Source organism: Vibrio sp. 10N.286.51.C3, from assembly GCF_003050065.1.
Classification (GTDB): domain Bacteria; phylum Pseudomonadota; class Gammaproteobacteria; order Enterobacterales; family Vibrionaceae; genus Vibrio; species Vibrio crassostreae.
The window spans coordinates 1-57,671 of record NZ_PIGC01000006.1 but is presented as its reverse complement, the minus strand read 5'-3'; the positions used below and the strand labels follow the sequence as shown (position 1 = coordinate 57,671).

Below are 57,671 nucleotides of genomic sequence, written 5' to 3'. Positions count from 1 at the left end.
TCCAATCCAGTGATTGTTTTTGCTCATTCTGAATATGAGCAGGTTGTGTAAGACGACCTAAAGGCGTGACGGTGTCACCGAGCGCAATCCCTTTAGTACACAGCTTTCCGTAATTAGATGGATGATCTTGATCACCACGTACTTCTAGTTTTCCTAGCGATGTCGGTCTCGCTTCTATTCCACATCCTACACCACAATAAGCACAGGTTGATTTTATCCAGCCGCTGTTTGAATCGGTCATCCGTTTCTCGCTCAATTATCCATAATTGTAATAATTCAAACCAAGCAAATAACACGCCACTTCATAGCAATCAACAAGCAAGAAATATTCATCAATAAAAACAAAAGCTTAACAAAGGCAAGCCTATCAAAAATGATCAAAATAGAAACTAACCAAGACAGAAACTTAATTTTTGCACCATCTTGCAGAAAGTTGCACCACAAATGCTCATTTATATAAATCTAACAAAAATTTTACATACCACTTTAGGGGTAATTGCGTGCCACTCGCATTTTTTAAGACATTGAAAAACATGAATTAATTTTTATTTAAATGAACAAACCGTAATCTGGCACCCTCCTTGCTCAACTAAAAACCAAGAGTTAGAAAAAACATTTTTTGTTTTTCTTGATGATTATGAATTGAGTGGAATCTCAACCCGGTATTCATTTACTAACTACTAGAAATTAGATGCTAGTGATGGTGATACCGAGAATAAGGAATGGATTATGAGCAAGAAGAAAATCGTCGTTGTTGGTAACGGCATGGTTGGACACAAATTTATCGACAACATCCTGCAATCAGACAGTGATGAATTTGATGTGATTACTTTTAGTGAAGAGCCAAGGTTAGCGTACGACCGTGTTCAACTGACGGCTTACTTTAATGGTAAAAGTGCTGATGACCTGTCATTGACCAGTGAAGAGTATTACCAAAGTAACGGCGTGAACTACTTGTTGAACCAGAAGGTTGCCAAGCTAGACACTGCCAATCAACAAGTCATCACTGAAAGTGGCCACGTTGAAAGTTACGACAAGCTAATCTTGGCGACGGGCTCTTTCCCTTTTGTTCCCCCTATTCCCGGTAACGACCAAGAACACTGTCACGTTTATCGTACTATTGAAGACTTAGACGCAATTGAACTATCAAGCAAAGGTAGCAAGTCTGGCGTGGTGATTGGTGGTGGTCTGCTTGGCTTAGAGGCCGCAAACGCAGTCAAAAACCTTGGCTTAGAAACCCATGTGGTTGAATTTGCGCCTCGCCTGATGGCGGTTCAATTAGATGACGGTGGCGGTGCCCTATTACGCAGAAAAATTGAAGACCTTGGTGTGCAAGTTCATACCGAGAAAGCGACCTCTGAAATAGTCGATGGCGAAAATGCTCGCTACCGCATGAACTTCGCCGATGGCACCCATTTAGAAACCGATATGATCGTATTCTCTGCGGGTATTCGCCCTCAAGATGCGCTAGCAAGAAGCTCTGATGTCGAAATTGGCGAGCGCGGCGGTATTGTCATCAACAACCACTGTCAAACCAATATAGAAAACGTCTACGCCATTGGTGAATGTGCCCTTTGGGATAACAAGATCTTTGGCCTAGTCGCCCCTGGCTATTCAATGGCGAAAATCGCGGCTTCGCATATTGTCTCCGGCGGTACTGACGATGCTGCATTCACTGGCGCAGACATGAGCACTAAACTCAAACTGCTTGGCGTCGATGTTGCCAGTATTGGTGAAGTACACGGCAAGACGGAAGGCGCTCAATCGTATACCTATAACGATGAAATCGAACAAGTGTATAAGCGCCTAATCATCTCAGCTGACGGCACAAAGATTGTCGGTGCGGTATTGGTCGGTGATGCAGAAGCTTATGGCTCGCTACTGCAAATCAAGCAAAACGATATGCCCCTTCCTGAAAACCCATCAGTGTTGATTTTGCCTAATGTGGCCGATGATTCAGGCTCTGCAATGGGTGTTGAAGCTCTGCCTGATAGCGCTGTTATTTGTTCATGTTTTGATGTGACTAAAGGCGACATTAAAGACGCAGTATCTGCTGGCTGCACCACGATGGCTGCACTGAAAGAAACCACCAATGCTTCAACAGGTTGTGGCGGCTGTTCTGCTCTTGCGAAACAAGTTCTCGATAGCGAACTGAGTAACTTGGGTGTTGAAGTCTCTAACGATATCTGTGAGCACTTTGCTTACTCTCGCCAAGAGCTGACTGACATCATCCGCGTCAACAAAATCAAGACCTTTGATGAGCTGTTAGATTCTCACGGAAACGGATTAGGCTGTACCGTGTGTAAACCAGCTGTCGGTTCGATTCTGGCTTCGTACTGGAACGATTACATCCTTGAAGATCAACACATCGAACTGCAAGACACCAACGACATCTACCTTGGCAACATGCAAAAAGACGGTACCTACTCAGTGGTTCCGCGTATTGCTGGCGGTGAAATCACACCGGATAAATTGATCGTACTGGGTGAAGTCGCTAAAGAGTTCGACCTGTACACCAAAATCACCGGTGGTCAGCGTGTCGACTTGTTTGGCGCACAACTTAACGAACTGCCTATCATCTGGAAAAAGCTGATTGATGCAGGTTTCGAAACGGGTCACGCCTACGGAAAATCGGTTCGTACCGTGAAATCGTGTGTGGGTAGCACTTGGTGTCGATACGGTGTCGACGACAGTGTTGGCTTAGCGATTCGACTAGAGAACCGCTACAAAGGTTTGCGCTCGCCACACAAGATCAAGTTTGCGGTTTCTGGCTGTACTCGTGAATGTGCAGAAGCACAATCGAAAGACATTGGTGTTATCGCAACAGACAAAGGTTGGAACCTCTACATCTGTGGTAACGGCGGCATGCGCCCTCGCCATGCAGACCTATTCGCCACTGATTTGGACGAAACCACACTCCTTAAATACATCGACCGCGTTTTGATGTTCTACACACGTACCGCAGACCGCCTACAACGCACATCGGTATGGATGGAGAACCTTGAAGGCGGCATTGAATACCTCAAGCAAGTCGTGATTGAAGACAAGCTCAACGTTGCTGAAGAACTCGAAGCGGACATCGCACTCAACATCGAGAAGTACCAGTGTGAATGGAAAACCACCATTGAAAACCCTGAGAAGATGAAGCGCTTCCAGCACTACATCAACAGTGAAGAAATGGACACTAGCCTCTCTTTCATCAAAGAGCGAGAACAACGCTTTCCTAAGCCGAGCTTGAGTGATTCTTCGAATTCACAACGCGATGAAAAGCTTGCTAAAGCCGACCAAATCGAAGTTACGGAAGTTTCGTAAACCGAATGGATGGTGAGTGAATCAGTAACAACTACACCAATATCGATAGTCGACAGTCGCGCAGCCAAAGAAAACTGCTGTCGGCTATCACCCAAATTAAATTGATTATTAGCTTTATGTTTAGACTAGGAGAAAGTCATGGAAAATTGGACAACCGTATGCAGCACCCGCGACCTAACCCCAAACGGGGGAATTTGCGCCAAAGTAGACGATAACCAAGTGGCTATTTTTTACTGCAAGCGTAGCGACACACTTTATGGGCTCTCTAATTACGACCCCATCGGCAAGGCGAATGTGATGTCACGTGGTATAATTGGTTCATTAAGCGGTGAGCCTTACGTGGCCTCACCTCTGTACAAGCAGCATTACCACTTAGAAACTGGCGAATGTCTTGAACAGCCTGAGCTCAAGCTCGTGAAATTTGAAGTTCGCAAGCAAGGAGAACAAGTTCAAGTTCTCGCACCTCTTGCTATCGCCAGTTAACTCAAACGCCGACACTATCATGCAAACGCTTATCGGCGTGCGCAATTTCGGCACAGGGTTTATGCACATAAAAAGCGTTCGAAGTTCGGAAGTAACGCAGGTGCTAAAACCGGGTAATTTTCCAGATTTAAAGGATTTAAACCATGGATAACACAAAATTTTCGCTGCTTTCATTTACGGGTAAGATGAAGGTCTTACACCTAAGTTGGATGGCCTTTTTCATTACCTTTGTTGTGTGGTTCAACTTTGCCCCACTACTGCAAATGGTGAAAACCACACTTGGTCTTTCTACTGAAGAGATCAAAACACTCCTGATCCTCAACGTTGCATTGACCATTCCAGCGCGTGTCGCGATAGGTATGTTAACGGATAGATATGGCCCGAGGTTGGTCTACTCTTCACTTCTCGCTGTCTGTTCTATCCCTTGTTTCATGTTTGCTATGGCAGACTCTTTCATTCAAGCGGCAATCGCTCGTTTCCTGCTCGGTTTCATTGGTGCAGGATTCGTTGTCGGTATTCGTCTTGTGTCTGAGTGGTTCCCACACAATGAACTGGGTACGGCAGAAGGTATTTACGGCGGCTGGGGTAACTTCGGCTCTGCAGCAGCAGCGTTTACACTTCCAACTCTTGCGTTAGCGTTTGGCGGCGAAGATGGCTGGCGTTATGCGGTCGGTATTACTGGCGTAATGAGCTTAGCGTTCTCGTTTATCTTCTACAAAAACGTGTCAGATACACCAAAAGGTTCAACTTACTTCAAGCCAGCTCAAGTAACGGCAATGGAAGTGACATCAAAGGGTGACTTTTTCTTCCTACTTATTATGAAGATCCCGATGTATGCCGCACTGGCGCTACTGACATGGAAGCTATCACCAAGCAACATCAACATGCTTTCTGACATGGCCGTCTACTCTGTATATGCAGGTTTAGCTGCACTTTACGTGTACGAAGTGTCGCAAGTTTGGAAAGTAAACAAGAACGTATTTAAAGAAGAAGTGCCAGAGATTCACCAGTACAAGTTCAAGCAAGTAGCGGTACTTAACGTATTGTACTTCGCGACATTTGGTTCTGAATTGGCTGTTGTTTCTATGCTGCCACTGTTCTTCTCTGAAACCTTTGAATTAACACCGGTTCTTGCAGGTATGGTTGCATCAGCTTATGCCTTTATGAACCTAATGTCTCGCCCAGGTGGTGGTTGGATTTCAGATAAATTCGGTCGTAAACCAACACTGCTTATTCTAACGATTGGCCTTGCTGTGGGTTACTTCGCAATGGGTCAAGTCGACAGCACATGGCCTGTATGGCTAGCGGTTGTCGCGGCAATGGCGTGTTCTTTCTTCGTGCAAGCGGGTGAAGGTGCGGTATTCGCAACGGTTCCTCTAATCAAGCGTCGTATGACAGGTCAGATTGCAGGTATGACGGGCGCTTACGGTAACGTGGGTGCGGTAGTTTACCTAACTGTGTTGTCATTCGTGAGCTACCAAACATTCTTCTTAGTGATTGCTGCAACAGCGGTACTTGGCTTTGTAACTCTACTGTTCATGGAAGAGCCTAACGGTCAAATCGCCGAAGTAAACGACGATGGCAGTGTCACGCTGATTAATGTTTCAAGCTAGGAAGCATTGATATTATTGAATCGGGAGAAGCACCTTAGCGGATACATCAATGCTAGGTGCTTCGTTCAAAGGCTCTAAGTTCACTAGGGCTTTTGTTCTTCCTAGGATGTTCTGTCAAGGAAGCGGGAAGAAGAGCAGTTAAGAAGAAGACCAGTTATGACAATTTCATTCAGCCAAGGGCAAGTCGTCACGCCAGAATCCAACAACCAGTTAACGCTTAAGTTTGGTGGTTATTCGAATCAAGGCATACGTGATGAAAACCAAGACGCCATCATCGTAAAACACCCCAAGACTCGTGCTGAGCAAGAGCTAAAAGGCAGTGTTGCATGTATAGCCGACGGCGCAAGTTGCAGTGAACACGGCCAGAAAGCCAGTCACACCAGTGTGATGCAATTCATTGATGACTACTACGCCACTCCAAAAAGCTGGAGCATTCAGCGTTCGGCTCAAAAAGTCCTAACGTCACTCAACTCTTGGCTGTTCAACACGTCTGTTTCGAATATTCATCCAGCGCAGCAAGTTAACCATAACGCGCTCGTATCCACCTTTAGCAGTGTGATTCTCAAGTCGAATACCGCACATATATTCCATGTGGGTGACAGTCGAATTTACCTATTAAGAAATGGTGAACTACGCCAACTGACACGCGACCACACCCGTAAAAATATGGGCCAGAAGCATTATCTAACACGCGCCTTAGGCATGGATAACCAACTCAACGTTGACTATCAAACGCTTCCTATTAAAAAAAACGACTGTTTTATCCTGACATCTGATGGTGTACACGAGTTTGTGTCTCCCAATACCTTTAAAGAACACATCGATAAGCCCGGAGTAGATTTCGAATACGCCGCTCAAACCATATGTAACACAGCGTTAAGCCACAATAGTTCGGACAACGTAAGCTGCTTGATTGTTCAAGTAAGCCATCTACCTAAACCTTCGCTCATTGAATTCCATGAGAAGCTGGCTAAACGTGCCATCCCACCCGCTTTAAAGCTTGGACAAAGTATCGACAACTTTATGGTGCTTGAGGTGCTGTATGCTGGATCTAGAAGTCACGTATACCGAGTCATGCAAAAAGAGACACAAACAGAGTTCGTACTCAAAGTACCGTCGGTTCAATATCATGACGACCCAGCACAGCTGAGAGCTTTCTTTAACGAGCAATGGGCAGGTATCTTGTTGAATAACAAGAAAGTAATGAAGGTTTACCCAACGCCTGAACACTCTCAATTCCTATATCAAATTTGCGAATGGGTTGAAGGGGTGACGCTAAGGCAATGGATGTACGACAACCCTAAGCCTTCGCTCGAACAGGTTCGCGAGATCCTAGAAAAAATCACACAAGGTATTCGTGTATTACAACGTGCCGACATGGTTCACAGAGACTTAAAGCCCGAGAACATCATGATCCAACGCGATGGCAACATCAAAATCATCGACCTTGGTGCGGTGTTAGTCAGGGGAATTGAGGAGGGAGAACAAGCAGACAAAGATCCCACGCCACTCGGCGCAGTGAATTACATCGCTCCAGAAAGTATTAAATACAACACGGCCACGACAAGCTCGGATTTGTTCTCTATCGCTGTGATTGGTTATGAGATGCTAACAGGCGAGTTGCCCTACTCTGAGATGAGCGCTCAATCTCTAAAACAATCTCGCCACCATCAATGGGAATACCAGCCGCTGACACAAAAGCGAACAGATTTACCAGCTTGGATTGATTTGGTGTTACAAAAGGCGTGTGCTGAATCACCTAACGAGCGATACCCGATTTTGGGTGATTTTGTCGCCGATCTCTACACCCCCAATCAAAACCTAATGAAACACAAAGCCAAGCAGCCATTGATAAACCGAAATCCAATCCAGTTTTGGAAGGTGTTGGCCCTGTTACTCGGCGTGGTCGCTATTGTAGAGTTAGGCTTATTGCTTAGTCCTAGTTAAAAGCTTAGTCCTAGTTAACCGCTTTAGTTCTAGTTAGCTGCTTAGTCCTAGCTAACCGCTGAGCTCAAGCTAACCTCGCTTCACTAAGCTTCTCGGCACCAATTCAATGCCCGACTGGTAACGTTTTGCTGAAGCGTTCAATGCCAAAGCAAACGCGCTGTCTGCGATGACTTCGAATTGCTGCGGCAGTGAGTGAACCTTAAAGGGTAAGAAATCCAATAAGCGATTATCACCAAAAGTCGCCAGTTTCACTTGATTGATCAGCTCTGGCTTTTCGACCATCACATCCAATACACCTTCTAGCAAGGTGTAAGACATAGTGACAATCGCATCAGGGACTGTGCCTTTAGCAATCCACTCTTCAAACACTTGTCGACCGGACTCACGATCAAAGTGCTCACCGTAGCCGACAACCGTTGGCTTATTTTCATCGAGCCCTGTTTGCTGTGTATGGGCCTTATTCGCCGCTTCAAAACCCAACTGACGCTCGCGTGAAATGTTCAGATCAGGCAGTGCACCGATTAAGCCAACGCTGTGAATGTTGTCATCAAGGATTGAATGTGTCAGTTCAAACGCCGCTTCGAAGTCTTCACTGATCACGCAGGCAAAATGTTCATCGTCTAACGGACGGTCAATCGCGATTACGGGTGTACCTGAGTTTTGCAGCTTCAAGTAAAACTCGTTAGCGTCTGGCATAGAGCTCGCCACCAGCAAAGCATCAATACGACGACTTACCAACGCTTCCGCTACTTTACGTTCGGTTTCGGCGTCATCATCAGAACAACCAATCAGGATTTGATAGCCCACTTTACGTGAGTTCTGCTCTATCAATTTTGCTAAACGCGCGTAACTGCTGTTTTCCAGATCAGGAATAATCAAACCAAATGAACGGCTATTACCAGCACGCAGCGATGAAGCAGCATGGTCTGGACGGTAGTTATACTCGTCGACAACCGCCATTACTTTCTGCTGAGTCTTCTCACTGATTCTGTATTTCTGCGCCTTGCCGTTAATCACATAACTGGCTGTCGTTTTCGACACACCGGCTAGTTTGGCAATCTCATCTAGTGTCATATGGGTGACCTGTATTTTGTGCGTAGGATCATATAACCAATCTTCTGATCCTTGGATTAGTTGAATTATATGCTGAATCGATTCAGTATAAAAGCTGAAAGGATTCAGCAAAATCTGAAAAGTGACTTCAATCATCCTTTTGTATGGATTAAGCGTCATTTGTCGTGATTCAACTTCTCGTTATTAACGAAACTGAAATTACGACACGCAGCAAAACTATTTTGAAAACCAAAATCGGCTTTGCTGAATTTTTTTACACTGAATGCTGAACCGATTCAGCAAGCATAAAGCAAAGAGCAAGCAAAGAATTAAGCTCCATGAATCTTGCTCTAGACTGAATCGTAGCGATACACAAATTCTCAAGCGATACGCTAAAGAGGCACCATGCTTAAATTATCAAAATCTGACATCACTCTTGGTCAAACGGCCGATGACAAATTCAAAGCTATCCAGAACATTGCTGGCGACCTAACCGCGAAGGGCTTAGTGGACTCTGGCTACGTTGAAGGAATGCTGAACCGTGAAAACCAGAACTCTACTTTCCTAGGCAACGGCATCGCGATTCCTCACGGCACCACTGACACGCGTAGCCTAGTAAAAGAGACAGGCGTTGCAGTACACCACTTCCCTGAAGGTATTGATTGGGCAGACGGCAACCGTGTTTACGTAGCAATTGGTATTGCAGCGAAATCTGACGAGCACTTAGGCATCCTTAAACAGCTAACTAAAGTTCTAGCGGCAGACGGTGTTGAAGAGAAACTAAAGCAAGCGAAATCAGAAGACGAAATCATCGCCCTACTTAATGGCGAAGTTCAGCTAGAAGCCGACCTAGACGCTTCTTTAGTTCAGCTCCTATTCCCTGCAAGCGACATGATTCAAATGTCTGCAGTTGCGGGCGGCCTGCTTAAGAACACAGGTTGCACAGACAACGCATTCGTTGCTGACCTAGTAACGAAAACACCGACTCACCTAGGCCAAGGCTTATGGTTGTTGGGCAGCGACAAGGGCGTAACTCGCACTGGCGTATCGTTTGTTTCAACGGCCAACCATTGTGAGTTTGAAGGCACACCAGTGAAAGCCTTAGTGGCATTCGCGGCTTGTAACAGCGCGCACCAATCAATTCTGGCAAACCTAAGCAAAATGGTTTTCGAAGGTAAACAGCAACAACTGTTAACCGCTGATGCAGCACAAGTGATTGGCCTTCTAAAAGGTGAAGCGGTTTCTACAGCTTCTCAAGACGATGACAACTGCGCAGTATTCAAAATCAAAAACGCACACGGCCTACACGCTCGTCCGGGCGCAATGCTGGTTGCTGAAGCGAAGAAATTCGAATCAACTATCCGTGTTTCAAACCTAGATGGCGACGGAAAAGAAGTGAACGCGAAGAGCTTGATGAAAGTGATCGCTCTTGGCGTTAAACACGGCCACCAGCTTCAGTTTGTTGCTGAAGGTGATGACGCAGCACAAGCACTTGAATCGATTGGCAAAGCTATCGCTTCAGGCCTTGGCGAAGGTTAAGGAATCGATATGTCTGATAAACAAATCAAAGCCGTTACCGTTACGCTAAACCCTGCCCTAGACCTGACAGGTGCTATCGACGCACTGAATGTTGGCTCGGTTAGCCTAGTAAACAAAGGCTCTCTGCATGCAGCAGGCAAAGGCGTAAACGTAGCAAAAGTGCTTTCAGAGCTTGGCGCTAAAGTGACCGTAACAGGTTTCCTTGGTCGCAATAACGAAGAAGCGTTCTGCCAACTGTTCGAACAGATGGGCGCAACTGACCGCTTTATCCGTGTTGATGGCGCAACTCGTATCAACGTGAAATTGGTAGAAAACTCAGGCCAAGTTAGCGACATCAACTTCCCAGGTGTTCCTGTTGACGCTGAAGCGATTAAAGCGTTTGAAGAAACCTTGCTAGAGCTGGCTGAAGACCACGAATACTTCGTGATTGCAGGCAGCTTGCCACAAGGCGTATCACCAGAGCTTTGCGCTTCTTGGGTTCAACGTTTACACGATTTAGGTAAGAAGGTGCTATTTGATAGCAGCCGTGACGCACTTAAAGCCGGTATCAATGCACAACCTTGGTTAATTAAGCCAAACGATGAAGAGCTGTCTCAACTGTTCAACGCAGAGCTAACCACACGTGACCAATGCCAACACGCAGGCCAAGCCCTAAGTGAAAAAGGCATCGATAACATCGTGGTATCACTTGGCGCTAAAGGCGTGATGTGGCTTAACCAAGGTGAATGGTTACATGCTCAACCGCCGCGTATGCAAGTGGTAAGCACGGTAGGCGCAGGTGACACATTGGTTGCTGGCCTATGTTGGGGTCACATGCAACAGATGCCAAAACCAGAACTTATTAAATTCGCAACCGCCCTATCTGCTCTAGCAGTTTCACAGGTAGGCGTGGGCATCACCAGCCAACAAGAGCTGGATTCAGTACTACAAAATATCCAATTACAGGCGCTTAGTGCTCCAACTAGCCAGTTAGACACAAGCAAATAGGACAAAAGGTTTATTATGAATATTACCATTATCACAGCTTGCCCAAGTGGCGTAGCAAACAGCATCATCGCCGCAGGCTTGTTAGAGCAAGCGACAAAAGCACTGGGTTGGAACGCTGCTATTGAATGTCAATCAAGCGTACTACCTGAATCTCCAGTATCGCAAGACGCTATCGACAGCAGCGACGTTGTTGTTATCGCAGCTAACACAAACGTTGATAAAGCACGTTTTGTTGGTAAGAAAGTGTACCAAGCAGCTATCTCTGAATGCACTGCAGATGCAAAAGCATTTCTAGAGAAAGCGGTAGCAGAAGCAACGGTATTAGACGCTTCTCAAGTTGAGACTACAGTGGAAGTTACTGGTACTTCTCCAGCGACAGGCAGCAAAAAGATCGTAGCGATTACGGCTTGCCCAACGGGTGTTGCACACACCTTTATGGCAGCTGAAGCGCTTGAAGCAGAAGGCAAACGCCTAGGTCACCAAATCAAAGTGGAAACTCGCGGCTCTGTAGGTGCTAAGAACCAACTGACAGACCAAGAAATCGCAGACGCTGATCTTGTTATCATCGCAGCCGACATCGACGTTCCACTGGATCGTTTTAACGGCAAAGCGCTATACAAAACGACAACGGGTCCTGCACTTAAGAAGACGAAGCAAGAAGTTGAAAAAGCCTTTGCTGAAGCTAAGCCATACCAGCACACAGCTTCTTCAAATTCAGCGCCTGCTGACGAGAAGAAAGGCGTGTATAAGCACCTTATGACAGGTGTATCTCACATGCTTCCTGTGGTTGTTGCGGGTGGTTTGATCATCGCTCTTTCTTTCGTATTCGGTATCGAAGCGTTTAAAGAAGAAGGCACACTGGCAGCAGCACTGATGACTATCGGTGGTGGTTCTGCATTCGCACTGATGATTCCTGTTCTTGCTGGTTTCATCGCATTCTCGATTGCTGACCGTCCGGGTCTGGCTCCAGGTCTAATCGGCGGCATGCTGGCTAGCTCAACGGGCGCAGGTTTCCTAGGTGGTATCGCGGCGGGTTTCATTGCGGGTTACTCTGCGAAGTTCATTGCTGACAAAGTTCAGCTTCCACAATCAATGGAAGCGCTTAAGCCTATCCTGATCATTCCGTTTATTGCGAGTTTGTTCACTGGCCTTGTGATGGTTTACATCGTAGGTGGTCCTGTTTCTGGCGTAATGAGCGCAATGACAGACTTCCTAAACAACATGGGCACGTCTAACGCGATTCTTCTGGGTGTGATTCTAGGCGCAATGATGTGTTTCGACCTTGGTGGTCCGGTAAACAAAGCAGCTTACACATTTGGTGTTGGTCTACTGGCTTCGCAAACTTACGCACCAATGGCGGCTATCATGGCAGCAGGTATGGTTCCTGCTCTAGGTATGGGTCTTGCGACTTTCCTAGTGAAAGACAAGTTTGAAGCAGGCGAGCGTGAAGCAGGTAAAGCATCATTCGTTCTTGGCCTATGTTTCATCTCTGAAGGTGCGATTCCATTCGCAGCGAAAGACCCAATGCGTGTTATCCCAGCATGTATGGCGGGTGGTGCACTAACTGGTGCTCTATCAATGATGTTTGGTGCACAGCTAATGGCTCCACACGGTGGTCTATTTGTACTACTGATTCCTGGTGCTATCTCTCCAGTTCTTATGTACCTAGTGGCGATTGCAGCAGGTACGGCAGTAACAGGCTTCGGTTACGCAGCTCTTAAAAAGATGAGCAGCGATAAAGTGACAGCAGAGGCTTAATCCCCCTACTCTGTTTAACGGCTAAACCCGTCGAACAGAGGCTCTTGATAACCGGTTTCTTGGTAAACGGTTCCTTGAAATAAAACAAAGGCTCCTCATTTGAGGAGCCTTTTTATTATTCGTGCATTTTCCGGTCGGAATGAGTTAAGTACAATATTGGTATATTTGATTAGCTACTTAGCGTTTCTTCAAAGACACCCAGCTCACGACCAAGCCAAATCGCGCGTACTGTGTGATCCAAAGTTTCTTCACCGCCAGTTACCGGGTGAATAAGCACCGACATATCACCGCGTTCTTGCTCAAGCCACTCGACAATACCCGACTCTTTGTTAGCAAAGTGAATTTCAAACATCGGCATCTTATGCGGGCCAACCAAACGCTGGATTAATGGGAAAGTTTCTAACACATCTTTACGTTCTGAGAGGATTTTCTGACGCAGTGTTTCTGCCTGCTCTGCAAATCGCAAAGGGAAATAGATATGACCGTGGTACATGGCACCATCCTTTAGAATTATGATGTCGCAAGTTTATACCTAAACCGCCTTTAATAGCTAAATCTAAATAGGTGAGCTTGCTTTCGGAAGGATCAATTTGAAATGAGAAAACTAGAGTCTGTTATTCGAAGTAATCAACAACAAACTCTAGTGATGTACAGCGAGTTAATTTTGAAGCGACTAAGGCTTAAGCTTTAAAACTCGGTCAATATCTTCAGCTGAATGACGCTCTGGTACTTGCTCCCACTCTTCGCCAAATGAACGGTTAACCACTCGGCCGCGTTGGAAACCTTCGCGCGCTTCTAGTTGCTTCGCCCAGCGCACAACGTTGGTGTAAGACTCAACCTGTAGGAACTCAGCAGCATCGTATATTTTGCCCAGCACAAGGTTGCCATACCATGGCCAGATCGCGATATCAGCGATGCTTAGCTCTTCACCTGCCACAAATGTGTTATTTGCGAGTTGTTTGTCTAACACGTCTAGTTGACGCTTAGCTTCCATCGCAAAGCGGTTAATTGGGTACTCTTGCTTTTCATCAGCGTAAGCATAGAAATGGCCAAAGCCTCCGCCTAGGAATGGGGCAGAACCTTGTGCCCAAAACAACCAGTTAATGGTTTGTGTTCTTGCTGCCCCTTCTTTTGGTAAGAAGTGACCAAATTTTTCAGCTAAGTGCATCAAGATAGATGCCGATTCGAAAACATTAACGTCTTCGTCACCAGACTTGTCGACAAGTGCTGGTATTTTAGAATTTGGATTCACTCCAACAAAGCCAGATGAGAACTGATCAGCCTCACCGATGTTGATCAAGTACGCATCATATTCAGCTTCTTTAACACCCGCCGCTAACAACTCTTCCAGCAAGATAGTGACTTTTTGACCGTTAGGTGTGCCAAGAGAATACAATTGAAAGGCATGGTCACCAACAGGCAGCTCTTTATCAAAGCGAGCTCCAGATTCAGGACTATTGATGTTTGCCCACTTGTTACCACCAGCAGTATCGTTAACCCAAACTTTTGGCGGAGTGTATTGTTCTGACATGATATTTCCTTATTAATATAGGGTCTCACAAACTGATATTAGGTCACATGCCTGTGGTTAAAACCCCTGAATACGATTTATTTTCAAACTGTTAAGCATGGCTTATTCCAGAAAGGCATAACCTGCTTTATGACATAGCACACGTAAAAGATAAGTGCCCAATCAAACCTAAGCCACATAACGGTTAGTACGAAATATGATTTAGTCACGACATGCCTACAGGTTAAAGAAAGCTGTGATAAAATCGGGAGATTACAATTGATAAGGATTTGGCAATGTCTTCTGATTTCACAGGCTCGAGTGCAGCGTATGCTCGCCAAGAGAAAGGCTACCGCGAAAAAGCACTAAAACTGTACCCTTGGGTATGTGGTAAATGTGCGCGTGAATTTGTTTACTCAAACCTCCGAGAGCTTACCGTTCACCACGTGGATCACGACCATACAAACAACCCTGAAGATGGCAGTAACTGGGAGCTATTGTGCCTGTACTGTCACGATCATGAGCATTCAAAATACACTGACCATGAACGTTATGGTGTGGATGCAAAAGCGAGTTTAGATGATCATCAGTCAGCGACACACAACCCGTTCGCCGATCTCGCTAAGATGATGAAGAAGTAACACGCCTTCAGAGTTGTCTTCGGTAGATGGTAACTGTTAGATAATAGATAAATAACAAGAAACCCCAGTATGTCACCATACTGGGGTTTCTTTTATCTGCCGTCACAACCAAATAATAGAGTTCAGGTAAGCAGGATCAAAAAAGCCTTCCGAAAAAGGCTTTATAAGAATCAAATCGAATTATGCTGCCGCTTGTTTGCGAGACTCTTCTACCTGTTTAGCGCGCTTTTTCATCGTCAGTTTATCGCGGTATGCAAACCAAACGTAAGACACAACCACTAAGAAGAACAGGTATGACAACGAGAAAATGAACGGCGATTGAATGATATCGTTCGAGATACCCCAAGAAACACCGATAACCGTCACTGCAATTTTTGCAAAAAAGCCACACATCAATAGCACTAATGCCAACTGTGGGAAACGCGTGCTGCGGAATGCAAGCCAGTAACAACTGCCTACAGCCAATGCCGCGATGTAGAAGCCGAACAAGAAAGAATGAATATGATCAGCCGCTGCTACACCACCAGTAATCGACATCAATAGAATTAAAAATAGTTTCATAATACTCGCCTCGTAATAGACTAGAAACGCATCCTTTCATTTTTGGAATCTCAGTTTGCGTACTATTTTCCCACTTTTTCCCAACAACACAACCCCTCAGATCGAACAAAATGTAAGCAAAAGCACCTTCAAAAACCACCATTAACAATTGGTTAACATATTGTTTCTAATAGAACTCCGTTACTCCTTGTCTCATATGAAAAAAGCACTACTTCGATTTATTTTGTTACACAAATTTAACCTTGGAAATTAATTAAAATTTTTTGCAACTCTGTGATATCCGCACGGAATACGAGTCTACTAAAAATTTATCACCTCGAAATCCCAGGAATAATTGGGTAACAGGGCGAAAAAGAACAAAATAGAAAGGTGTTAAAAACATTTTGAAAACCAATGAAAAACAACCCATTAACAAACTGAATTTAATTTACCAAAAATGGAAAAAGAGATTCCAATCACATTTTTATTGGTTATAATCCGCGCTCTTTTGCGCTATCTGTTGATAAACGCAAACTAATTTTGAAGAAACAATCACAATAACCCGTCTTTAGTTAAGTGGCTCTCCACTAACCGATGACAAAACTGAGAATAAAAATGAGCAAGATTGATAAAGCAACACGTATCCTGCTAGCAGGCTTCTGTATCAACCTTTGTCTTGGCATCCTGTATGCTTGGAGTGTATTTAACAAAGCGCTAGTAACTGAAGCTGGTTGGAGTGCTGCTGAAGCATCTTCACCTTACGCTATTGCAACTATCACATTCTCTGTTTGTCTTCTTGTTGCGGGCATCCTACAAGACCGTATGGGTCCACGTAAGATCCTTATCCTAGGTACAGCGCTTACTGGCCTAGGTATGATTGCTTCTGGTTTCGCAACAACACCTATGATGCTAAACCTAACGTTTGGCGTGATGACAGGTGCTGGTATCGGCTTCGGTTACGCATGTCTTTCTCCATCAGCAATGAAGTGGTTCCATTCTTCTAAGAAAGGTATGGTTAACGGTCTAATCGCTGCTGGCTTCGGTCTTGCTGCTATTTACCTAGCACCACTAACTTCTGCGCTAATCGATAGCATGGGTATCCAAACAAGCTTTATGATTCTTGGTGTTGGTGTACTTGCAATCGCAGTACCTCTAGCGGCAACGATCAACAACCCACCAGCGGATTACACGCCAGCTGAGCCTAAAGTAAAAGAAGGCCAAGCACCTAAAGCGGTTAAGAAGACTGAAGACCTAACGTGGAAAGTAATGCTGAAGACTCCTCAGTTCTACTCTCTATGGATCATGTACGCATTTGCTGCTTCTGTTGGTCTTATGATCATCGGTAACATCACTACGATTGCTAGCGTTCAAGCGAACCTACCAAACGCGGTTTACCTAGCGTCTATCCTTGCTGTATTCAACTCAGGCGGCCGTGTTGCTGCGGGTATGCTTGCAGATAAAATCGGTGGCGTACGTACTCTACTTCTAGCGTTCATCCTTCAAGGCGCGAACATGGCTCTATTCGCTACGTTCAACTCTGAATTCACGCTAATCATTGGTACAGCAATCGCAGCTGTTGGTTACGGTACGCTTCTAGCAGTATTCCCAACACTAACTGCTGAGTTCTACGGCCTGAAAAACTACGGTACTAACTACGGCGTGCTTTACACGGCATGGGGTATCGGCGGCGCTATCGGTGCAGCAGTTGTTGGTTTCTCAATGTCAAACGGCGAAGGTTACGGCCTAGCTTACACAATCTCTGCAGTTATGATGGCAGTGTGTATTGTTCTAGCAATCATCACTAAGCCAATCTCTGAAGCTAAAGTTGCTGAACTAAAAGCATCACAAGCTTAATCAACAGAAAAGATTGAATTTGTTACTGAAGAGCTTAACCTTAGGGTTAGGCTCTTTTTGTATCAAGCGACTTCTCCATTGACGACCGAAACTACTCCCCAACTCTCCCCTACTTATTATCTCGACAACTTCAATCGATTGGTTGAACACGCGCAAACGCTCTACCCTGATCTTCTGAGTGACGATGAGTGCCGTTGGTTGTCTGAATACAAACGTCTTTCTGTTTCAAGCCAATGTTTAATGGTTCGTTTACTTTCTCGTAAAGGCTGTTGGTTTCGCAGCGATAAACTCAACTATCTAGAAATTCCTGACTTAAATAGCACACTACAAGAGCTGAGCGACTCAGGCTTTATTATGTTAAGTCATCCCACAAAGCAACATAACCTCGTAATTAATGAGGTCGAACTCGGATTGCACTTACTCACTAAACCAGAGCTGTTGAATGTATTCCCCGCCCTTAAGAGCAACAGATCTGCCAAGAAAGATAAGCTGTTGTTACTGCTTGATCAGCAGTCTTTCGACCAATTTCGAAACCTAACCTTCGACTGTATTTATGTCGTCCAATCTCAAGTGATTGATGTATTACTGTTGCTATTCTTTGCCAACACCTATCAAGACTTAAGCCAATTCGTGTTAAGCGACCTTGGGTTCAATACCTTTGAGAACTATCCATTAAGCAAACAGCGCCGCTTCTTCACTTCTAGAGATCAACTCAATCAATTGCTCCAGATACGCGATATTCAACGCTTGTATTCAGAAGGTGACCGCAAAGACGGTGAGTTTCTGGAGCTGCTTTTAAACTCGATTTCTGAAGAGTCAGAACACAAAAGCATTGCTAGAAAACGATCGCGATTGATCAATGACCTCGCACGTGACCTAGAAAGGCTTAACCAAAATGACCAAGCTACCTTTTGGTTCAAACAATCGGAACTTCCTCCGAGCAGAGAACGACTTGCGCGCATCTATGACAAACAAGGAGAGTTAGACTTAATGCATGACACTGTCACGCAAATGCAAGCTACTCCATCGGATGTGTCAGAGCTAGAGGTCGCGGTTAAGCTTGAACAGAGGTTATTACGGAAGCAGGGCCACAAGGTCCCTCGCCCTTCAAAGCCAAGTTGCGCGCAGATAAAACTGGAATTAGACCTCAGCCAAACGCGAGTCGAGCTTGCGGTAAAGCAACATTTTGAAAGCCAGGGCTGGGATGTCTACTTTTCTGAAAACAGTTTTCTGTGTGGTTTGTTCGGTTTGGCTTTTTGGGATGTCATTTTCTCTGATGTCGAAGGTGCTTTTATCAATCGTTACCAACATCGGCCACTGGACTTGTATCACTCAGACTTTATAGACAAACGAGCCGAGCAAATTGAAGCTGTGTTCCAAACCCTATCCGAACACGGGCTGAACCACTTACTTGAGAACTACGATGAAAAGCAAGGCATCGCTAATCCCTTTGTTCATTGGAATCATTTCCCTAAAGCACTCATCGAACACAGCACGGAAGCTATTCCTAACACCTTGATTATCGACCTCTTCAAAGTGTTATTGAGTGACTTAAAACTATTTAGAACCGGGATGCCCGATTTGATTGCGTTCAAAGACGAACGGTTTCATTGGATTGAAGTCAAAGGCCCAGGAGATAAGCTGCAAGACAACCAGTGGCGCTGGATCAAAGAGTTTGAGCGATTGTCTGTCCCTTTCTCTGTTTGTTACGTCAATCAATGAGTCTTACTCTTAGCTCATGGCTGTTAGCTCTTAGTGCTTAATCTGGCTGGGTCTAAGCCCTAATTTATGAGCAAAAGCGAGTGACGTGCATCGACAAGTTACTCGGTTCCATCAAGATCTTATCTATAAGATTGTTAGAACATGAGCATTTTCAATCATTTTCGATATAATTAGAGAAAATGCTTAATATATAAATACGTATGAATTTGAAAAAACTCTTCATTTTAGCTTTTGTTAGCGTCTTCTCAGGTTGTGCCGTCTACGCAGGTTTAAACTTCGACGAGTTATTTGGTGAGCAACAAGTACGCGATCGCCAAGCCCCTATTCTTTCGGCTCAAGCACAGCACTTCATTAACGAAGTAAAACCCATCATTGATAACCGATGCGTGGTTTGTCACGCTTGTTATGATGCGCCCTGCCAGTTAAAGATGTCTTCAGTAGAAGGTATAGACCGAGGTGCAAGCAAAGCACTCGTTTATCAAGGTACCCGTTTAACTGCTTCTGCCCCTACTCGCTTGTTTGAAGATGCTATAACCACACAAGAGTGGCGTGATGCGGATTTTCATCCTGTCCTCAATGAGCGTATGCAGAACTCAACCGCTAACCTCGATGCAGGTCTTGTTTCTCGTATGTTGATCCAGAAAGAGAATCACCCTCTACCCGATCAAACCCAGCTAGAAGGTTTCGACTTTTCAACCGACCGAGACCAACAGTGCCCAACGATTGAAGAGTATGCCCAATATGAGAGAGATTACCCAACTTGGGGAATGCCGTATGGGATGCCGAATTTAGATAAAACAGAATACGCAACTTTAATGAGTTGGTTAGAAAATGGCGCGTTGATGAACGACCATATCCCGCTGAATGATGCGGAACAAGAGCTCGTTAATGTCTACGAAAGCTTTTTAAATAAAAGTGACAATAAGAGCCAACTTTCAGCTCGTTACATCTATGAGCACCTGTTTTTATCTCACGTCTATTTTTCTGATTTAGCTCAACCCACACGTTTCTTCACTGTTGTTCGCTCTGCAACACCACCAGGTGAAGCGGTAAAACGCATCACGACTCGTCGCCCTTATGACGATCCAAAAGTAGACCGTGTTTACTACCGCCTGATTCCAGAGCAAGGCAGCATCGTCGACAAAACGCACATGCCTTTCGCACTTAATAAAGAACGTCTACAAAAGTGGAATAACTGGTTTGTCGATGCGAATTACTCAGTAAAACAACTTCCTAGTTACAACATTGATGTTTCTGCTAACCCAATGACTTCGTTTGAAGCGCTGCCAGTAAACTCGCGATTCCACTTCATGTTGGACAATGCTCAAAACACCATCATGGCCTTTATCAAAGGGCCAGTGTGTCGAGGTCAACTTGCTCTAAACGTGATTAACGATCGTTTTTGGATTTTCTTCATTGACCCCGAGAAAGCCGACTTACCAGAAATAAACGCCTTCTACGCGAGCCAAAAGAAAAACTTAAAGCTACCTAGTGAGCTAGACAGCAATACGGTTCCTGTCACTAATTGGGTAAGATACGCGAAGCAACAAGCACGATACCTAAATGCCAAATCAGACTTCACCAACCAATGGTTTGAAAGTGGCGTAAACCTGGACACTGACATCATTTGGGATGGCGATGGCGTCAACCCAAATGCAGCCCTCACCATCTTTAGACATTTTGATAGCGCATCTGTTGTGCAAGGGTTAGTTGGCACGCAACCTAAGACGGCATGGATTCTTGATTATGCTCTTTTAGAACGCATTCATTATCTTCTCGTCGCAGGCTTCGATGTCTACGGTAACTTTGGCCACCAACTGATTACACGCATGTTCATGGACTTCTTACGCCTTGAAGGTGAGAGTAATTTCTTAACCCTTCTTCCTAAAGACGTGCGACATATTGAACACTCAAGTTGGTATAAAAACCAAAGCACACAATTGAGCGACTACTTGCAGCGTAATATTGCACCTTTTGAACAACCAACCAGTGTGGTTTACAAAACGGCCGATCCTAAGCATGAACTGCTTAACATGATCAAAGATAAGCTCGCACCTGTCCTCGATAATCGCTTTGATATTGTTGAAACAGGTTTTGGTAAAAAGAATGAAGCACTGCTTAATCAAGTGAATTTGATTAAGGGAGAAGGCCTACGTCATGTACCTCAATTAGTCATGATCATGATTGAAGGCGAAAACGGCGAAGAGCAGCTGTTCACCATGATTCACAATAACGCTCACAGCAACATTTCTAGCCTTTTTAATGAAGAAGGTAACCGCGATTATGCCAATGATGACCTTACGCTCATACGAGGCGTTGTCGGTAGCTACCCTGCGGCTTACCTGTCATTAACTGAGAATGAGATTCCGACTCTGGTTAAAGCGCTACAAAGCTTAAACACAGAAGAAGACTACGTGGCCTTGCTAGACAAGTTTGCGGTACGACGCAGTTCTAGCGAGTTCTGGCCATTCAGTGACCGAGTGCATCGTTGGTATCAACAAGACCAACCAATTGAGTTTGGTTTGTTGGATTACAACCGCTTTGAAAATAGATAATAAGTAATAAGCCTTGGTTTTAGTTCTAGCTCTTGGGAGAGATTAGTTTTAAGAGGCTAGTCGTTCTGAAAGAAGGCTCACTTGCTCGATATAAAAAATCCTCTGACGATATTCGTACAGAGGATTTTTTGTTGGTCTTGCTGATTGGGTATTGCTTAAAACAAACTTACACCATTAAGCAGAAACATAAGGGAGGAGAGCCTCTAACGAATCTTTAACCAATTCAGATAAAGCTTGGTCGTTATCTCTGTACTGCAGTAATGGGGCTTCACTTGCTTCAATGCTCTGACATAAACTGTACAGTGCTGATAAACCCAAGCTACCTGCAGATCCTTTAAGCTTGTGCGCCAAAGACTTCACTTCTCGTCCATTATCGGCTTCACTCGCCTCGACTAATTCATTCAAAGTAAGGTTGCTGCTCTCCTCGAAAAGCACAACGATTTGCTTCATTTTCTCTAAACCAAGAATCGATAGGTCACCCTCTATCACTTTGGAATCAATCAGTTTCACCGGAGCGTCTCCTTCATCTTGAGAGTCAGTTATAGTAGTGTGCTTAGCCAAAAGTTCAACCATCTGTGTCGAGTACAATTCATCACTGTTCCCCTTAATAACACGGTTACCATTTTGCTTACACACAGCATCATTTGGATCGGGCTGTGGCAACAATAGTTTTTTACCATCGAGTTGAGCAACGATGAGCTGAGAAAGTGCTTCCTTTTCTAGCGGTTTAGGCAAGAAACCATCAAACCCTGAGGCTAAATAACTCTCGACTTCCTCATTGAATACGTGAGCTGATACTGCAATCATAGGTGGTACTTTACGCGTGGCACTTTGCTCATGTTGGAGCGCATCTTCTTTGAGTTGTTGAATTAGCTCGACGCCATCACAGTCCGGTAAGTTAATGTCCACCAGCGCAATATCAAACTCTTGCTCACTGAATATGGCTCTCGCTTCTTGTCCAGTTGTCGCTATCACAACATCGTGCCCCAGGTTATTCAAAAAGCCTTCGGCAACAATACAGTTCACAGGGTTGTCTTCAATCAGAATGACCTTCGCTCGGATGCAAGCTTCAATGACCGTTGCTTTCGTTTCAATTTTCTCACCTACTTCAAGTGGCAATGAGAACCAAAACTGACTGCCCTCGCCTTCTTCCGAATGAACGCCAATATCCCCATTCATTGCCAACATGATGCTTTTACTGATCGCCAATCCAAGCCCTGTGCCACCGGTTTTGTTGCGACCGCTGTCGGTTTGAGTAAAGGCATCAAACAAACACACCTGTTCACTTGCATCAATACCGACACCGGTATCTGACACTTCAAACATGACGCGATTTTCATCTTCGACATCTAAGCTAATGAAGATATCGACCGAACCACTTTCAGTAAACTTAATCGCATTGCCGACCAAGTTATTTAAGATTTGGCTGATTCGTGTTACGTCGCCACGCCAATAGCGTTGAACATCACTTTCGATATGGAAATCAAAATTTAGCTTCTTCTCAGCAGCTCGCCCTTCCATTAATTGGTAGGTGTCTTGAACCATCTGATGGAGATCAAACGAAGCTGTACGTATTTCTAAATGTCCCGCTTCTATCTTGGAATAATCCAACACATCATTCAAAATCGCGAGTAGGTTCTTACCGCTGCGGTTAATGATGTCAGCGTAGCCTGATTGCAACGGATCTAGCCCGGTATCTTTGAGCAATCTTGCGGTACCTAACACACCGTTCATCGGTGTTCGTATTTCATGACTCATCGTCGCAAGAAAAGCGGATTTCGCTCGGCTTGCTTGTTCTGCGGCGTTGCGAGCTTTCGCGTGATTGCCCACCTCGACATTCAGCTTCTCATTGGTCTTCTGCAGCTGATAGGTTCGGTCTGTGACCAACTCTTCTAAGTGTTCTTTGTGCTCTTCAAGTTCGCGTTTCGCCTTTGCTTCACCCACCGCAACCACTTGCAGCGCCTGCGCGGTATTTCTGGCAGTGATGATCGCCTCGCCCATATGAGCCAACTCATCATTACCCTTAACCGAGATATCAATATTCAGGCGACCTTGTGCGATAGACATCAAAGCCGATGAGTATTCAGTAAGACGTTTCACAACCGAGATATACACCACACGCCACACGATAAATGCGACGATAACCAAACCAATCACCGAAATCACAGACAGTGACCATTGAGCAAGATTCAACGTGCTGGTCAGCTCATCAACCGCTTTTTTGGTGCTTCGGTTTGAATCATCAACCAGTTGGTTAACTGTTGTATTCAATTGAGAGAACAACTCTAAGGTATTTTGCATCAGAAACTCTGACTTTTTGGTGTTCTCATATTGTTCTAACGAAATATCGAACACGACTTGGCGTTTTCTGAGCTCTTCAAGAAGCTGAGACATCTGCGCTGAACGAGTAGGATCTTCGACCGCTTTAACGCGGCGTGCCATGATTCTTAGATTGGAATCAAACTCAGATTGGATTTGATGAATACGTTCTACGTTGGTAACGGTTTGCGTTTCTTCAATTTGGTTAAGCATTTTGAACGCCAGCAAATGCAATTCGTGTAGGCGCTCAGACAAATCAAGGTCAACCTCTACAAGCGCATCTAAGGCTTGGTAGGCTTTATCCGTCTCTTTGGTTTCTAGCAGGTCATAAATATGCGTGACGTTAGCAACCGCAATGGTGGCCGTGTTCAAAACTTGGGTTCGTGTCAGCTGCTCTAGCTCTTCGGCAAGTAAGCGCATCTCTTCGACACGAGACGACAGCTCTTTGTTTAACCAAAGCTTACGCTCAACCGACACACCCAACTCAGCCAGTGTGTTAATAACGCTTTGAACATTATTTTCGAGTTTATTAAGAAGTTGAGAATCGAAACTATCGACACCAAGATCTTTGATATGCTGAAGAAGTGACTCAAGTTGATCGAATAGTACTGTGCCAGCCTCTTTTCTTTCTGCTTCATTTCTCGCATTAGAAAGCGTTTGTACTGACGAAATAATACGGTTACTCAACTCAGAAACCTGACGAGCTTCGATCATGGCAGGAAGCGCCGAATCAACGACGTTTCTTTCGGTTTTTGCTACAAAGCTAAAACCAGAAACACCAATCAATGCAGACAATAGAACCAACAGTGCCATCACTAAGAATGAGGCCAGCAGCTTGCGTCCAATACTCGCTGAAGCTAACAACATAAACTCTAAACCTTAAAACGTTCTTCTTTACCCATGCAGAATACGCTATATTTTGCAGTGTTTCTTATCTAAAACCAATAAAACGGCAATTCATGCTATCTAGATCTTTCGCTTCAAAAATTCTTTTCTCACTATTGGCCTCAGTGACTACTGTCGCAAGTGCTAGCGAGCCTTTGAGCCCAATAAAACCCGCCGAAGCCACATCACACAAAGAGAAAATTTGTGCCATTTATCCGCACCTCAAAGACTCTTATTGGTTGTCGGTAAACTATGGAATGATCTCTGAAGCAGAAAAGCAGCAAGTGGAACTAAGAGTTTTGGAAGCTGGCGGTTACCCCAACGTGGCCAAACAAGCCTCACAACTGGTACTTTGCACACAATGGGGAGCCGATGCCATTATTCTTGGCACAGTTTCACCTGATGCTTACCATGACAACCTTACTGATTGGGTTGGCTCAACGCCTGTGTTTGCGACGGTCAATGAGTTAACCGTCAATGAAGAGCAACAAAAGGTATTGAAAGGCACCGTCGGTGTCGACTGGTATCAAATGGGGTTTCAAGTCGGCGAGTTTTTGTCAAAGAGACACCCAAAGGGATCCGGCGAAACGCCTATCGCCCTGCTACTTGGCCCTCAAGCAAGTGGCGGTACAAAGCCTGTTGCACTTGGCTTTTATGATGCGATCAAGTCGAGCGATATCAAAATTGCGATCAGCTATTGGGCAGATAACGATAAAGAACTACAGAGAAACCTAGTACAGCAAGTCATTGAGCAGCCGGGTATTAAATATATTGTGGGAAGTGCCGTCGCGATTGAAGCAGCGATCAGTGAGCTACGAGCGGCCGATAAAACAGAAGAGATTGGGTTAATTTCGAGTTACTTAAGTCACGGAACCTACCGTGGTTTACTTCGTAACAAGGTACTTTTTGCACCAACAGATAAAATGGTTGAGCAAGGTCGCTTGTCGGTAAAACAAGCCACCAGTTACTTACGCGGCCGATCTTACGAGCAACACAGCGCACCAATTATCGAAGCGCTGACACCAGCAACACTCAAAGATCAAATTATCGCCGACTCATTGTCACCTTCTGAGTTTCGTCCGGTATTCAGTGTGAATCCTTAGTGCTATATTGGCTGAAGAACTCAAAACAATAAAAACGAAACAACAATTTAGGGAACATTCATGCAAAAAACGACGCGCACTATGCCAACGCACAAGCATATCGCTTTGGTCGCTCATGACCACTTCAAACCTGAGCTACTAAGATGGGTTAAAGAGAACAAAGAAAAACTACAAAAGCACTTCCTTTACGCAACGGGCACAACAGGTTCTCTACTGAGTAAAGAGACGGGCTTGGCAATCAAGAGCATGATTAGTGGTCCTATGGGCGGTGACCAACAACTTGGCGCGCTTATCTCTGAAGGCAAGATCGATATGCTGATTTTCTTCTGGGATCCACTTAATGCTGTACCACACGACCCAGATGTAAAAGCACTGCTTCGTATCGCAAGTGTTTGGAACATTCCTGTGGCAACCAACCGCGCTACCGCTAACTTCCTATTTAACTCTTCACTGCTTGAAGAAGAAGTGATCATCGAAATCCCAGATTACGAAGCGTATCTTGCTGAACGTACTTAACGCTTAGTTTGACTGAATCATACGTTACATACTAAAAAGCCTGCACAATCGCAGGCTTTTTGTTCGTCTGAATATAGGGATATGGACTACTTGTCACTCCACACTGCCATTTCGTTGCCACTTGGCTCTCTAAAATGGAAGCGCCTACCACCAGAGAAACTGAATATCTCACGGTTTACCTGTCCACCAGCATCCATCACGTCACGTTCAGTTTGCTCAAGATCTTGGCTATAGAAAACCATCAGCGCTGCGCCGTTATCCGTATTCGATGCCAGATCCGCCAAATAGAAGCCGCCCATTAAGCCTTTACCTTCAAAAGCAGAATACTCAGGGCCATAGTCTTCGAAGCGCCAACCAAACACTTGGCTGAAGAACGCCTTAGTTGCTGCGATGTCTTTCGCAGCAAATTCAATGTAGTTAATAGAGCCGTGTTCCATAGCAAACTCCTTCTGCTTTATGCGTCTGCCTTGTGATATTAAGGCAGGGCTTGAAGATCTAATATTAGACAATCACGTCAGGTAACATCACTTTTTACGAACAACGGGGTAATCAGAACCATGCAGCTCTTGCACAAAGCCAGAACCGTCACCGCTGTGCGTAATCCATACTTTCTCTTTTGCCCGCGTCATTGCTACATAGAACAAACGACGCTCTTCCGCATAAGGGAACGCGTCTGATGATTCAGTCAATGCGCCATCAATATGCAGCTGTTTCTTCTTGGTCGGGAACTGTCCTTCGTCAACACAAAGAATAATCACAAAGTCCGCTTCTTTACCCTTACTCGCGTGGCAAGTCATGAACTTGATATCAATGGAGGTGAAGATCTTCTTCCAGTCTTCCAACAACTCTGGTTTGTGGTAATGGTTACGTCCAAGTAGCAGTACAGACTTATTGGTTTTGCCTTTAGATTGGCGGTTCAATTGGTCGAGGATCTTCTCAACTTCTTTGCTTGGCGCACTGTACACCGCCTTCTGCTTCTGTTGCTTGAAGCTGTTCAGTTCTTTCGGAATCTGAATTGGGTTTTCTTGTACAAAGCGATTGGCAACTGCACCTAACTGATTGTTAAAGCGATAAGTGGTATCTAGGTGATGAATCGTCGAGCTCTCAAAGCGGTCTTTAAAGCCGGTCGTGAGATCCACATCGGCGCCTGCAAATTGGTAGATTGACTGCCAGTCATCACCTACAGCAAAAATAGAGGCTTGGTGCTCGGCTTTAGACTGATTGCAAAGCGCCTCAACCAAGGCAAGACGATCTGGCGAGATATCTTGATACTCATCGATCATGATGAACTTCCAAGGCGAGATAAACTTGCCCTTTTCAATATACTGAGTCGCTCGGCTGATCATGGTTGAGAAGTCGATATGATTCTGTTCTTTCAATTCTTTTTGCCACGCTGTCACACATGGCCAACACAGTGAAAGCTCACTGTTAAGACGTGTATAGTCTCGGTGATCAATCAGCTGTTGCTGTACTTCTTTTTTGGTTAAGCCCGACGCATTCAACTGTTCAAGCTGCTTTTCAAGCCAACCAATAAGTTTAAGGTTTGAAACATGACTACCAAGCTCGTCATCACCGGTTAAATAAGCAATTGGCCATTTAGATAAGTGCTTCTGCCAGCGTTTGAAGTTGGTCGGCGTCATCCAATGCTTTTTCAACCAATCAATGCACCATGCTTGGCGTTGATTGTCATCGAGTGCTAACGGAGAAATAACCACGCGTTCCGGCTCAACCTGATTAAGGATCTTTAAACCCAACTGGTGGAAAGTACTGACTTGTACCTTCTCTGCTGATAAACCAATTTTACTGTCGAGGCGCTGTTTCATCTCTTCAGCTGCTTCTCGGCCAAAGGCGAGCAATAACATCTCTTCTGCTTGAGCTTGATGGCTTTGCAGTAAATACGCGACGCGAGCAGTTAGAACACTGGTTTTACCCGAGCCTGCACCCGCTAAAATAAGGTTGTGATCATCATTCATCAACACCGCATATTGTTGCGATAAGTTCAGTGGGGACGATTCACATTGAGCGAACAATACTTCCCAGTTTTTTCGCTCGGTCTCTAGCCATTGCTGATTTCTTTCAGCTTGCTTGATTTCCGTTTCAGACAACCATGGCTGCATGCGAGCAATGCGATTTGGCATGCGTTGCGCCGCTTCCTCAAGGGTCATGGTCATGTTTTCTAGACCTGAGTTGACCATATCGACCCAAGTCTTAACTTTAGAATGCGCTAGAAAGGCTGGTAGCTGCTCAAGACGCGTTAATTCGGTTTCCCATTGAGGAACGTGCTCAGCTAGTTGTTCACATTGTGTGTCATGCCACTTCTGATAAGCAGCAACCGATGCGCGTGCAAATTGACGGCATTGATCCCAAGGTAGGCCTTGTACTAACCAACTGCGCTGTGTTCCGTCCTGTTGATTAGCAAAAAATTGTAGCGAGCCCCAAAACAATCCGCGTTTGATCGCGATCTTGCCACTCCAAATAGTAAACGGGATACGCTCTTCACTGCCTACTGAAGATAACAGCAAGCGTGGACCATCAAGTTCAACCTGATGATATTCATTTTGAATAAAAAACTGTGCAGTCTTGTTAGCGCTTAGCTGCATTGGAGTGTGCTCTTAATTGGGAATATTGAATTTATATCATGATGCAATGAGAATTAATAATATCTCATATCTTATCGACGCTTTCATGACCACCTACGGGCAATTATGGATAAGTATCAAATTCTTGTGCTTGATTTCTGTTAGGATTATGGTTTTTAGTGTGTCAAGTGAGCGACTGTGGACTTTTCAGCCAAATTACGCCTCTATTGGGCGAATAAAACCATAAATTACAGCGTATTAATTCTCATCACTCTGCTCGGTGTGGTGGTGCCTGCTTGGTATTATGGACAAAACACACTGATCACGCCTTTGATCTTAGGCGTTATTGCAGCGGCTCTTGCGGAAAGCGATGACAGCTTTACCGGACGCTTAAAAGCACTTACGCTGACCTTTATCTGTTTCGCGGTTGCGGCTTTCTCTATTGAGCTTCTCTTCAATACGCCTTGGCTGTTTGCGATAGGGCTTTTTGTTTCAACTTTCTCCTTTATCATTCTCGGGGCAATTGGCCCTAAATACGCGAGTATCGCGTTTGGTTCTCTCTTAGTTGCCATCTATACCATGCTCGGTGCCCATGAGAGCACCAACCTTTGGTTTCAACCGCTTCTACTGTTAACTGGTGCCGCTTGGTACTACTTCATGTCGATGATTTGGCAGATAGTGTGGCCAATGCAACCTGTGCAGCAAAACTTAGCCACGGTATTCGATCAAATCGGTAATTACATCGATTCAAAAGCGGAACTCTTCTACCCCGTTTCAGACTTGATTCCCCAACCACACCGAATCATTGAAGCCAAACTCAACGCGAGTACCGTTAATGCACTCAACATGTGTAAAGCGACACTGCTTAATCGCTCTAAACGCGGACACATTGATGGACCAAGTGACCGATTTCTTAATACCTACTTCATCGCACAAGATATTCATGAACGCGTAAGTTCAAGCCATTATCGTTATCAAGAACTGGCAAAGCACTTTGAACGTTCTGACGTGTTGTTCCGATTTAAGTATCTACTGGAAGCCCAAGCCACAGCTTGTAAAGAAGTGGCGAGCTCATTGAAAGTGGGCGCTGAATACCAGCATGGTGACAAATCTGTACTGGCACTTGATGAGCTGATGTCTTCACTTAACCATCTACACCAACAGAACAAGCCCGAGTGGAAATCGCTGTTAAACCAATTGGATTACTTATTCAATAACCTGGCAACGGTTGAAAAACAGCTATCGAATATCAGTAACCCAGACGCAGAGAAGATTGAAGAAGGTGTATTAGACGACACCAACCCACACACGTTGACGGCAATGTGGCACAAAATCAAAGCCAATCTGCATACCGACTCTATGCTGTTTCGTCATGCGATTCGTATGGCGATCACGCTGACACTCGGCTACGGAATCATCCAAGGGTTTAATATTGAGCGTGGTTACTGGATCCTGCTAACAACACTGTTTGTTTGCCAGCCAAACTACAGCGCAACCCGCCAGAAGCTGACCGCCCGTGTTATTGGTACTGTGGCAGGCCTATTGGTTGGCGTACCGCTACTGACTTTCTTTCCTTCCCAAGAAAGCCAATTGGTGTTCATTGTGATCAGTGGCGTGATGTTCTTTGCTTTCCGAATCAATAACTACGGCTTCGCGACCGGTTTTATCACACTGCTTGTGCTCTTCTGCTTTAACCAATTAGGAGAAGGCTACGCGGTGGTGTTACCAAGACTAGCGGATACCTTTATTGGTTGTGCCCTCGCCGTACTTGCGGTCATTTACGTATTACCGGATTGGCAATCGAAGCGACTGCACAAAGTGATGGCGGATGCGCTCGATTCCAATAAGAATTATCTCGCTCAGATCATTGGTCAATACCGTGTCGGTAAGAAAGACAGCCTCAATTATCGTATCGCTCGTCGTAGTGCCCATAATAATGATGCAAACCTAACTGCCGCTATCAGTAGCATGCTGGTTGAACCCGGTAAGTACCGTACTTCTGAAGATGAGAGCTTCCGATTCCTAACACTCAACCACGCTCTACTCAGCTATATTTCGGCTCTGGGGGCTCACAGAACACGTATTGATGATGAGGCGACACACAAACTGGTGTTAGATGCGCACAGAGTAATCCACGAGCATCTAGACGCTCTAAATGATCAACTCTATTCTCATCAAGAACAGTGTGAAGTGAAAAACGCTTATGACCCTGAACTGGATAAACGTCTGAGTGAGTGGCGAGAAGAAGATGAGAGTTCTGTCAGAATGGTTCTACAGCAGCTCCATTTGATTTATCGAATGCTTCCAGAACTGCATACCTTAGCGACCAAGTTTGCAGTCAAGGTTAAGATCGATAAACCGTTTGAAACAGAAGCTTCATGATTAACAAACAAAATACTGTAAAAACAAAAAGATAACGCCAATCGCTCACCTTTTGATCACCAGCCGTATTTATACATTGCTTTACCCATACCCCAAACTGGGTAGAGCAATTACTTGCCTACCCTTATGCCACAAGGGTTACAGGAGTTTTTACATTGTAGGAATTCTCTGACTTTGATTGACCAAGCCTTAACTTTGCCTAACATTTCTCGGACAAAAAACGACCACAGGAATTTATAGTTGTCTTAGTTTCAGGAAATTTCAAACACCATTTAATATTCGATTAATCTTGTTTGATTTCCTGTATCAGTAGGCTATGCTCTATAGAGCATATGGATTTGAACTAAGGTCACATTATGAACACACAGCAATTTGAAGCATTTAAGCAGCAAATACAGCTTCTTAGTCCACAGCAATTAAAAGCACTTCAAGGTGAAATCGACGGCAACCTTGAAACGGAGAAGCCTTGTTTGCTTACTGAAGAAGAGTTAAACGCGCTAAATGACCTGTTCAGTTAATAGACAGACATCACTATTTTAGCTTAAGTTCACATTTTCACCGTAAATTTCATCTGTTCACCATTGCGCTCAAAATATCGTCCGCCTAGACTCATTTCATACGTCAATAAAAGGTTCTGCTATGTCGATATCTGGTATTCAATCTGGTTACGCGATTATTCAGCAGTCAACTAACATGGCTGAAGAAGCTGCAATCGAGCTCAACCAAGCCTCCAAACACTCTTTAGAATCCGACGACACTTTCCAAGTTAGCGATCTCAGCTTTAATCAAATAGAGCCTGAACAATCCATTTCCTTTAAAGATAAAGAACCTGAACCCGCTTCATCCTCAACCGATTCCTTGATTAAACTGACACAAAGTGCAAGTTACAACCGCGTTGGTGCGAGTGTGGTTGATCGTCAAAACGAAGCCATCGGTAGCCTTCTCGACATTCATATCTAAATTACACTCAAATACAGCCTATATTTTGCGAAACTTTGCTGCTTTTTGCTTCAACAACCACACAAACTGTAACTCATTATATCAGGCGCTTGTTTCTGGTTTATTACTCGGTAGAATCAGCGCAAACCAATTTTCTGCACAAACTTTACTTCATACTATTTATGCCAAAACTAAATCTGCATCGCCGTGACTATGTTTCTATTTTAGGAGGCGACATCTCCGCAGACGAATTAGAAAAAAAGCTTCAACCTCATTTTGAAAAGCCAGTAAATAAACTGACACCTAGCCCCTACCTGACAGAAAAGAATCTCACACGCCGTTGGACTGCTCTCGATAACTCAGAATCACAAAAAGAGCTACTCGACTCCCATACCGAAAGTCAGATTCAAGCTTATGAAAAAAACATCGAACACTTCATTGGCACGGTTAAAGTGCCTGTCGGTGTCTCTGGCCCATTAAGAGTCAATGGCTTATTTGCTAAGGGCGATTACCTCGTACCACTCGCAACCACAGAGGCAGCGCTTGTCGCCTCTTACAATCGTGGTTCCAAACTGATTACGGCTTGTGGTGGCGCAAGTGCTATGTTGCTCAATGAAGGTGTAACGCGTACTCCTGGTTTCGCATTCCAAGGATTAGTTGAAGCTGGGCAGTTTGTGGCTTGGGCTGTGACTCAATATGACCAATTCAAGATCTTGGCAGAATCAACAACCTCACACGGCAAGCTTACCGACATCAACATCAACATCGAAGGCAACCATGTCTACTTGGTGTTTGAATTTCTAACTGGAGACGCTTCTGGTCAGAACATGGTAACCATCGCAACTAATGCTGTGTTTGAATACATCATTGAAAATACACCAGTTCAGCCTGACCATGCTTTTCTTGATGGCAACTTATCGGGCGACAAAAAAGCCAATACCCAAACCTTACGCAGCGTTCGTGGCAAAAAGGTAACAGCCGAAGTAAACATTTCTGCTGAGCTTGTTGCTAAGTACCTTCACACCACACCAGAGAAGATGGTTCAGTTTGGCCAGATGACCACTGTCGGCGGCGCTCTGAGCGGTACGATTGGTATCAATGCCCACTACGCGAATGCACTAGCAGCGCTCTACATTGCTTGTGGCCAAGACGCAGCGTGTGTTGCTGAGTCTGCGATTGGTATGACTCGTATGGAACTCAACAAAGAAGGCGGTTTATACACGAGCGTGACCCTACCTAACCTGATGTTAGGGACTGTCGGCGGCGGTACTGGGTTACCAAGCCAAAAAGCATGTCTCGATTTGTTAGGACTACACGGTAATGGTAAATCACAAGCCTTAGCCGAAGTGTGTGCTGCGCTGTGTTTGGCTGGCGAGTTATCGATTGTCGGTGCATTCTGTGCAGGCCACTTTTCACGAGCTCACCATAAGCTGGCTCGCAAATAACCTTAATCCGATTTGGCTTGATCGTTTTTGTCATTCATGCAAAATCACAAGCCAACCTGAATACGTGAGTCACACATGGATTACTTACACTTATCGAGAGTGAGCCTTAAGCACCTCACTGCGCTGCATATTATGCTGAACACCCACAGTGTTACTCAAACGTCTGAGCAGCTTTGTGTCAGCCCTTCGAGTGTGAGTAAAACTCTGTCTCAGCTACGTAGCATCTTAAATGACGAACTGTTCTACCGAGATGGGACCAAGCTCATCCCGACTCCCTTTGCGCTTCAAGTCGCACCAACGGTTCACGCGATTCTTTCTAGCATGAATGGATTGCTCCATCAGAAGAGTTTTAGCCCTCAAGAGTACCAAGGCAGTTTTTCTCTTTCGATGCGCGAAAGTACCTTCGAAGTCTTTGCCTCAAAGATAAGTCGAATCACCACCGAACTCGCACCAAACGCCAAACTCAACATCTATTCGAAACAACAGCTCGGCTTCGATGCTTTGCTTAGCGGCAAGGTGAACTTGATCCTGTTGCCCCATGATATATCTCAGCCGCCGACCGACAACAAAGAGCTGGTTTGGGAAACAATTCTTCCTGACGAGATGGTTTGTTTGATGGGCGCACACCACCCTCTTGCTCAGCAAGAACTGACCGTGGAAGGCTACCTAGATTACAAGCACATTGGGATTTTAGATAACGAACTGTCTCAACCTTACTTTGAGCAAAGCTTGGTACAACGTCACAAACCTAGAGAAATGGCCATATCGGTCGCGGACTTTGGGGCTGCGGCTGTACTTTGTCATCATACTCCCTTCCTGTTCACTTGTTCGAAGCAGTGGGTTAAGCATGCAAAGCAAGCTCAGGGCTTAGTGAGCAAACCCTTGCCTTTTGATTACGGCAAGGTGGCGTATAGCTTAGTGTGGAACAAGCCAAATATGAATGATCAGGCCATCAAATGGTTGCGCGACTTGTTCTTAGAAGCTTAATCCTTTTAATGATTTAACGTTGTTTTAAGCCTGGCTGAGCGTCTAAACAATTTAAAAGCTAGGTATAGACCTCAGGCGTTTGCATAGGTCTTTGAACTATCGTGTAGAGCTTATCGTGAAAGCTCTGCATCTGCTGTTCGGTGCATTTCGGCCAATCTAACGCTTCGCCAATCACACCATGATGTTGAAACGCATTCAGTCGAATTCGAACATCACTTGGTAGAATCTTCAAGTAACGCCCCACCTGTTCAATTTCATCTTCAAGGTCGCTTTTATTCGGAATATGCAGCAACCTAACTTCGTGCAGTTTTCCTTTATCTGCTAAGTAGTTAATGGTTTCAAACACCCTATGGTTGCCTCTGCCTACTAACCATTGATGTGTTTCCGATTGCCATGATTTTAGGTCAATCATCGCACCATCAAGATAAGGCAATATTCGCTCCCACCCTTGCAGTGACAGCGAACCATTACTATCAATAAAGCACGTGAGATGCGCTAACTGTGGATCACTTTTAATTGCTTCAAACAGTTCGATGATAAACGGCAGTTGCATGGTCGCTTCACCGCCAGAAACGGTGATGCCACTTAAGAAAAACTGATTATGCCTAACGAGTTCAAGTACTTCCGAGACCGTCATTGTGGTAATTTTCGGGCTCGACTTGTGATCGCAGATATCAATGCACTGATCGCAGTTGGTGCAGGCTGCTGGGTCCCACTTCACTTGGCCATCAACCATGCTTAGAGCATCGCTTGGACACCCGCTGATGCAGTCTCCACAGTGGTTGCAGTGATTAATGGTGTGTGGGTTGTGACAGGTTATACAATCGAAATTACACCCCTGTAAGAACAGTACTAAACGATTTCCCGGGCCATCAACACAAGAAAAGGTCAGCACACGGCTGACCTTCGTTTGTTTTTCTGTCTTATTATTTTTAACCCTAGCCATTTGAGTTGTTAGATCAGAAACTTTCATAATTTGTATTGTTTGGTTATGGGTATAGTTAGATTAAAGCGCTATTCGTACGTTGGCGACATCTCTAAGCTCGCGACGCGCGGTTTACGTTCTAAAATGCCCGTATTCTTCGCTGCTTCAGCTCCCAAGAAAGTCGTGTTAGTACGCGAACCTTGCTCGTCGTATTTAGCAATGTCTGACAGTTTAATCATATAGCCCGTCACACGAACTAAGTCGTTCGATGCAACGTTAGCGGTAAACTCACGGTAACCAGCTTGGATTGCGCCTTTGCACAAGTTAAACATCGCTTCTGGGTTAGATTTCACTGTTTCATCGATGGTCAGAATGTCGCTGATACCTGAGGTATAGAACTTGTGGTGACCCGCAGTAGCACGCACGTAAGAGACAGGATCAGGTTCTGTTCCATAAGGAATACGCACACCTGGAGTCACATCTTCATCTAGGCTAATACCGCCTTGAGCATGTAGTAAAGCCTTGCCTTCTAGCCCATATTTCACTTCTGAGTTCTCAACGACCTCAGCCAGTTTTTCAGAGATGCGATGCCCAAGTTGGTTAGCTTGTTCATCATGACCATAGCGCCCTGCTTTACCCTCTTTTTCCATCAAGATGTTGACGGCTTCAGCCATGCCGTAAATACCAAACATTGGCGCAAAGCGATCTTCTTCAATCAAACCTTCTTGAGTTAAGAAGCCTTCGAAGAAGTTAGACTCTTCATGTAAGAAGCGGCTACGAGCGTTCATCAACTCAACCATGATGCTACTGTAGTTCGGCAATACTTGTTGTAAGAAATCGACACTGTCCTCAGACTTTAACGCCACTTGTTTCAGGTTCATACGTACTAGCGTATTTGAACCACCCGCCAAAGGTAGAGAGTTGTAGCAACTCACGATTCCAAAACGCTTATCACCATACGCTGCGGCATGTGCTGGATAGTTGGCGATATGTGGCTTGCTGCATTCACAAATGTTGCTTGCTGCATGACGCAACAGATCATCAGGCGTCACTGCAGGGTCGTACATAAAGGTTAAGTTAGGTGCGATCTGCTTGAGCTCAGCATCGACACGTAAAATCGTACGGCAGATAATGTTGTCTGTCGGTCCGATATTCACATGCATGAAGGCATCTGGTAGTGTGCGATCCAACATAATCCAGAACAGCTTAAGCTTTTGATAAACCTGCTCTTCCGTTAAGTCGCCCACGAAAGGCATCAACACATCGTCCAGTTGACCTAAGTAAACCGGAATGGAAGTCACTGACGGAACGTGATGATAAAGGATGGTTAGCATGTTCAATGCTTCGTCGAAATTAGTTGCCGCGCTAAGCTCTAAATACTTTGAGCCTTGATGTAAGTATTTAGAATAATCGGGAAGCACATAGCGCGGCTTAAATGGGGCGTGACCTTCAAACATGTCACATAGCACACCTTGTTGTAAGGCTTGCTCTACTTCATTGCTTACCGGCATGTACGGTAGGCTAGCTTCAGCTTCTAAGGCAAGATAACTCGATTTCTGTTTTGGAGACAGATTGGCATCTGAAATGATATTGCTAAAGCGTTGTTGTTGCTCTGAAAGTGGTGAAGAAGTAGATGACGCAGATTGGTGGCTCATGATTAAACCCTTAAAATTGTTATGGACTTATTTTATATCTCACCGTTACATTTCCACTAATGAAATGTATGCAAGACTGTTTTTCCAAAATGGAAATTAGATACTTGAAGTTAGCCGGCATTAAGACACTAGGAATAGTCCGTTTAAAACACGAAGCCGTAAAAATAGAAAAACCCACATAACTGGCTTTAAGGCCGTTAATGTGGGTTTCGTTATTTAGGTTAGCGCTGTCAGAGTTAGCTAAAGGCAATACTCTTAATTACACATGATGCAGTAATTACAGGTGAGGAAGTACTTGTTTACGTCCAACACCCATCAGCACTTTTAACTCACCTTGTGGTGTATCAACCGAGAATGGTGTAGAGACTTCAACCACTGCAAAGCCCGCTGCACTCAAGACATTCTCTGAGCGCTGTTGGCTTACGCCATAGTCTTCACTGCCGTTTTCTAAGTACCAATCCCAGTGTACAAACGTGCCATCATTTTCAAGCAACGTGTAAATCAGACTGACTGTGTCTTGTAGGTTAGGGATAAAACCACACACCGAAGAAGCGACCACTAGGTCAAACTGGTTTCTGAATGCTGGATGCTGCGCTGCTAGTCCGCGCGATAAAATATCAACAACCGGTTCAACGTTAGGTAGCTCTTTCTTATCTAACTCTTCAATCATCCCTTCGGAGATGTCGAGTGCGATGATCTCTTTTGCTAAAGGAGATATTTTCTGGCTGAGTAGTCCTGTACCACAACCAAAATCAAGGACACGGGTTCCGTTTAAATCAACGAGCTGTGTCAACTGGTCAAATACGGACTGTGCGAATACTGCGGTCGCGGGATCTTTATCCCAATCAACGGCGTACTCGTCCCATTGTTTCGCCATCATGGCCTCCATCTTTACTTCTTGTAGGTTCGGAACCCCCCCAGAGTAAACCAAATTAGTCAATTCGTCATAGAGTTATCATGCAAAGATGGACTATTTCTAAGATAGTCAGCACAATATTCAGATAATATGCACCAGCCCCCCGCTTAATATGGAAATGAAATGAACCTTTCTCAAGTCCAAGCCTTTTGTTCCGTTGCTGATTTAGGATCAGTGTCTGAAGCTGCACGCCAGTTAGAATGCAACCGAACCAAACTTAGCATGTCGATTAAAGCCTTGGAAAAAGAGTTAGATGTCGAGTTGTTTGTACGTAGCGGAAACCACGTTGAACTTTCTGAAGCAGGCAAAGCGATTTACAAGGATTGCGAAGGCCTGTTAGTGACAGCTGCACGTATCAAACAAACCTGCTTGCATGTTTCGGGGGAATTTAACGCGGAGATTTGGATTGCACGAGATGACTCATTACCCGATGAGATGTGGCAGGATTTATCGCACGCTCTCAATAACAAGTACCCTTCGACCTCATTCAACTTCGTTCTCGCGTCGAGCGGCGATTTAGCTAACCTAGTTGAAACTCAGCAAGTCGACTTCGCATTTGGCGTCGATTACGAACGTGTCGATGACCCAAGAATTATCTACAACCCACTTGGTAAGATTCGAATGATGTCTGTTTGTAAGAAAGGGCATGATTTGAGCGCGATGCGACGAGTGTCTGATGAAGTACTGAGAAATTCGATGCAAGCGACCATGGTTTACCTTAATGAAAAGGATAACCCTGAACTTGAGCCCTTCTCGCGCCGTTACATCGGCTTCTCTAGCTTCGACTTTATGTTGGATACGATTTTACGTGAAGAGGCCTGGGGCGTAATGCCAGAACCATTGATTCGTCACTTGCTACGTGAACAAGAGTTAGCGGTGATCAAACACACATATGGCCTGACTCAAGAAGACTACTGTATGTTTACTGCGGCTGGCATGGCCGAACATCCAGGAATGAATTGGTTGGCTGATCAGCTGAGTGATTACTTGTTTGATTTCTAGTTTTAACTTCCCAATATCTAATTTTATCTTCCCAATATAAGATCGGCGCGAGCTATTGCCTGCGCCGCCTTTTGCGGTCTAAGACTGATGCAGCCTAATTCTGATATAACCAAAGACTAAACCGTTTAGAAAACCATTACGTGATCCACTAAGTAGCGTCCATCCTCTTCAACCAATACCATTTCGGCGACAAACTCGCCTTTTGCGATGGTGTAAGCTTGCTTCCAGACAAAGGCGATGGAATCAGAGCGTCTGAATATCGCCACTGGCTCACGCTCAGCAAAAAAGCCATTACTGTGCTGATAATGGTGACACACCTTTTCTAAATATTCTGGCGTAACAATGTCTTTCATTCTTTGAGTAAAGTCTCGACAGTGCTGTTCATGATCAACCTTGGTTGAACCATCCATCAGGTTATCCATGATCGGGTTAGCAATCGCCCACAACTCGTTATCATTGATATCGTCAAACTTCATATCGATTCATTCCTTGTCCATCGCAGTCGCAGCCAAATCTAGAGGACTAATAAGACCTTAGCGACTAATGTGTTTTATTAATCATAAACGATCCTATTTCAGTTGCACATCATCCCCAAAAAACACTCAACGTCAGTTTTATTGACACCCGACTTTCAACTTAAACCACTGAATTTAATGGATTTATATGTATTGGTTAAATAAGACATATAAACATCATCAGATAAAGTTTGTAAAGTTAGCTCAATATTAGAACAATGAAGTTATCAAAAACATCTGGAAAATATTATGTGTGACAGGAAAAGCCAAAACGAAAATCGAGTACTATTGTTCTCAGCCCTTTTAGCATCAGGCTTCGCTATTGGCGGATTGGTGTTGGGTCTTATCGTTGGCTCTCTGGTCATAGTATTTGACGGTGTTTATTCTCTTATCAGCTTACTGTTAACTTTATTGTCACTAGCGGCCTCGAAATACATCAATCGCCCTTCGGACACTGAGTTCCCGTTTGGTCGAGCAATTATCGAACCGATTGTTATTGCCATTAAAGCCGTTGTGATTCTGCTTGTGGTTGGTTATTCACTTTACTCTGCGATTGGTGCCTTGATGACAGGCGGTCGTGAGGTGGATGCTTCTATCGCAACTTTGTTTGGTATTTTCAATGTGTTGGGTTGTGGTTACGCTTGGTGGTACATCGCTAACAAGAGCAAACGTATCTCTTCAGGGCTGGTTCAGGCCGAGTCTAAACAATGGCAGATGGATACACTATTGAGTGTAGCGGTAACCGCTGGTTTCTTAGTAGCATGGTCAATGACGTTTTCACCTCTTGCGGCTTACGCAGTGTATGCCGACCCTATGATGATGTTACTAATGTCTTTCTACTTCATCAAAGTACCTTTCGACATGTTACGTGAAGCAATGCGCGAACTACTTATGATGTCGGCGACCAAAGATATTTGTGATGCAGTGGATAAGAACGTTGTCGCGGTAGACAAAGAAGCGGATCAAGATTTGGAGCTGATGGGTGTGACTAAGGTTGGTCCTGAGCTAAGAATCAACGTTGATATTCATACCAACGACCAACAAGCCATTGCAGTCGATGATATTGAACGAACGCGCCGCCAACTTAAGCGACGCTTATCGAAGATGCCTTATGAACTTCAATTGAATCTCAATATCGCGAGTTAAAAGTCGAAAGTTAAGAACCAAGACTTAACCAATCAATTTCTCGCGAACTAAGACTCTGATTGAACCTTTTTAGAAGCCGACGCCGTAACCGTCGGCTTTTTTTCTCTTGTTACCCACCAGCAAGCCAGTGACCCCACAGTGACCATACACACGCCCTGCCAAAACGTCATGCTCAGTGACAAACCTAAAATCATGGAAGACAGTAAGGTCGCAAAAATAGGCGTGAAATAAGACATAGTCGCTAGGAAGACCATATTGCCGCCAAGTATCGCTGTATTCCAAAGCGCGTAACCTGCGCCCATACACACACCGGCCAGCACTAAGTCAATTGCAGCATTGGTTGTCATCACCATGCCGGTTTCGTTACTCAATGCGTATTTGATCCATAAGGTGATTGCAGTCGCGATAAAGAACAACACAATCGCATTCTGCCCTTTCGCCACTTTCTGAGTGTAATTACAGTAAACCGCCCAAATAATCGCGCCGAAAAACGCCATTGAATAGGTTTTAGGGTTAGTTGCAATATTGGCTGCGATTTGATCAACAGAAAGCCCCTGATCGCCGCTGATACTCCAAGCCACACCAAAGAAGGCTAAGAAGATACTTGGGTAAACCAACCAGTTAATCTTTTTATCGCTAAGCAGCACAGCGAACAACACCGTCAATGCAGGCCAAAGGTAGTTGATAACCGCCATTTCCAAGGCTTGATGTCGGTTGTTTGCCATCCCTAAAGCCAGAGCCAAGAAGATCTCATAACAAACGAATAGAGCACCACCAATCAGCAGATACGACTTAGAGAAGCGTGACAGCTTAGGTAAACCCATAACACAGACCAACAAAATTGAGCTCACCGTATAAAGACTGGCAGCGCCACCGATTGGGCCTAGTTGTTCTGATACGCTACGAGAAAGCGCAATTAAGCAGCTCCAAAGTAAAATGGCAGCAATGCCGTAGCAGCTATGGCGATGAGATTTCAGCACGCCTCTTCCTTTTCTTTATTGTAATGGTCTAATTAAAGCGAGCTTAAAGCAAAGATAGGCTTAAGCACCACTATCGATAACTTGCAGTAGGTAAAAATAAGTAGCCGAGCACATAACTGCACTCGGCTATCAATCATTCACTCAAAAATCTAAAAGCAATTAGCAATTAGCAATTATGCCAATAGAAGTGCTTGCAGGTCAGCTAAAGACTTAACTTGATAATGAGGGTTAATACCCGCTGGCGTTGCCTTTTCTTGACTGTTTAACCAACAAGTTTCAATGCCAAAATCTAGTCCGCCTAGAATATCTGAATGTGGGTTATCTCCGACCATCAATACGCGTTGTTTTGCTGGTAAGCCAACAAGCTTGTGTGCATGTTCAAAGATTTCAGCATCTGGTTTAGCAACACCCACTTCTTCAGAGATGATCACGTGGTCAAAATAGTCTGTCATTCCAGTGCGTTCTAAACGGATAGATTGCAGCTCGGTGAAACCATTGGTAATGATGCCCATGTTCACTTTGCCTTTTAAAGACTCCATCAACTCTTTTGCACCAGGAAGCAGCGAACATATGTCTGCCATTGCGGTCAAAAATGCACTGTTTAGTTCTGCTGTTGTTGTCTCTAGCTTTGTTGCCCAGCTTTCAAAACGCGCGTGCTTCAGTTGAGCTGCCGTAATGCGCCCATCTTGGTAATCTACCCAAAGTGGTAAATTAACCTCTTGGTAAACCGAATAATCCTGTTCACTAAAGTCCACACCAAAACGGGAGAACATCAGCTTCATTCCTTGAAAAGCATCAAAGTGGAACAAGGTTTCATCCGCATCAAAGAATATCCAATCGTACTTCATTTTCTGTCCTGTTATTCGCGCTGTTGAGCAATGCTGTGTCTGTTTTTATCGTAGTTTTGCTTAATTTTTCTTTTCGCCTTGTAGGCTGGCAATCGCTTTACTCGTAAATCTGTGAGCCTGTATATAAATCTAATAATTTATAGAAAACAAGCCACAAGTCATGATGTATCGCAAATTTTGCCACATATTAAACCAATACCATACAAGAAATACACATTAGGTACCGGGAGGTATTATGAAGCACTTTTTACCGTCATCTGTCATGCTCACCCCTTTTCTTGTCAAATACTATGATGAGGAACCAGAAGACACCCCTAACACTGAAGAGTCACAAGCTCCTCAAATTGAATGCAGTGATAACTCAGAGAAAAGCTCAACCCTGGCTGAAATTGAACCGACTTTCAGTGAATAAGCTTATTTTTCATTGTTATAGAGCGCAATTCTGTTTCTGATCGAGTCAATTTATCACTATCCACTACTGACAAAGAACACACCAGAAAACCATAAAAACGATTGCTATATGAGCCCTATCACAACGACTAACCAGAAAGTGTTAGTTCGAAATCAAAGTTGTTCCAGATCAATGGTCGACCACTTGAATGCCGACAACATGTAGGAAATTAAAAATCATAATTAACGGAGTTTTCCAATGTCTACTGCATTTTACATCCCTACAATCAACTTCATGGGCACTGGCTGTTTGAAAGATGCTGCTGATAGCATCCAGTCTCAAGGCTTTAAAAAAGGTCTGATCGTTACAGATAAGATCCTGAATCAAATTGGCGTAGTTAAGCAGGTACAAGACCTTCTTAGCCAGCGCGGCGTAGACGCAGTTGTATTCGACGGCACTCAACCAAACCCAACCATCACTAACGTGAACGATGGTCTAGAATTGCTGACTGACAACGATTGTGATTTTGTTGTTTCTCTAGGTGGTGGTTCTCCACACGACTGTGCAAAAGGTATCGCATTAGTTGCTTCTAACGGCGGTAAGATTGCTGATTACGAAGGCGTAGACCAGTCTGAAAAACCTATGATGCCTCTTATTGCTATCAACACAACAGCAGGTACAGCATCTGAAATGACACGTTTCTGCATCATCACCGATGAAGAGCGTCACATTAAGATGGCGATCGTTGATAAGCACACAACACCGCTTATCTCAGTAAACGACCCCGAGTTGATGCTTGCTAAACCTGCATCACTGACTGCAGCTACGGGTATGGACGCGCTAACACACGCAATCGAAGCTTACGTTTCTATCGCCGCAACGCCAATTACAGACGCGGTAGCAATTAAAGCAATCGAGCTTGTTCAAGCACACCTAAGAACAGCAGTAGCACACGGCGAAGACATTGAAGCGCGTGAGCAAATGGCTTACGCACAATTCATGGCTGGCATGGCTTTCAACAACGCTTCTCTTGGCTATGTTCACGCAATGGCGCACCAACTGGGTGGTTTCTACGACCTTCCACACGGTGTATGTAACGCTATCCTACTGCCACACGTTCAACGCTACAACGCACAAGTGTGCCCAGAACGTCTACGTGATGTTGCAAAAGCAATGGGCGTGAATGTTGAAGGTATGACAGCAGAACAAGGCGCAGAAGCGGCTATCAACGCGATTGTTCAACTAGCAAACGACGTGAACATCCCAACCGGTATCGCGCAACTTGGTGCTAAGCTTGAAGACATTCCTACATTGTCAGACAACGCACTGAAAGACGCATGCGGTTTTACTAACCCTAAACAAGCGACTCACGAAGAAATCTCAGCAATCTTCGAAGCGGCAATGTAATCTAGATACAAGTCACTTCTTATAACTAAAACAAACGGGCTCACCTTCTGAGTCCGTTTTCTTTTTTCTGTCCACTCCCTTTCAAGTATTCGCCTCTTTACTAATCACTAAAAATTCGCATTGTTGCAATCGCTTGGTTATAGTCAAACTATTGATATGTAGAATAACAAACAGGTTCCATTGAGTCGTAGGATAGCTAGCACCTCATTATTGGCGTCACTCATTTCATACTCAGTTCAAGCAGAGGAACAAAATGAGTGTCACAGTCAGCCGTTAGAAGACGCCCCTGTCGAAAAAGCTTACCATTTCCTGAACAGTAAATTTTGCCAACCTGCGTTGTGGTTTGACAGCTTCTTTGTGGATGACCGAATAACTGAAGACGCTCGTGCGGGTACCTCTGTGCGTTGGTACAACGATTTCATTTACTCAGAAGGCGGTGATGTCGACTACTCAACAAAACTCAAAGCGCGTTTACACCTTCCCTTTGTGAGCAAGCGGCTGAAATTAATCTACGAGTCTGTCAGCGATGAAGAGTTCTTGGATTTTTTTCCGAATGATTCAGATGAATTAGAAAGTGCGTTAGGTCTGCGTTACGACGCGTACGCCAAAGGCTATAGCAGCTTCAATATTAAGGCGACATTACGACCACGCATCGAAGCTCGTTACCGCTTTACCTACCCTCTTACAACCGATGTTGTATTTAGGTTAACTCAGCGTATTTATCAGGAAAAACAAGAAACTGGCGAGATCACTGATATTGATTTTGACCTATCGCTCAGTGATAAGTTCCTGGCCCGATGGTCAAGTTTTGCTGGGTATAACGACGATCTTAAAGGTTGGACCTATGGTACGGGATTAAGCTTGTATCATTACCTTTCTCAAGACCAAGCACTCCAATATAGCGCCACGATTAATGCAACGGATGAGCCTTATAATCACTACGAATACGCTCAGGTTTCGATTACTTACCGGCAGAACGTATGGAAAGAATGGCTGTTCTACGAACTCACTCCTCGTTATCAATGGGAACGAGAACCTTATGAGAAGCACACGGAAGAAGCGAATATCACGCTTCGAATTGAAGTCTTGTTCAATAACGTATAGCGGTTAGATAAGCTTGATAAGACAAACCGAGAACCAAGAGCCAAGAAAAAGCACATCAAATGATGTGCTTTTTAGTTTCAGATAAAGATTAAACTAAATTCTTAACCTTTGTAATTTCTCACTCGTGCAGCTTCCGCTTCGCGCTTATCTACTACGGTTTTACCAATTGGCGCTAAGGAGATAACCGCTAGTTTAAGGTGCTGAATCGCAAACGGAATACCGATGATGGTAATGAAACACGCCACAGCTGACATGATGTGACCAATCGCAAGCCAGATTCCCGCAAATAAGAACCAAATAACGTTACCAATCACACCTAGCGGGCTGGTACCGATGTCAGTTTCATTGGTCAGTTCATCGCGTGAAATCGCTTCCTGACCAAATGGGAAGAATGAGAAGTTACCCATAACAAAACACGCTCTACCCCATGGAATACCAACGATGGTTAGGAATGCGAGCAGTCCGAAGAACCACCATGCCAATCCCATAAATACGCCACCAAACAGAAACCAAATGATGTTTCCTATTGTTCTCATGTTGTCTTCTCCAAATCTTTGAATGCTGTTTATTTCATATGCCGAATAAGGCAATACTTGTTCTAATAGGTTCATTATTGTTGAACCTTTATGAACCGCTTATGAATCGCCTACATTTTCTGTGATTGATACACACCACGAAACGCCAAATCCGCATAGGGATCATCGATTTTATTTGATACCATGCTCGTAGATTTTTAGTATTACAAAGCTAAACAGCTACAACAACTAATTTAAGGCCGAATTTATGAACAACACTGAGCTACCTAAAAAGAAAATGAAAAACTGGGTGCCAATCGTCTTCTTCGGGCTTCTCAGTACGGTTCCAGTGTTCATGTTCTTAGTCGACGTGTGCATCAACCAGTATATGTGACAGAGCCCGCCGGCCTAGCTGCATAAATGGATACCGGACCGATTTCCTGTATCCATTTCCATTAGATCAGTTCTTCTGCAGTCAGCTCTTCTGTAATCAAATCAACTTTTCCGTAATCAAATCAGCTCTTCGTTAATAAAATCAAGAATGTCGATCAGCTCATGATTAGGCAGATTCAGTAAGTTATCACCAACATACCATTCAATCTTACATTGGTTTGGCAATTCGCTGATCGCTGGATTTCCTATCCAAACCTTGTGTTTCTTCGCTATGTTGTCTCTCACAATAATGCCGTCTTCGTAGCTCACAGGTAAATAGAGGTGAAGCATGTTTACTTGGGGTTCCTGCGGGTTCACTTTGAACTGCGGGTAATCTTGTAAGATTTGATAGATTTGCTTAGTACGCTCATACAATGCTGGCATCAACTCAATCCGTTGATCAAACTGCATTGCTGCCTAAACCACGTAAGGCGTGCGATGATAAACATTTCCGCCCTGACGCTTCATCCATGCCGACGCTTTTGCTACGAAAGCCTTGTCACCTAATAAGAGTGAACCTCCAAGACCGTTTAACCCTTTGTACAGCGAAACATAAGCCGTATCGAACCCCTTAGCAATCTCGCTGTATGGCTTTTGATAATACGCGCCGCACTCCCACAAACGCGCACCATCCATATGCAGATGAATCGATTGTTCTTTGCAGTACTGCTTTATCGCTTCAAGCTCTTCCCACTCAGGCAGCTGACCACCAATCTCTCGCATCGGTAGTTCATACAATGCCGCGGCAATCTCATCAGGCCAAGCCTTTAAGTCGTCGACATTCCAAGTGCGAAATACATTACCAACCGGAAGTACATTGAATCGGTTCTGGAGCTGATACCCTTGGCGTTCATGACGCATGATATGACTCGACTCATGCATCGCCACGACTGGGTTTCTTTTCTCTTGGCACGCAATTTCTAATGCTGTGGGTTGGTTCATAGTGCCGGTAATCACAAACACGGCGGCTTCATAACCAAGCAGTTCTGCGACCTTGTTTTCAAAGCTCTCGATAAACTCGCCATCACCGTAGGTGTCGTGCGACACATCATGTGTTTCGCACCATTCAGCCATTTGTGCGAAGGTTTGGGCTGGTGTTGGATCGAAGTGACCAGAAAGCAGCAAATTACATTGTTGACGCAAGTCCGTGCTCATACCTTTTCCTTTATTCATTGTCGTTCTATGTAGGGTGATTGAATTATTTACGTTAGCCTTCAACGGTGACATAAAGTACACCTATTCGCTTTTATTATTAGCGAATAATTAGTTTTACTCAGTCACCGGCTGCGTGTGCCGGAAATACTCAAATTGACGGGTGTTTTATATAATTAAGTCCCTAAAAACACGCGCTTGTAACTAGATAAGTATGGGCTAATTCGTTGTTGTTCAACCATTCTTCTATTATTGTATATCTATAATTCCAATAAATATTATTCGTTAATGGACAAAGAGGGCTATATGTCGAAAAATCGAGTCTTGGTGCTATTCGCCCACCCTTCTCAGCATCGCTCTGAAGCTAACAAACCCTTATTTGAGCAAGCCAAACGTATTGAAGGCGTCACCTGTGTCGACCTTTATGCTGAATACCCAACCTTCAAGATCAATATCGATCGCGAACAGAAACGCCTGTTGGACCATGACATCATCATTTTTCAGTTCCCACTATATTGGTACTCAACACCCGCAATTCTTAAAGAATGGCAAGACCTCGTCCTAGAATACGGATTTGCTTACGGCACCGATGGCAACGAACTACAAGGCAAGAACTTGTTATGTAGCATTACTGCAGGTGGCAAAAAAGACGCCTACCAAACTGATGGTTACAACCATTTCACGATTCGAGAACTGCTTCACCCAATCGAACAAACCGCTTCTCTGTGTGGGATGAACTACCTCGCGCCCTTTGCGTTATTTGGTTCGCGTACCGCGTTGGAAGAGAACCGCATTCAAGAGCATGTCGATAGCTATAAAGTACTGTTAGAGGCGTTGGTTGCTGGCGAGATCAATATCAAAAAAGCCAGTAAGGCAGAAAAGCTAAACCACTACGTAGAAGAACTAATGGCAGAGGTTAAATAATGACGGGATATTTTCTACAAACGTTTATCTACTTAGTAGCAGCAGTTATTGCCGTGCCTATTGCCAAAAGACTTGGCCTCGGCTCTGTACTTGGGTACCTCATTGCTGGTGTTGTGATTGGCCCAATTATTGGTCTCGTAGGTGAAGAGACCACAACTATCCAACACTTTGCCGAGTTCGGTGTGGTTATGATGCTGTTCTTAGTCGGTCTTGAGCTTGAACCTAAGATGCTTTGGGCAATGAGGAACCGACTTATGGGGCTAGGTGGCCTGCAAGTTGGTGGCACGACCGCAATTGTAATGGGTATCGCCCTTTTCTTCGGACAGCCTTGGACCATTGCGCTGACTATCGGTTTGATCTTCGCACTGTCATCTACCGCGATTGTTCTCCAAACCTTTAACGAAAAAGGGCTATCCAAAACAGAAGGCGGCAAGAACGCTTTCTCAGTCCTACTGTTCCAAGATATAGCCGTCATCCCTATGTTGGCGTTTATCCCTCTATTGGCGTTGCCAGAATTAATCGGAGCTGCACAAAGCGCGGTCGCTTCGGCTTCTGATCATCATGAAGAGTTAAGTCTCGTTGCTGGCCTACCCGGTTGGGCTTATGGCCTAGTGATCACAGCATCTATTGCGATTGTGGTGGTCGGCGGACACTTCTTAAGTCGTCCACTGTTCCGCTTTGTAGCAAGCTCAGGCCTGCGTGAAATCTTTACTGCAACCGCACTGATGTTGGTGATTGGTATTGCTGCACTGATGAGCCTAGTCGGCCTGTCACCCGCTTTAGGTACCTTCCTTGCGGGTGTGGTATTGGCGAACAGTGAATTCCGCCACGAACTTGAGTCTAATATCGACCCGTTTAAGGGACTGTTACTTGGCTTGTTCTTTATTACCGTCGGTGCGGGCATCAACTTTGATGTTCTATTCAACGACTTTGGTTTGATCATTGGCCTCACCCTTGGCGTTATGCTTCTTAAAGCCTTGGTGCTATTTACGTTGGCATTGATCTTCAAAATCAAAAACAGTGACCGTTGGCTGTTTACATTGAGCTTGGCGCAAGCCGGTGAGTTTGGTTTTGTACTACTAAGCTTCTCAGCTCAAAACCACGTATTACCTGCGGACATCGTCCAAACATTGTCTCTGGTTGTGGCACTTTCAATGTTCCTAACACCAGGGTTATTCATTCTATTTGATAAAGTGATTCTGCCTCGTTACCAACAAAAATCTAACGACCGCGAAGAAGATACTATTGAAGAGAAAGGCACCGTTATCATTGCGGGCATTGGTCGATTCGGTCAAATCGTTAACCGCTTGTTGGTGTCGAACGATGTCAATACGGTGGTTCTGGATCACCAAGCGAACCAAGTAGACTTACTGCGCTCTATCAATATCAAATCTTACTTTGGCGATGCGACTCGTCACGACTTGTTGCATACCGCCGGAATCGAAGAAGCGGCAATGCTAGTAGTAGCAATCGATAACCAAGACTCAAGCGTTGAGTTAGTGAAGTACGTTAAACACACCTACCCTAAAGTAAAAATCTTAGCCCGCGCATTCGACCGTGGTCATAGTTATCGCTTACGAGAAGCAGGTGCAGACTTTGTGGAATCAGAGACCTACCATTCTGCTCTTGAAATGGGCGCACAAGCCTTGCGCTCTTTGGGTCATCATCCATTCTTCGTCGAACAGCAAAAATCGACGTATCAACGCGTAGAGAGCCGTAAGTCTGAAAAGCTTTACCAAGCTTGGTCTGAGGCTGAAGAAAATCCACGCTACGACAACAACTACCGACAAATCTTCATTCACCTTGAAGATGCGATGAAAGAAGACATGAAGAAAGACCGTTCAGACAAACACTCTCGATCTGAACGTGGTTGGACACCACCACCAAAAGGTTATGCAGATGGCTTTGAGGAAGAAGAGTCTTAAGTAGAAGTCTAAGCTACAGCTCTAGATGACCATGCAATGCAACCATCAAAAGCGGCTATTTAAGCCGCTTTTTCTTTCATTTACCCCCTACAAAACGTCAAATGAACATAAGTATCAGGTGCCGAAACTCATAATCCGAGATATTTGTGTGATCTAGCTAAAATTTTTAATTTCTGACCACATAGCAAAAGTGGATTCAATTTTTACATTATTGAAACATTCCAACCCTGCATAAACCACACCATAAACACGGCTATATATGCACTCATTCCTGCCATTCAAACATCCACCCAAATCATAGCGACCACTCTCTAAGGCTTGAGTTACATTGCATATATCTAAATCCGCCGCAAAAGCCCCAACAAACCCATTCACCAATCAAATAAATAACGCACGACATTCACAAATTCAAACCATCAAAATTAACATAAACATTTCAAAGTATGTCTATCGTTACAATTTGTAACGAATGGCAGTTGTCGGTATAGTCCTGCAATTCAAAAAGTGAGACCTTTGCGCTCACCTTAAAGGAGATATAATAATGATTACTAATGATGCTGTAATAATGGGCATGTTAGCTGTTATTCTTGGCGGTGTTTTTATCACGGAAAGTAGCCAAAATAGCGCACTGAAAAAATTCTACTCGTTCGTTCCGGGTCTATTGCTCTGTTACTTTGTTCCTTCTCTATTGAACAGTTTCGGCATCATCGACGCATCAAACTCAAAGCTGTACTTTGTTGCAAGTCGTTACCTATTACCAAGCGCACTCGTTCTACTGATCATCTCAGCTGACCTACGCAAAATCTTCGGCCTTGGCTCAAAAGCCGTCATCATGTTCCTAACGGGTACTGTCGGCATCATCATTGGTGGCCCTTTGGCGATTTTAATTATCGACCAAGTTAACCCTGACCTCGTATCTGGCGATGTATGGCGTGGCCTTACAACTGTTGCTGGTTCTTGGATCGGCGGCGGTGCAAACCAAGCAGCAATGAAAGAAGTATTTGAAGTTGATGACCAACTGTTCTCAGCAATGATTACGGTAGACGTTATCTGTGCAAACATTTGGATGGCTGTGTTGCTTATCATGGCAGGTCGTCAGAAGAAGATTGATGCATGGCTAAAAGCTGACACATCATCTATCGAAGAGCTAAAAGAGACGGTTTCTAAATACCAAGAAGAGAACGCTCGTCCAACAACCACAACCGATCTCATGAAGATCACGGCCATTGCCTTCGGATTAACAGGTCTGGCTCACTTATTCAGTGACATGATTGCACCGTGGATCTCAACCAACGCGCCAGAGCTTGCAAAATACAGCCTAACATCCGGCTTCTTCTGGCTGATCGTAATGGTAACAACGTTCGCGCTGATCGCTTCATGCTTCAAATCTACACGCAGCCTTGAGCACAGCGGCGCGTCTAAAGTTGGTTCAGCGTTCATCTACATCCTAGTTGCAACTATCGGTATGCAAATGGATGTGACTGCTATCTTAGACAACCCAGGTTACTTCTTCATTGGTATCACATGGCTAACTATCCATGCCATTCTAATGATTGTGATGGCGAAGCTTATCCGCGCACCACTGTTCTTCATGGCTGTCGGTAGCCAAGCTAACGTTGGCGGCGCAGCATCAGCTCCTATCGTAGCTGCAGCATTCCACCCAGCATTAGCTCCGGTAGGTATCCTAATGGCGGTACTTGGTTACGCTCTAGGCACATACGGCGCTTACATCTGTGGCCTTATCATGCAGGTTGCTGCTGGTTAATCGAAGCGCTTCAATGAAGTAACACAAAAGGCTGAACGATCATCGTTCAGCCTTTTTCAATGCTGTTTCTATCTTTTGCTTTAATGAGCCTATTCTTATTGCCATTGCTACTTACATGCATAGACTGTTTTGGGAATTTCCAAGTGAAGCAGTCCCATAAGCGAACAGATGTTCATATTCACCCTAACAGTTTAATAAAAATACTTAATGGATAACAGAATTAGACAGATTACTTTCTTCTTTAATTAACGACTCTATTTGAGCTATTTTTTCTTCATATTCTTCTTTTGTAATAACATCTTCATCTAACAACCATTTGAACTTGCCAACCTCAACCTCAGATTCGTTGTCTTGATTCACATGCCCATACCATTCTAGTAGTTGCGATTTTTTACGCGTCTTAAGTTCATTAATAATGAGGTCATGATTTTTATCTTGAATAACTAATATGTTCGCACTATCCGTTTCAAATACCGAATACTTTACTTTTGAAAAATGACTCCATACTAGGAGCATCCCCCCAAGCAGAACTAAAAACCAAAGATTTGGAAAAGCTCCCAAGTAGCTTTCATACAAAATGTCAAAAGCACCGAGTATACACCAAACATAACCAACACTTTGGAACCATTCATTCTGCTCTATCAAAGTCGATGATTTCTTGGGGAAATTGACATAATCTAGATCCCTATCCCCAGTTCCCGACTTAATCTTATATGCAAAGTTAAGATGGTTATCCATAAAGGTAAACGTATATTTGATAGATCTTTTTTTCTGTATTATTTCCATGACATCCAAGCTTTATTTATTTTCTGATTACTAACTAGACTCAATAACAACGTTAATTCACCGTGATGCATAATAAATTCTCACAAATTAAAGCGCAAGCATTCACTCAGAGAATTTCAGACGTATGTAATAAAAGTCTTAACTTAATCAGCCTAAATGTCTTTATTTACCAGCCTTAACAGTTAATGGTAGGTCTAAATGTGGCTCACCACTAAATATGAATAACTAAAATTATTCATCAATTAAAAATGCCTACAAAAAAGGCGACAGTAATAACTGTCGCCTTTCTAATATCTTGTTACTCAGTTAAAGATTATTCCCAATCTAGGATTACTTTACCTGACATGCCAGAGCGCATCATGTCGAAGCCTTTCTGGAAGTCGTCCACTTTGTAGTGGTGAGTGATGATTGGTGTTAGATCTAGGCCAGACTGGATTAGTGAAGCCATCTTGTACCAAGTTTCGAACATCTCACGACCGTAGATACCTTTGATAACCAAGCCTTTAAAGATTACTTGGTTCCAGTCTACTGCCATGTCTGATGGTGGAATACCTAGTAGAGAGATCTTACCGCCGTGGTTCATGTTAGTCAGCATGCTGTTGAACGCAGATGGGTTACCAGACATTTCTAGGCCAACATCGAAGCCTTCAGTCATGCCTAGATCAGCCATTACATCTTCAAGCTTCTCTTCCATCACGTTTACTGCGCGAGTCACACCCATTTTCTTAGCAAGATCTAGGCGGTATTCGTTTACGTCAGTAATTACAACGTGACGAGCACCAACGTGCTTAGCAACAGCAGCAGCCATGATACCGATTGGGCCAGCACCCGTGATTAGCACGTCTTCGCCTACTAGGTCGAAAGAAAGCGCTGTGTGTACTGCATTACCAAACGGGTCAAAGATTGATGCTAGATCATCAGAGATTTCTGCAGGGATCTTAAATGCGTTGAACGCAGGGATCACAAGGAACTCAGAGAACGCACCAGTGCGGTTTACACCAACACCTGTTGTGTTACGACAAAGGTGAGTACGGCCGCCACGACAGTTACGACAGTGACCACATGTGATGTGACCTTCGCCAGATACACGGTCGCCGATTTCAAAACCACGAACTTCTTGGCCGATGCCAACAACTTCACCCACGTATTCGTGACCTACTACCATAGGTACTGGAATTGTGTTTTGTGACCATTCATCCCAGTTGTAGATATGTACGTCAGTACCACAAATTGCAGTTTTCTTAATACGGATAAGAAGATCATTATGACCCATTTCAGGTTTTTCAACCTCGGTCATCCAGATGCCTTCTTCAGGCTTAAGCTTAGAAAGTGCTTTAATTTTCATAATGTTATCCAGTTCATCTCGCCTAACTGTAAGGCGAGAATCAAAAATCTATATGTTCTATTGGGTGTTGTTCTATCTAATCAAAGGACGCAAAAGGCATCCCTTTAAAATTAGATGATAGCCATGTCTTTACCAACTTGGATGAACGCATCGATTGCGCGATCCAGTTGCTCACGAGAGTGTGCAGCAGACATTTGCGTACGGATACGAGCTTGGCCTTTTGGTACTACTGGGAAAGAGAAACCTACAACGTAGATGCCTTTCTCTAGTGCGCGCTCTGCGAACTCAGCCGCTACTTTTGCATCACCCAGCATGATTGGGATGATTGCGTGGTCAGCACCACCCATAGTGAAACCAGCTTCTTCCATGCGAGTACGGAAGTGAGCAGAGTTTTCCCATAGTTGAGTACGTAGGTCGCCAGATTCCGCTAGAAGATCTAGAACGCGGATAGACGCAGATACTATTGCAGGTGCAACAGAGTTAGAGAATAGGTATGGACGAGAACGCTGACGTAGCCAGTCGATCACTTCTTTCTTACCAGAAGTGTAACCGCCTGAAGCGCCACCCATTGCTTTACCAAGAGTACCAGTGATGATATCGATACGATCTACAACGTTGTGGAACTCGTGAGTACCTGCGCCGTTTTCGCCCATGAAGCCCACTGCGTGAGAGTCATCAACCATTACTAGTGCATCGTACTTGTCTGCAAGGTCACAGATAGCAGGAAGGTTAGCCACTACGCCGTCCATTGAGAACACACCGTCAGTTACGATTAGTGTGTGACGAGCGCCAGCTTCTTTAGCAGCGATAAGTTGCTGCTCTAGCTCTTCCATGTTGTTGTTCGAGTAACGGAAACGCATTGCTTTACACAGACGAACGCCATCGATGATAGATGCGTGGTTTAGTGCGTCAGAGATGATTGCGTCTTCTTTACCTAGAATTGTTTCAAACAAACCAGCGTTTGCATCAAAACAAGACGTGTAAAGGATAGTGTCTTCTTTACCTAGGAAAGTAGAAAGCTTTTGCTCTAGTTCTTTGTGAGAATCTTGAGTACCACAGATGAAACGTACTGAAGCCATACCAAAACCGTGCTGATCCATACCATCTTTAGCTGCTTCGATAAGAGCTGGGTGGTTAGCAAGACCTAAGTAGTTGTTTGCACAGAAGTTTAGTACTTCTTCACCAGTCGAGATAGAAACCGCTGCTTTTTGTGCAGAAGTAATAATGCGCTCAGACTTGTAAAGACCTTCTTCTTTAACTTCTTCGATTTGAGTTTGAATCTGTTGGTAAAATGCAGAAGACATTGTTCATTCCTTCCTAATTATTATTCAGCAGCATCACGCGCCGCTTTATGTAGGGATATAAACGATCTCAAAACGATCATTTACACTGTAAAACTTATGCCTATATTCTAGTTGAACATCCCCGTTTCGATTATCCCTTTAGTTGGAAAAACATTAATGAATCACAGGCACTAATAATGGTTCATCCCAGTGACACAGGGCACATAAACGTGTCTTACTTGTTCTTTTTAACGACAAATCACCCTCCATTCCGGTCTAATTTCGCTTTCATATCAAATATCAATTTTTCATCTCAGAACGATATAGTGATGAATTTAGGTTTCTCTCAGAATGTTCGACCGTTACGCCGCTATGCAAATGAGAGACAAACACATGAACCTATCAGACCACATAATACAAGAAGCCTTTGAAAACGACTGGCACACCTGCTTTTATCAGCCAAAAGTAGAATCGAGTGTAGAGAAAGTGACTGGGGGGTTGAAGCTCTGTTTCGCCTAGATATCCCAGAGGAAGACATTTTTTCTCCAGGTGTGTTTATCGATCGTGCGTTTGCATTAGGTTATGAAGAAGAGATCTTCTTTAGCGTGCTTGAGCAATCTCTCACTGAAGTGAAGTCACTGTCTATTCACCTCAACTTGGCAGAATAGAGAGTGATTCACGAAGTCGTTTTAACACTATAGGGAAATTTTCTTTATTAATCTGTTACTTACCTAGCTTTTTTATCAGTGTAGTTCACTCAATATCGTCCGTACAAGATCAGTGTTAAACACTTAAGAAAAAAGCCACTTCGTGAGGAAGTGGCTCTAAGCGAAAGCTGCTTTTTTCTAGGTTCTAGGTTCAGCAATGTTGCCCTTGGTGATCAGACAATACTTTACCGTCTTTGATCGTCACTATGCGCTTAGTTCGTTCAGCCAGCGAATTATCGTGCGTCACGATAATCAATGTTCGGCCCTCAGCATGAAGCTGATTAAACAAAGCCTCTATCTCAGCGCCAGACTTGGAATCCAGAGCCCCTGTTGGCTCATCAGCTAATATAATCTGAGGATCATTAACCAAAGCTCTAGCAATAGCGACACGCTGTTTCTGACCACCAGACAGCTGATTCGGTTTATGGTCAAGTCGATCGCCCAACCCTACTTGTTCAAGTAATGCCGCCGCACGCTTACGACGCTCTTTGGCTTTGATCCCTGAGTACACGAGAGGCAGAGCAACATTGTCCAATGCAGATGCATACTCAAGCAAATTAAAACTCTGGAATACAAAACCAATTTTTTGATTCCGAATACCAGCAAGATCATTAGCACTCAACGCAGCAACATTTTTTCCATCTAGCTGATACTCCCCTTCCGTCGGCTTATCAAGGCAACCCAGCATATTCATCAGCGTTGATTTACCGGATCCTGACGGGCCTAAAATAGACAAAAACTCTCCCTTCTCAATCGAGAGATCGACACCGTCTAATGCACGTATTTCAGTATCACCGTTTGAGTAGTGTTTACCGATATTTGAGAGTTCCACTAAGAATTTGTTAGACATGGTTTCTCCGCTGTCTTTGATCTCATCATTCACTTTGTAGTGCCTCCATCGGAGTCACTTTCGCCGCACGATTAGCCGGAAGCCAAGCCGCAGCGACACCAATAACCACCAACGTCAAAACAACAATGGTGACAACCAACCATGAAAGCTCAGGCACAGGTTTACCAAGACGCTCATAAAACATGTTGCCTTCAAGCTCTAACGAGCGAATTACAGCAATCAGTGTATAAGTGATTACTAAGCCCAATAAACCGCCCATCATCATAGTCATCAATGACTGAACCAGATAATGCATGCGAATCATCCCTGGAGTAGCACCGACCGCCATTCTCACGCCAATATCTCGTGTGGATCGTTTCACCGTTGCATACATCACGTTAGCAATACCTATGCCCGCCACTGCCAAAGTGATAAAACCAATCACACCAA

At 44.4% G+C, this 57,671-nt stretch carries 48 protein-coding genes and 2 pseudogenes (1 of these 50 running past the window's edge); 28 read left to right on the top strand and 22 right to left on the bottom strand.

The window, feature by feature from the left end; translation table 11 throughout:
• On the bottom strand, positions 1-256 hold the 5' end (the start) of the coding sequence (locus CWO27_RS08100) for a molybdopterin oxidoreductase family protein (protein ID WP_107898816.1). The gene continues 2,327 nt to the left of window position 1, outside the view; only the first 256 of its 2,583 coding nucleotides appear in the window; its start codon is at positions 254-256; its stop codon lies off the left edge, out of view.
• Positions 257-729: 473 nt separating this feature from the next.
• On the opposite strand from CWO27_RS08100, the gene nirB reads away from it, so the two are divergent.
• The 4 genes from nirB (at position 730) to CWO27_RS08080 (ending at position 7,355) form a co-directional block, all read left to right on the top strand.
• A complete protein-coding gene (gene nirB, locus CWO27_RS08095) occupies positions 730-3,312 on the top strand; it encodes a nitrite reductase large subunit NirB (RefSeq protein WP_107898815.1) in 2,583 nt (860 codons plus the stop codon).
• A 138-nt stretch (positions 3,313-3,450) separates the two neighbouring features.
• The gene (gene nirD / locus CWO27_RS08090) at positions 3,451-3,795 is read left to right on the top strand and encodes a nitrite reductase small subunit NirD (RefSeq protein ID WP_055319440.1); all 345 of its coding nucleotides are present in this window, start codon (positions 3,451-3,453) and stop codon (positions 3,793-3,795) included.
• Positions 3,796-3,938: 143 nt separating this feature from the next.
• Positions 3,939-5,408, top strand: coding sequence for a NarK family nitrate/nitrite MFS transporter (locus CWO27_RS08085; RefSeq protein WP_102479073.1), 1,470 nt, complete (start codon positions 3,939-3,941; stop codon positions 5,406-5,408).
• Positions 5,409-5,564: 156 nt separating this feature from the next.
• The gene (locus CWO27_RS08080) at positions 5,565-7,355 is read left to right on the top strand and encodes a bifunctional protein-serine/threonine kinase/phosphatase (RefSeq protein WP_107898814.1); all 1,791 of its coding nucleotides are present in this window, start codon (positions 5,565-5,567) and stop codon (positions 7,353-7,355) included.
• A 69-nt stretch (positions 7,356-7,424) separates the two neighbouring features.
• On the opposite strand, the gene cra is transcribed toward CWO27_RS08080, so the two are convergent.
• Positions 7,425-8,429, bottom strand: a complete 1,005-nt coding sequence (gene cra / locus CWO27_RS08075; RefSeq protein WP_107898813.1) for a catabolite repressor/activator — start codon at positions 8,427-8,429, stop codon at positions 7,425-7,427.
• A 384-nt stretch (positions 8,430-8,813) separates the two neighbouring features.
• Between cra and fruB the strand changes: the two genes are divergently transcribed.
• From fruB to fruA, 3 genes are read left to right on the top strand one after another with little or no spacing between them, the layout of a single operon-like run.
• A complete protein-coding gene (gene fruB, locus CWO27_RS08070; RefSeq protein WP_102431520.1) occupies positions 8,814-9,947 on the top strand; it encodes a fused PTS fructose transporter subunit IIA/HPr protein in 1,134 nt (377 codons plus the stop codon).
• A gap of 9 nt (positions 9,948-9,956) precedes the next feature.
• Positions 9,957-10,934 carry a 1-phosphofructokinase gene (pfkB, locus tag CWO27_RS08065; protein ID WP_107898812.1) on the top strand — a complete coding sequence of 326 codons (978 nt, stop codon included), beginning with the start codon at positions 9,957-9,959 and terminating at the stop codon, positions 10,932-10,934.
• A gap of 15 nt (positions 10,935-10,949) precedes the next feature.
• Positions 10,950-12,692: a PTS fructose transporter subunit IIBC gene (fruA, locus tag CWO27_RS08060; RefSeq protein ID WP_107898811.1), complete on the top strand. Its 1,743-nt coding sequence runs from the start codon at positions 10,950-10,952 to the stop codon at positions 12,690-12,692.
• Positions 12,693-12,861: 169 nt separating this feature from the next.
• On the opposite strand, the gene CWO27_RS08055 is transcribed toward fruA, so the two are convergent.
• Both CWO27_RS08055 and yghU read right to left on the bottom strand, forming a co-directional pair.
• Positions 12,862-13,185 (bottom strand): DOPA 4,5-dioxygenase family protein, encoded by a 324-nt coding sequence (locus CWO27_RS08055; RefSeq protein ID WP_052880068.1) that lies wholly within the window; start codon positions 13,183-13,185, stop codon positions 12,862-12,864.
• A 180-nt stretch (positions 13,186-13,365) separates the two neighbouring features.
• On the bottom strand, positions 13,366-14,223 hold the full coding sequence (gene yghU / locus CWO27_RS08050; protein ID WP_107898810.1) for a glutathione-dependent disulfide-bond oxidoreductase: 858 nt from the start codon (positions 14,221-14,223) through the stop codon (positions 13,366-13,368).
• Positions 14,224-14,498: 275 nt separating this feature from the next.
• On the opposite strand from yghU, the gene CWO27_RS08045 reads away from it, so the two are divergent.
• Positions 14,499-14,843 (top strand): YajD family HNH nuclease, encoded by a 345-nt coding sequence (locus CWO27_RS08045; protein ID WP_017060876.1) that lies wholly within the window; start codon positions 14,499-14,501, stop codon positions 14,841-14,843.
• A 180-nt stretch (positions 14,844-15,023) separates the two neighbouring features.
• Here the strand turns inward: CWO27_RS08045 and CWO27_RS08040 are convergent, their stop codons facing one another.
• Positions 15,024-15,404: a hypothetical protein gene (locus tag CWO27_RS08040; RefSeq protein WP_048660371.1), complete on the bottom strand. Its 381-nt coding sequence runs from the start codon at positions 15,402-15,404 to the stop codon at positions 15,024-15,026.
• 594 nt (positions 15,405-15,998) lie between these two features.
• Here CWO27_RS08040 and CWO27_RS08035 point away from each other — a divergent pair.
• The 3 genes from CWO27_RS08035 (at position 15,999) to CWO27_RS08025 (ending at position 21,514) form a co-directional block, all read left to right on the top strand.
• On the top strand, positions 15,999-17,237 hold the full coding sequence (locus CWO27_RS08035) for an L-lactate MFS transporter (RefSeq protein ID WP_102431516.1): 1,239 nt from the start codon (positions 15,999-16,001) through the stop codon (positions 17,235-17,237).
• A 57-nt stretch (positions 17,238-17,294) separates the two neighbouring features.
• Positions 17,295-18,959, top strand: coding sequence for a VRR-NUC domain-containing protein (locus CWO27_RS08030; protein WP_102431515.1), 1,665 nt, complete (start codon positions 17,295-17,297; stop codon positions 18,957-18,959).
• Between the two features lie 200 nt (positions 18,960-19,159).
• Positions 19,160-21,514: a fatty acid cis/trans isomerase gene (locus tag CWO27_RS08025; protein WP_107898809.1), complete on the top strand. Its 2,355-nt coding sequence runs from the start codon at positions 19,160-19,162 to the stop codon at positions 21,512-21,514.
• A 174-nt stretch (positions 21,515-21,688) separates the two neighbouring features.
• On the opposite strand, the gene torS is transcribed toward CWO27_RS08025, so the two are convergent.
• Both torS and CWO27_RS23970 read right to left on the bottom strand, forming a co-directional pair.
• Complete coding sequence (torS, locus tag CWO27_RS08020; protein ID WP_102478868.1) at positions 21,689-24,700, bottom strand: TMAO reductase system sensor histidine kinase/response regulator TorS; 3,012 nt, start codon at positions 24,698-24,700, stop codon at positions 21,689-21,691.
• A 64-nt stretch (positions 24,701-24,764) separates the two neighbouring features.
• Positions 24,765-24,929 carry a hypothetical protein gene (locus CWO27_RS23970; RefSeq protein WP_243655949.1) on the bottom strand — a complete coding sequence of 55 codons (165 nt, stop codon included), beginning with the start codon at positions 24,927-24,929 and terminating at the stop codon, positions 24,765-24,767.
• Here CWO27_RS23970 and torT point away from each other — a divergent pair.
• Both torT and CWO27_RS08010 read left to right on the top strand, forming a co-directional pair.
• Positions 24,874-25,821, top strand: a complete 948-nt coding sequence (gene torT, locus CWO27_RS08015) for a TMAO reductase system periplasmic protein TorT (protein WP_371714192.1) — start codon at positions 24,874-24,876, stop codon at positions 25,819-25,821. The genes CWO27_RS23970 and torT overlap by 56 nt on opposite strands.
• A 60-nt stretch (positions 25,822-25,881) precedes the next feature.
• On the top strand, positions 25,882-26,337 hold the full coding sequence (locus tag CWO27_RS08010) for a methylglyoxal synthase (RefSeq protein ID WP_017064778.1): 456 nt from the start codon (positions 25,882-25,884) through the stop codon (positions 26,335-26,337).
• A gap of 86 nt (positions 26,338-26,423) precedes the next feature.
• Here CWO27_RS08010 and CWO27_RS08005 read toward each other — a convergent pair whose 3' ends face one another.
• Entirely contained in the window at positions 26,424-26,774 is a 351-nt protein-coding gene (locus tag CWO27_RS08005) for a VOC family protein (RefSeq protein WP_102530008.1), read from the bottom strand.
• A gap of 87 nt (positions 26,775-26,861) precedes the next feature.
• Positions 26,862-28,937: a DNA helicase IV gene (gene helD, locus CWO27_RS08000; protein ID WP_102478871.1), complete on the bottom strand. Its 2,076-nt coding sequence runs from the start codon at positions 28,935-28,937 to the stop codon at positions 26,862-26,864.
• A 177-nt stretch (positions 28,938-29,114) separates the two neighbouring features.
• Here helD and yccS point away from each other — a divergent pair, with 177 nt between their 5' ends.
• The 5 genes from yccS to CWO27_RS07980 all read left to right on the top strand — a co-directional run bounded on the left by yccS (position 29,115) and on the right by CWO27_RS07980 (position 34,669).
• The gene (gene yccS / locus CWO27_RS07995; protein WP_048660380.1) at positions 29,115-31,298 is read left to right on the top strand and encodes a YccS family putative transporter; all 2,184 of its coding nucleotides are present in this window, start codon (positions 29,115-29,117) and stop codon (positions 31,296-31,298) included.
• 356 nt (positions 31,299-31,654) lie between these two features.
• Positions 31,655-31,816, top strand: a complete 162-nt coding sequence (locus CWO27_RS23565; RefSeq protein WP_165690294.1) for a hypothetical protein — start codon at positions 31,655-31,657, stop codon at positions 31,814-31,816.
• Between the two features lie 121 nt (positions 31,817-31,937).
• On the top strand, positions 31,938-32,258 hold the full coding sequence (locus tag CWO27_RS07990; protein WP_048660381.1) for a hypothetical protein: 321 nt from the start codon (positions 31,938-31,940) through the stop codon (positions 32,256-32,258).
• Between the two features lie 161 nt (positions 32,259-32,419).
• Positions 32,420-33,682: a hydroxymethylglutaryl-CoA reductase gene (locus tag CWO27_RS07985; protein ID WP_102478879.1), complete on the top strand. Its 1,263-nt coding sequence runs from the start codon at positions 32,420-32,422 to the stop codon at positions 33,680-33,682.
• 75 nt (positions 33,683-33,757) lie between these two features.
• Positions 33,758-34,669 (top strand): LysR family transcriptional regulator, encoded by a 912-nt coding sequence (locus CWO27_RS07980; protein ID WP_102478872.1) that lies wholly within the window; start codon positions 33,758-33,760, stop codon positions 34,667-34,669.
• Positions 34,670-34,727: 58 nt separating this feature from the next.
• On the opposite strand, the gene CWO27_RS07975 is transcribed toward CWO27_RS07980, so the two are convergent.
• From CWO27_RS07975 to CWO27_RS07965, 3 genes are all read right to left on the bottom strand, one after another.
• Positions 34,728-35,642 (bottom strand): YjjW family glycine radical enzyme activase, encoded by a 915-nt coding sequence (locus CWO27_RS07975; protein ID WP_102478873.1) that lies wholly within the window; start codon positions 35,640-35,642, stop codon positions 34,728-34,730.
• A 41-nt stretch (positions 35,643-35,683) separates the two neighbouring features.
• Positions 35,684-37,249 (bottom strand): YjjI family glycine radical enzyme, encoded by a 1,566-nt coding sequence (locus CWO27_RS07970; RefSeq protein WP_107898808.1) that lies wholly within the window; start codon positions 37,247-37,249, stop codon positions 35,684-35,686.
• Between the two features lie 277 nt (positions 37,250-37,526).
• Positions 37,527-38,126, bottom strand: a complete 600-nt coding sequence (locus CWO27_RS07965; protein ID WP_102431508.1) for a class I SAM-dependent DNA methyltransferase — start codon at positions 38,124-38,126, stop codon at positions 37,527-37,529.
• Positions 38,127-38,288: 162 nt separating this feature from the next.
• Here CWO27_RS07965 and CWO27_RS07960 point away from each other — a divergent pair, with 162 nt between their 5' ends.
• Entirely contained in the window at positions 38,289-39,167 is an 879-nt protein-coding gene (locus CWO27_RS07960; RefSeq protein WP_019825766.1) for a LysR family transcriptional regulator, read from the top strand.
• A gap of 125 nt (positions 39,168-39,292) precedes the next feature.
• Here CWO27_RS07960 and CWO27_RS07955 read toward each other — a convergent pair whose 3' ends face one another.
• Positions 39,293-39,643: a hypothetical protein gene (locus CWO27_RS07955; protein WP_102431507.1), complete on the bottom strand. Its 351-nt coding sequence runs from the start codon at positions 39,641-39,643 to the stop codon at positions 39,293-39,295.
• Positions 39,644-39,931: 288 nt separating this feature from the next.
• On the opposite strand from CWO27_RS07955, the gene CWO27_RS07950 reads away from it, so the two are divergent.
• Positions 39,932-40,828 carry a cation diffusion facilitator family transporter gene (locus CWO27_RS07950; RefSeq protein ID WP_055319427.1) on the top strand — a complete coding sequence of 299 codons (897 nt, stop codon included), beginning with the start codon at positions 39,932-39,934 and terminating at the stop codon, positions 40,826-40,828.
• Positions 40,829-40,875: 47 nt separating this feature from the next.
• Here CWO27_RS07950 and yddG read toward each other — a convergent pair whose 3' ends face one another.
• Both yddG and yjjG read right to left on the bottom strand, forming a co-directional pair.
• A complete protein-coding gene (gene yddG / locus CWO27_RS07945) occupies positions 40,876-41,808 on the bottom strand; it encodes an aromatic amino acid DMT transporter YddG (RefSeq protein ID WP_102431506.1) in 933 nt (310 codons plus the stop codon).
• Positions 41,809-41,981: 173 nt separating this feature from the next.
• Positions 41,982-42,656, bottom strand: a complete 675-nt coding sequence (gene yjjG, locus CWO27_RS07940; protein WP_102431505.1) for a pyrimidine 5'-nucleotidase — start codon at positions 42,654-42,656, stop codon at positions 41,982-41,984.
• 235 nt (positions 42,657-42,891) lie between these two features.
• Between yjjG and CWO27_RS23560 the strand changes: the two genes are divergently transcribed.
• The 3 genes from CWO27_RS23560 (at position 42,892) to CWO27_RS07930 (ending at position 45,558) form a co-directional block, all read left to right on the top strand.
• Positions 42,892-43,068 (top strand): hypothetical protein, encoded by a 177-nt coding sequence (locus tag CWO27_RS23560; protein ID WP_170960783.1) that lies wholly within the window; start codon positions 42,892-42,894, stop codon positions 43,066-43,068.
• A 237-nt stretch (positions 43,069-43,305) separates the two neighbouring features.
• On the top strand, positions 43,306-44,454 hold the full coding sequence (gene yiaY / locus CWO27_RS07935; protein WP_048660391.1) for an L-threonine dehydrogenase: 1,149 nt from the start codon (positions 43,306-43,308) through the stop codon (positions 44,452-44,454).
• Between the two features lie 180 nt (positions 44,455-44,634).
• The gene (locus CWO27_RS07930; RefSeq protein ID WP_102431504.1) at positions 44,635-45,558 is read left to right on the top strand and encodes a hypothetical protein; all 924 of its coding nucleotides are present in this window, start codon (positions 44,635-44,637) and stop codon (positions 45,556-45,558) included.
• A gap of 101 nt (positions 45,559-45,659) precedes the next feature.
• On the opposite strand, the gene CWO27_RS07925 is transcribed toward CWO27_RS07930, so the two are convergent.
• Positions 45,660-46,094, bottom strand: a complete 435-nt coding sequence (locus tag CWO27_RS07925) for a YccF domain-containing protein (RefSeq protein ID WP_032555146.1) — start codon at positions 46,092-46,094, stop codon at positions 45,660-45,662.
• A gap of 247 nt (positions 46,095-46,341) precedes the next feature.
• Here CWO27_RS07925 and CWO27_RS23735 point away from each other — a divergent pair, with 247 nt between their 5' ends.
• Entirely contained in the window at positions 46,342-46,467 is a 126-nt protein-coding gene (locus tag CWO27_RS23735; protein WP_258185094.1) for a hypothetical protein, read from the top strand.
• 116 nt (positions 46,468-46,583) lie between these two features.
• Here CWO27_RS23735 and CWO27_RS07920 read toward each other — a convergent pair.
• Positions 46,584-47,660, bottom strand: a pseudogene (locus CWO27_RS07920) (threonine aldolase family protein).
• A gap of 303 nt (positions 47,661-47,963) precedes the next feature.
• Between CWO27_RS07920 and CWO27_RS07915 the strand changes: the two are divergent.
• From CWO27_RS07915 to CWO27_RS07905, 3 genes are all read left to right on the top strand, one after another.
• Positions 47,964-48,581, top strand: coding sequence for an NAD(P)H-dependent oxidoreductase (locus CWO27_RS07915; protein WP_048660394.1), 618 nt, complete (start codon positions 47,964-47,966; stop codon positions 48,579-48,581).
• On the top strand, positions 48,581-50,506 hold the full coding sequence (locus CWO27_RS07910; RefSeq protein WP_107898807.1) for a monovalent cation:proton antiporter-2 (CPA2) family protein: 1,926 nt from the start codon (positions 48,581-48,583) through the stop codon (positions 50,504-50,506). The genes CWO27_RS07915 and CWO27_RS07910 overlap by 1 nt, the downstream gene beginning before the upstream one ends.
• 541 nt (positions 50,507-51,047) lie before the next feature.
• Entirely contained in the window at positions 51,048-52,271 is a 1,224-nt protein-coding gene (locus CWO27_RS07905) for a DUF819 family protein (protein ID WP_107898806.1), read from the top strand.
• 204 nt (positions 52,272-52,475) lie between these two features.
• On the opposite strand, the gene CWO27_RS07900 is transcribed toward CWO27_RS07905, so the two are convergent.
• The 3 genes from CWO27_RS07900 to CWO27_RS07890 form a co-directional block, all read right to left on the bottom strand.
• Complete coding sequence (locus CWO27_RS07900; RefSeq protein ID WP_240699538.1) at positions 52,476-53,009, bottom strand: hypothetical protein; 534 nt, start codon at positions 53,007-53,009, stop codon at positions 52,476-52,478.
• Between the two features lie 361 nt (positions 53,010-53,370).
• Complete coding sequence (gene tdh / locus CWO27_RS07895; protein WP_017058545.1) at positions 53,371-54,402, bottom strand: L-threonine 3-dehydrogenase; 1,032 nt, start codon at positions 54,400-54,402, stop codon at positions 53,371-53,373.
• 110 nt (positions 54,403-54,512) lie between these two features.
• Positions 54,513-55,706 carry a glycine C-acetyltransferase gene (locus CWO27_RS07890; RefSeq protein ID WP_055319414.1) on the bottom strand — a complete coding sequence of 398 codons (1,194 nt, stop codon included), beginning with the start codon at positions 55,704-55,706 and terminating at the stop codon, positions 54,513-54,515.
• Positions 55,707-56,057: 351 nt separating this feature from the next.
• On the opposite strand from CWO27_RS07890, the pseudogene CWO27_RS23890 reads away from it, so the two are divergent.
• A pseudogene (locus CWO27_RS23890) lies at positions 56,058-56,347 on the top strand (EAL domain-containing protein); the annotation flags it as partial.
• A gap of 196 nt (positions 56,348-56,543) precedes the next feature.
• Here the strand turns inward: CWO27_RS23890 and CWO27_RS07880 are convergent.
• Together CWO27_RS07880 and CWO27_RS07875 are read right to left on the bottom strand one after the other, a co-directional pair.
• Positions 56,544-57,242 carry an ABC transporter ATP-binding protein gene (locus CWO27_RS07880; RefSeq protein WP_102431527.1) on the bottom strand — a complete coding sequence of 233 codons (699 nt, stop codon included), beginning with the start codon at positions 57,240-57,242 and terminating at the stop codon, positions 56,544-56,546.
• 25 nt (positions 57,243-57,267) lie between these two features.
• A partial coding sequence (locus CWO27_RS07875) for an ABC transporter permease (protein ID WP_146161579.1) occupies positions 57,268-57,671 on the bottom strand: 404 nt, incomplete at its 5' end.

What these genes read in the sequence shown, in the direction of transcription:
- nirB (WP_107898815.1), top strand. Translation starts at nt 730, where the DNA reads ATGAGCAAGAAGAAAATCGTCGTTGTTGGTAACGGCATGGTTGGACAC.
- nirD (WP_055319440.1), top strand. Translation starts at nt 3,451, where the DNA reads ATGGAAAATTGGACAACCGTATGCAGCACCCGCGACCTAACCCCAAAC.
- CWO27_RS08085 (WP_102479073.1), top strand. Translation starts at nt 3,939, where the DNA reads ATGGATAACACAAAATTTTCGCTGCTTTCATTTACGGGTAAGATGAAG.
- CWO27_RS08080 (WP_107898814.1), top strand. Translation starts at nt 5,565, where the DNA reads ATGACAATTTCATTCAGCCAAGGGCAAGTCGTCACGCCAGAATCCAAC.
- cra (WP_107898813.1), bottom strand. Translation starts at nt 8,429, where the DNA reads ATGACACTAGATGAGATTGCCAAACTAGCCGGTGTGTCGAAAACGACA.
- fruB (WP_102431520.1), top strand. Translation starts at nt 8,814, where the DNA reads ATGCTTAAATTATCAAAATCTGACATCACTCTTGGTCAAACGGCCGAT.
- pfkB (WP_107898812.1), top strand. Translation starts at nt 9,957, where the DNA reads ATGTCTGATAAACAAATCAAAGCCGTTACCGTTACGCTAAACCCTGCC.
- fruA (WP_107898811.1), top strand. Translation starts at nt 10,950, where the DNA reads ATGAATATTACCATTATCACAGCTTGCCCAAGTGGCGTAGCAAACAGC.
- CWO27_RS08055 (WP_052880068.1), bottom strand. Translation starts at nt 13,185, where the DNA reads ATGTACCACGGTCATATCTATTTCCCTTTGCGATTTGCAGAGCAGGCA.
- yghU (WP_107898810.1), bottom strand. Translation starts at nt 14,223, where the DNA reads ATGTCAGAACAATACACTCCGCCAAAAGTTTGGGTTAACGATACTGCT.
- CWO27_RS08045 (WP_017060876.1), top strand. Translation starts at nt 14,499, where the DNA reads ATGTCTTCTGATTTCACAGGCTCGAGTGCAGCGTATGCTCGCCAAGAG.
- CWO27_RS08040 (WP_048660371.1), bottom strand. Translation starts at nt 15,404, where the DNA reads ATGAAACTATTTTTAATTCTATTGATGTCGATTACTGGTGGTGTAGCA.
- CWO27_RS08035 (WP_102431516.1), top strand. Translation starts at nt 15,999, where the DNA reads ATGAGCAAGATTGATAAAGCAACACGTATCCTGCTAGCAGGCTTCTGT.
- CWO27_RS08025 (WP_107898809.1), top strand. Translation starts at nt 19,160, where the DNA reads ATGAATTTGAAAAAACTCTTCATTTTAGCTTTTGTTAGCGTCTTCTCA.
- torS (WP_102478868.1), bottom strand. Translation starts at nt 24,700, where the DNA reads ATGTTGTTAGCTTCAGCGAGTATTGGACGCAAGCTGCTGGCCTCATTC.
- CWO27_RS23970 (WP_243655949.1), bottom strand. Translation starts at nt 24,929, where the DNA reads ATGGCACAAATTTTCTCTTTGTGTGATGTGGCTTCGGCGGGTTTTATT.
- CWO27_RS08010 (WP_017064778.1), top strand. Translation starts at nt 25,882, where the DNA reads ATGCAAAAAACGACGCGCACTATGCCAACGCACAAGCATATCGCTTTG.
- CWO27_RS08005 (WP_102530008.1), bottom strand. Translation starts at nt 26,774, where the DNA reads ATGGAACACGGCTCTATTAACTACATTGAATTTGCTGCGAAAGACATC.
- helD (WP_102478871.1), bottom strand. Translation starts at nt 28,937, where the DNA reads ATGCAGCTAAGCGCTAACAAGACTGCACAGTTTTTTATTCAAAATGAA.
- CWO27_RS23565 (WP_165690294.1), top strand. Translation starts at nt 31,655, where the DNA reads ATGAACACACAGCAATTTGAAGCATTTAAGCAGCAAATACAGCTTCTT.
- CWO27_RS07990 (WP_048660381.1), top strand. Translation starts at nt 31,938, where the DNA reads ATGTCGATATCTGGTATTCAATCTGGTTACGCGATTATTCAGCAGTCA.
- CWO27_RS07985 (WP_102478879.1), top strand. Translation starts at nt 32,420, where the DNA reads ATGCCAAAACTAAATCTGCATCGCCGTGACTATGTTTCTATTTTAGGA.
- CWO27_RS07980 (WP_102478872.1), top strand. Translation starts at nt 33,758, where the DNA reads ATGGATTACTTACACTTATCGAGAGTGAGCCTTAAGCACCTCACTGCG.
- CWO27_RS07975 (WP_102478873.1), bottom strand. Translation starts at nt 35,642, where the DNA reads ATGAAAGTTTCTGATCTAACAACTCAAATGGCTAGGGTTAAAAATAAT.
- CWO27_RS07970 (WP_107898808.1), bottom strand. Translation starts at nt 37,249, where the DNA reads ATGAGCCACCAATCTGCGTCATCTACTTCTTCACCACTTTCAGAGCAA.
- CWO27_RS07965 (WP_102431508.1), bottom strand. Translation starts at nt 38,126, where the DNA reads ATGGCGAAACAATGGGACGAGTACGCCGTTGATTGGGATAAAGATCCC.
- CWO27_RS07960 (WP_019825766.1), top strand. Translation starts at nt 38,289, where the DNA reads ATGAACCTTTCTCAAGTCCAAGCCTTTTGTTCCGTTGCTGATTTAGGA.
- CWO27_RS07955 (WP_102431507.1), bottom strand. Translation starts at nt 39,643, where the DNA reads ATGAAGTTTGACGATATCAATGATAACGAGTTGTGGGCGATTGCTAAC.
- CWO27_RS07950 (WP_055319427.1), top strand. Translation starts at nt 39,932, where the DNA reads ATGTGTGACAGGAAAAGCCAAAACGAAAATCGAGTACTATTGTTCTCA.
- yjjG (WP_102431505.1), bottom strand. Translation starts at nt 42,656, where the DNA reads ATGAAGTACGATTGGATATTCTTTGATGCGGATGAAACCTTGTTCCAC.
- CWO27_RS23560 (WP_170960783.1), top strand. Translation starts at nt 42,892, where the DNA reads ATGAAGCACTTTTTACCGTCATCTGTCATGCTCACCCCTTTTCTTGTC.
- yiaY (WP_048660391.1), top strand. Translation starts at nt 43,306, where the DNA reads ATGTCTACTGCATTTTACATCCCTACAATCAACTTCATGGGCACTGGC.
- CWO27_RS07925 (WP_032555146.1), bottom strand. Translation starts at nt 46,094, where the DNA reads ATGAGAACAATAGGAAACATCATTTGGTTTCTGTTTGGTGGCGTATTT.
- CWO27_RS23735 (WP_258185094.1), top strand. Translation starts at nt 46,342, where the DNA reads ATGAACAACACTGAGCTACCTAAAAAGAAAATGAAAAACTGGGTGCCA.
- CWO27_RS07915 (WP_048660394.1), top strand. Translation starts at nt 47,964, where the DNA reads ATGTCGAAAAATCGAGTCTTGGTGCTATTCGCCCACCCTTCTCAGCAT.
- CWO27_RS07910 (WP_107898807.1), top strand. Translation starts at nt 48,581, where the DNA reads ATGACGGGATATTTTCTACAAACGTTTATCTACTTAGTAGCAGCAGTT.
- CWO27_RS07905 (WP_107898806.1), top strand. Translation starts at nt 51,048, where the DNA reads ATGATTACTAATGATGCTGTAATAATGGGCATGTTAGCTGTTATTCTT.
- CWO27_RS07900 (WP_240699538.1), bottom strand. Translation starts at nt 53,009, where the DNA reads ATGGATAACCATCTTAACTTTGCATATAAGATTAAGTCGGGAACTGGG.
- tdh (WP_017058545.1), bottom strand. Translation starts at nt 54,402, where the DNA reads ATGAAAATTAAAGCACTTTCTAAGCTTAAGCCTGAAGAAGGCATCTGG.
- CWO27_RS07890 (WP_055319414.1), bottom strand. Translation starts at nt 55,706, where the DNA reads ATGTCTTCTGCATTTTACCAACAGATTCAAACTCAAATCGAAGAAGTT.
- CWO27_RS07880 (WP_102431527.1), bottom strand. Translation starts at nt 57,242, where the DNA reads ATGTCTAACAAATTCTTAGTGGAACTCTCAAATATCGGTAAACACTAC.